Genomic DNA, 57,671 nt, shown 5'->3' with positions numbered 1-57,671 from the left:
GCCTTCATATCCATGAATACCTGTTCTAAATCCTGTAAAGGTCGGTGTTCACTAATAAGTAAGTCAAAAGGAATTGTACCACTAGCGATGAGCAATAAGGCTGCTTTCACATATTCTGGTGTATTGTGAAATACGCCTTTGAGAGTAAGTTCACTATAATGCAATTGTTCGGTATTGACAGAAATTGTGGTATCTCTTGGACAACCACCAAATAAATTGATAGTTGCACCAGGACGACCGCAAGCGATCGCCGTTTCCCAAACACTCGGTACACCAGTAGCCTCTATAACTACATCTGCACCCCAACCAGCGGTTAATTCCCTAACTGTGTTGGCAATAGCCGTAACTTGATGATAATTGAAAGTCTTTGCCGCGCCTAGCTTTTTACCAATTTCTAACCGTTGGTTATTCCCACCCCATAATATTACCTCAGTATATTTCGCTAATACTGCCACAAACATCAAGCCAATTGCGCCATCACCCAAAACCACTACTTTGTCATGGGGTTTGACACCAGAACGGCTGATACCATGTAATACACAAGCCAGCGGTTCAGTCATCGCCGCTAATACTAGGGGCAAATGCTTAGGAACTGGTAATAAATTATGCTCAACTATGGGAGCAGTAATTTTCAGATATTCCGCAAATGTCCCATTATTCCAAGTTAAATGGGGACATAAAGAATATTCTTGGCGTTGACAAAAGAAACATTTCATGCAGGGAGCAGAATTATTTGCTACCACGCGATCGCCTACCCGCCAATTCGTCACCCCAGCGCCGACAGCGACAATCCGTCCCGCACCTTCATGACCAAACAGTGTCGGCGGTGTCAACATTTTAGCATGGCCACCACGTCGCCATACCTTCAAATCTGTTCCACAAGTAGTGGCTGCTTCCACCTGAATCACCACCTCGCCGGCTTCGGGAGTCGGGTCAGGAACTTGTTCTAGGCGTAAATCCTCTTGTCCGTAGAGTAGTGCTGCTAACAAAATTTTTCACCCATAAAAAAGAAGTATGGCTTAAACCACGCTATCAAAATCTATTAAATACGCTTTTATACCATACTTAATGACATCGGCATATATTTTGTATTTAAAATTAGCAATTCCTGCTTTTACCTAAATTTATGCTGATGAGTTTTCTATTCCCCATGTTGAAAAATTCAAGAACTCAAAGCCGTTTGGGGTAAAACTTCTTGATTACGGGTTTCCAACTTAGATAGTGGATTAGATCCACTACTTGTATTTAAAACTGGTACTTCTTGTCTACAGGAAAGACAAAACCAATAAACCTCATGATGACGGACATGACGCAGAACCGAACCACCACAGCAGGGGCAGGTGTTAACTATGATACTCATAAAATGTCCTCCTTTAAAAAAAATTAAACCCTGGCAATGTTATGATTGATCTCGACATCACCATTAAACAATTCAAAATTCTAAATTTATGGTTTATTTAGTAACATTCATTTTTTATAGTTTTTTATTCCCCCCATTCGCAATTCTCAGATTTAGAGAAATTGGTGGTAAAAACCTATCAATAAATGCTAAATTAACCAGCTTTATTGGGTATTTATCCAAGCTGATTCTTTGATCAAAACAATGAAAACCTGTGAGAACATTATTAAACTATAAACTAGTATAGTCCTTATTCATCTATCTTAGGGATCATAAATATATAATTTTCATAAGATAATCACTTTACCATTATTTTGCAGTCGTTTTAATAATTAACTCATGAAAATTGCTACTTGGAATGTGAATTCTGTGCGGACACGTTTAGAACAGGTTATCAATTGGTTAACAGAAAATCCGGTTGATGTTTTGTGTTTACAAGAAACCAAAGTCATAGACAAGGACTTTCCTAATCTTGCGTTTGAAAATTTAGGCTATTATCCGTATATTTCCGGGCAAAAATCTTATAATGGTGTGGCTTTAATTAGTCGTCAACCTTTGACAGATGTAAATGTGGGTTTTGGTGCTATTTTGCCAGAAATAGCATCAGCATGGGATGAACAAAAACGGGTAATTTCTGGTATAATTGAAGGAGTAAGAATTGTTAATCTTTATGTTCCCAATGGTTCAGCTATCGGTAGCGACAAGTATGAATATAAGTTAGGCTGGTTAAAAATTCTCAAGGAATATTTACAGACTTTACTATTATCAAATCCTACTATTTCTATGTGTGGTGATTTTAATATTGCCTTAGAAGATATAGATATTAATGATAAGGTAAAGATAGATAATCACATTATGGCATCTGCATTAGAACGTCAAGCGTTACGAGATGTTCTCAGTTTAGGTTTTGGAGATGCTTTTCGTAAATTTAACAACGCAGGAGAAAATTATAGTTGGTGGGATTATCGGACTGCTGCTTTTAAGCGTAACTTAGGTTGGCGAATAGATCATCATTATCTTACACCAACTTTGTATGAACGCGCCCAAAGTTGCACTATTGATATTGAACCCCGGAAGTTAGTTCAACCTAGTGATCATACACCAGTAATTGTGGAATTTTAACAGATTTTAGATTTCAGATCCCCGACTTCTTTGAGAAGTCGGGGATCTAGTTTTTCTTGTTTTTCAATTATCTCCCTAACAATAAACCTCTAAAGAAATAAATCATATTTGTGAATATCTGCTCTATCCATAATATAGACTGATCTAACCATTCCAGAATTTGTTCTAATGGGTGTTTTTCATAACCTAATGATGTAGCAGAAATATCAATCCAGTCAGGCTTAAAATTAAATCCTTGGCTGGTTTGACTATCTATTTCTGGAAATTCCTCATTTTTGGGTTCGGTTGCTTGCTGACCTATTTTGCGGTGAATCTCAGGGAATTCTCTTTTTGCTTGAGGTTGCTGTACTGATTCCTCAAGTTTGGTATTCGTTTCACCAAATAAATCATTCCATGTCAACCAATTATCTCCTAAAGAATCACGAGAATCTAACTGATTATTTGATGATAAAACCTTTTTAAAATCAGATTGATTTTGGAGTTTTTCTGGAGAAGAATTTGAGTCAAGTTGATAATTATTTCTACCTCCAAAAAAGTAATTTATCGCGGCTGCTATTAAATCAGAAATTTGTAGTTGCGGAGATTTTAAATCATCGTGATTAACTGCTAATCCATTAACCTGATTTTGGAAATGATTGACAATTTCCTGGCTATGTTTTTGGACAGTAACTAAAGCCGTAGTTTCTAAATTAGCAATTAATTGATCGAGAAATCCAAAAAGTTTAATGGGATTTAATAGAGATTTTCGTGCTATGATAGAATCTTCCTCAGTTAGCTTATTCAGCAGATGATCAATTTTGGGCAATAATTCTTTTTGCTGGTAAGCAATTAATTGTAAAGAATACCGATATTCGCTAATTTCGCTATTAATTCTATCTGCTAATTTGACGTTTTGCTGCGGTGTGAAAACATCGAAAATCCGATTATCAGCACTGACTAAGACCAAGTTTCGGGTTTGTAATTCTATAGCAATTCCCTGTACTGTGGGTATATGCTGTTGGAGAGTATTTTCTGAAGTTGGAAAATTCGGCTTGGGAAAAATTTTCTCCCACAAAGATCCTAAAAATGTGAAAGGATTTGTTTTTGGGGAAGTTGGTAAATCAGCATCTCCAGGAGGAAGATTTTTGACAACATCTAATATAATTTGAATTGGTGCGTCACTAGAGGGGGGAGTTGCTGAATGTAATTGTTTTGCTGTTCCATTTTGTTGCCATAATTGGTAAAGTGGATAAAGTAGAGAACCTACACCCAACCCAGTAGCAACTTGCAAATTTTTGACGGTGTTTTCCCACTTTTGTGTCAACCGTCGAGAATGCTGGTAGACAAAGTTAAAGAGTTTGCTTTGATAGCGGTTTGAAGAATCGGAAGACATGGTAGGTAATTATGTGTAAGTTGTAGGGTGAGGTTATGAAACTCCCAGCAAGTTGTAAATTTTCGTCAGTGTCAATTATTTATATTATTTTATTGGAAATATGAATCTTCCTGTATCCTCATTAAATACCAAATCTATATCCACAGCAATTGAAAATTTGCGTTCTTGTTGTCAAGTTGATATCCAGTCCACCTGGAGATATCAGGAAACTGACGAGGTAGTTACTGATTTTATCCCATTTAGTTTAACTGATTGGCAACCTGTTGAGCTAAATGAAAAAGATCATATTTTCTGGAAAGGAGGAAAACAGGTATTATGGTTAGGACAAAAATTTTCTGTTCCTGAGAATTTACACAACTTTCCCTTAACGGGTTTGTCTTTGCGCGTGGCTTTGGTATGGTGGGCAGATCTAGCGGAAGTATATGTTAATGATAAGTTAGTATTGACGGGAGATTTGTTTGATTCTTCACCGCGAGTATTACTCAGTTCTAGTGTAACTCCTGGGGAAGAGTTTACCATAGCTTTGCGGTTGGTGAGTCCGGGACATTGTGATGGGGCGTTGATGCGATCGCTTGCAATTTATGAATCAACAGATTACAATCATCCTGATGCTGGTTTTATTGCTGATGAATTAGCAGTTACGGAAATTATTATCCAAAACTTCGCACCAGAAAAAATTCCAAATTTAGCTAGGGAAGTTGAGAAAGTTACAAATCTTAAAGACGCAGAAAATCAAGATTGGAAAACATATTTGGTGAATTTGCGAGAAACCTATGTGGGTTTAGCTGAATTTATCAACGCCCAAAAATATAAAATTAATTTATTAGGTCATGCCCATTTAGATTTAGCATGGTTATGGCCTGTAGCCGAAACTTGGAAAGCAGCACAAAATACTTTTGAGTCAGTTTTACAACTCCAAAAAGATTTTTCTGAATTGATTTTCTGTCATACCACACCGGCGTTGTATGCTTGGGTAGAAGAAAATCGTCCTGACTTGTTTAGAGAAATTCAAAACCAAGTTAAAGCCGGAAAATGGGAAGTTTTGGGAGGTTTTTGGGTAGAACCGGATTTAAATTTAATTGCTGGTGAGTCTATAGTTCGTCAGTTATTATATGGACAAAGGTATTTTTTGCAGAAGTTCGGAAAAATATCTGCTGTAGTTTGGGTTCCCGATACCTTTGGTTTTTGTGCGACATTACCCCAATTTTTAGCAAATGCGGGAATTGAACTCTTTGTGACGCAAAAACTCCGCTGGAATGATACAACTAAATTTGATTATGACTTATTTTGGTGGCGATCGCTCGATGGTAGTCAAACATTAAGTTTCATGTCCGCACCTATCGGCGAAACCATCGAACCTGTAAAAATGGCCAAGTACGCTTGTGAGTGGAAAACTCAAACAGGTTTACAAGATTCCCTTTGGCTTCCTGGTGTTGGTGATCATGGTGGTGGTCCAACTCGTGATATGCTGGAGACTGGAAGACGTTGGGAACATTCCCCAATTTTCCCCAAGTTAGAATTTACAACTTCGGAAAAATATCTTCAGCAAATAAAATCCGCAAGTCAAAACTTACCAGTTTGGGAAGACGAACTTTATTTAGAATTCCACCGCGGATGTTATACTACCCACGCAGACCAAAAACGTTGGAATCGCAAATCTGAACATCTATTATATAGTGCTGAGTTGTTCGCAACTTTAGCAAATATTCTTTGTGGTGCGGAATTTCCGCAAACAGAAATAGAAACCGCGTGGAAAAAAGTTTTATTTAACCAGTTTCACGATATTCTACCCGGTTCTTCCATTACCCAAGTTTACGCAGACGCAATACCCGAATGGGAAGCGGTGGAAAAAATGGGAACGAAAATATTAGAAGACTCATTAAAAGCGATCGCATCCAAAATAAATATACCACAACCTCCCAATTCTGAGAGTATCCCCGTCATAATTTTTAACTCTCTCAACTGGGAACGGTCGGAAGTTGTTACAGTTGACTTATCAAAAATCATCACCCCAAATTATCCAACCTGGAAAGTTGCTGATATTCAAGGAAAAGAAATTTTATCCCAAAACTGCGAAAATTCAACTTTATTATTTTTCGCAACTATCCCATCTATAGGTTACAGCATTTTCTGGATTTCTCCCTCTTCCCCCCAGCCGAAAATATTCCCCAAAAACTGGATATTAGAAAACGAATATCTGCAAATTCAAGTTAACCCCGAAACCGGAGATCTAACCAGCGTCTTTGATAAAATTAAACAAAGGGAAATTTTAACCGGTGCAGGAAATCAACTTCAAGCTTTTACCGACAGCGGCCAATATTGGGATGCTTGGAATATAGATCCCAATTATAACACAAAACCCCTCCCTCCAACCGAATTAAAATCAATTCAATGGCAAGAATATGGAGAAATTCACCAACGGTTGCGAGTAGTGCGTCAACTGGGAAAATCGGAATTTCGTCAAGATTACATTTTGGAACTTGGTTCACCAATTTTGAAAATAACTAATACTGTAAATTGGCAAGAAAATCAGGTATTAGTAAAAACAGCCTTTCCTCTCAATCTCCAAGCCGAATTTGCCACTTACGAAATCCCCTGCGGTGCTATTCGTCGTCCCACAAACCCCCAAACCCCCGCCCAAAAGGCAAAATGGGAAGTCCCCGCTTTACGTTGGGCAGATTTAACCACAGATACAGAAGTCGGAAAATACGGAGTTAGTCTTCTCAATGATTGTAAATATGGTTACGATGCCCAACCTAGCCAACTGCGTCTGACTTTGCTAAGAAGTTCCAATTGGCCAGACTCCCAAGCTGATAGAGGAATACACGAATTTACCTATAGTTTATACCCTCATTTGGGCAGTTGGGAAGAAGCAGAAACTGTAAAACGTGGTTATGAGTTAAACGTGCCTTTTCAAGTATTAGTAAATCCAGATAATTATCAATGTAATTCAGATGGTTGTCAAAGTCAAAGTTTTCTATATTTATCAGCAGATAATTTGATTTTAATGGCACTTAAACCCAGTGAAGATGATTCGGAGAAATTCATTCTTCGCTTTTATGAATGTCATGGAAAAACAGCGAATTTATCTTTGCAAAGTGAGGTTTTAAGTTTAGGAGAACCAGTTGATTTATTAGAGAATTGTCTTAAATTAGAGGAAAATATTCAACCTTGGAAAATTGTGACATTTCAAGCCACATTAATTAATTGTTCTCAGGATTTAGCTAATAGTTGATTATGGTAGATATCTTTGGCTGGCATATTGGCATTATTTAATTATAGTCTAATTATTAGGTATTTCTGATCAATCAGATGAGGGTTAAATTTAGGTTTATTTTAACATAAAAGGTAGGGGTTTAGCAATGCTAAACCCTTACAATATTCTCATTATTTCAAGCGGTAGCAAACTCTGTGAAAACTCTTTTACTGGGATGATGGAAACCCAAAACAATATCATTTTGCGGTATTCCTGCTGATAGTAAATCATCAACTATACATAAATCTGTTGCATCTTCTTCTACCCAAATCTTGCCGTTTTTAATGGTAAGATAAATGATGATATGCTGTATTTGCTTTTTATCATCCCAACCAAAACGAAACCAAATATATTGATCTCTGGTTTCATCAATAGCTAAACGTTCACTAACTTCAAATTCACATTTTTTTGAAGTTTGATTATTCGTCATTTCGTAATATTCAGTCAATATTTTTTTGATAATATTCCGGTATTGTTCTAGTTTATCCATTGCTGAATTTCCTCCTTTTCTGTATTAACAACTATTAACAGCAGGTGATTTTCCTGAATTACGGCTTGTACAGATTTCCGTTGAAAAAATTTCTCATAGACAATATCATCAATAGCTAAATAGAGTTTATATTCTGGTGCTGTAAGTTGAATGAGATTCCGATATACGATATATTGTCCCAAGGCGTTATGAAAATCATACATCAGCGATTTGCTGACAAAACTTTTAATTTCCACAACTATTTTCTGTCCTTGACGTTCTGCAACAATTGGTTTTTCTGCTGCTAGGTCTGCGTATAGTTCGGCATCCTCGTATTTGATAATATAAGGGTCGTATGTGATAGTCCAACCGTCTTTTATCAATGCGTTTTTGACTTCGTTATGGTAGATATCTTTGGCTGGCTAATGTCCTGATTTGGCTTTACCATCAGCTATTAGTTGATCATTAGATTTGGGTAATATGGACATGACAGCCATAACTACACCGATAATCAGGATGATTCCTGAAATTGTGCAAAGAAACCCTTGTAGGGACAATTCATGAATTGTCCCTACATTCTTTTTTACCAGATGTCTAATGCCAAAACCAGTATGATGAGTCACAACCGGATGATCTGTGATAAACGTCTCCTAATACCCAATAACCAATTGACTTAATATTATGAATCAAACCTATACAACAGATGTCCTAGTAGTCGGTGGAGGCACAGGTGGAACAGCGGCCGCTATCCAAGCAGCACGACGAGGTGTAAAAACAATCCTTGTGAGTGAATTTCCCTGGTTAGGAGGAATGCTAACCTCTGCCGGTGTATCTGCACCAGACGGAAACGAATTACAGTCCCTTCAAACTGGTTTATGGGGAGCTTTTTTACAGGAATTGCAACGCAGACAACCAGGAGGATTAGATCATAGTTGGGTCAGCTTTTTCAGTTATGATCCGCGGATAGGTGCAGAAATATTTGCCAACTGGGTGCGAGAATTACCGAATCTTCAGTGGATTTCCGGACAAGTGCCATTAGAAGTGTTGCGAACCCAAGACTGTATCACAGGTGTCCGCTTTGCAGATTTCACCGTCAACGCCAAAATTATCCTTGACGGCACAGAATTAGGAGACTTATTAGCATTAGGAGAAATCCCTCACCGTTGGGGTTGGGAATTACAGTCAGAATGGAGAGAACCCAGCGCCCCAGCCAACTTCAACGCCCTTACTCAAACTTATCCAGTCCAACCACCAACCTGGGTAGTAGTCATGGAAGACTTTGGCGAAAATACCGCCCCAGCAATTCTTCCAGCCCCTAACTATGATCCCTCCCAGTTTACAGGAGCTTGGGATAACTATAGTCCAGAAAAATTTTTGAACTATGGACGCTTACCAGGAGATCGATTTATGATTAACTGGCCTATTGCGGGCAACGATTACTGCCAAAATGCCAATCGGTTGCGAGATTCGGATGTAAAAAGGCGCGAATTTGTGCAAGAATGTTTTTGGCACAGTCAAAATTTTGCCCACTTCATCCAAACGGAGTTGGGTAGGCGTTACGGACTAGCAGAAAACCTTTTCCCCAGTGCTAACTCCGCTTTTGCCCTCCATCCCTATTATCGGGAAAGTCGCCGCTTAGTGGGCTTAACAACCGTTTGTGAACAGGATATTTTGCCTTTAGCCAACAGTAAAACCGCATCACTATCTCTTGATGCTATTGCTGTCGGTAACTATGCCAACGATCATCATTATCCCGGTGTTGATTTTTCACTGCAACCTAAATCTATCCGCTGGGGTGGAAGATGGACAGGAACACCCTTCACTATCCCCTATCGCGCCCTGGTTCCTGCTACTACAGATGGTTTGCTAGTTTGTGAAAAAAACATTTCCGTTTCCCACATCGCTAACGGCGCTACTAGACTTCAACCAGTAGTCATGGGAATTGGACAAGCAGCAGGTATGGCAGCTTATCTTTGTATTGTGCTAGAATGTCAACCCAGGGATTTACCAGTGAAGAGTTTGCAGGCTGCATTATTGACAGACGACGATGCACCTAGCCCAATTGTTCCCTTGTTTAACTTATTAACTAATCATCCCGATTGGTTGTACTGGCAAACTTATTATTTAGACCACCCAGAAGCTTATCCTGCCGATGGTAACTGTCCTTGTATTTTAGTCGATGAAGATAATAAATTAAATCTCGACTGCTTTACAGGCAAATTCCGACGACTGGGTGAGCAAAATTACCAATTTAATATTACAAATCACACCAATTTAACTACAACAAATTGGCAACTTGTAACGTTGAAATCTGATATAGACCAACAATTGCAAGCTTTGACCCCAGAAAAAATACTCAAGATTTGGGGGCGGCCAAATTTCTCTGGAAATTGGTTACTTGTTGAGCATCTTGAAGAAGTATAAAATGAACATTTATTCAGTAAATTACAAGACTTTTTCCCGAATTTTCCGGACAGACATATAAAAGTTAAGTATTAGTGAAGTAGAGAGTTCTAAAATAGACATCTACTATGCGTGCTGCCATTTCACTTTTAGTATCGAGTCTGGTATGTGGCTCCTTAGCTTTTAACTGCGAAGCAGTACAGACTCGTTTTTCCGCTCTGTCAATGGCTAAGTCCGATTACCAGCTTTCACCTTTGGTGTTAAACCAGAGTTTCAACCTGGCTGATAACTCCAAACCTAGCCCCAACCAACCCGAAAAGCCCAATCCTCACCGAGGTAGTGGTCGTAGAGGATTAGATGGATAAGTTGGCAATTTCAGTTCTGTTATTGAATCGTTGAAGCGTAAAACCTGCCAACCCAGAAATGATATTACCGGATTATTGGATCTTTTAAATCCTGCATACCACGTCCTGAATCGAAACGATATAGACAGTTACAGCACTACACTTGTTTGATTCTATCGTTTGTAAATTTCCCTTTCACTGACACCAGATATAGATAGTTACAAGCACTATATCTTTTATCAGTCCCACGGCTACTGCGTCGTCACGCAAGCTATCAGTATTGCAATTTCTCTGCTAAAAACATAGACAGTTACAGCACTTCATCTCTCGAAAATTGTTCAATATTTCATCAAAACATCCGGTAATTACTCAAACCTTGGCGTGTATTGGTGATTAAATCACTAATACATGTACCAACCTCGCCCTTCACAATCGCTTCTGATCACAGTCATGGTTTAATATTTGGGCGTTAACAGGTAAAAATAATCACCGGATTTCAGGAAAAAGCAAACTTTTGGTTAAATTTGTCAACTCATCACTTTAGATAAAGTTTCTCTCATTAACTTTAGTGTTTGTCCACTACCACAAGCAACATCTATGACTCGGAGTTGTCCTTGGGGAATATGGTTAAAAGCTATCAGTTGGGATTTGAGAAGAGACATTTCGCTAAAATGATTAATAAATCAAGTTTCTAAACTTTGTCTTCACGGGTTTCAAAAGCAAAATCCCAGTAATTATTGTTCAGGGTTTTCCACCTATTTTCTGAAAAAAAAGTTAAGTTTTGTGAAGCATTCTGTCGAGTTCACTAGCTCGTCCGAATTTTTACAGCCCAAAAAATGGAAAATGTAAATCATTCATCACAATTTTTACCTGTTAATAAGTGTGAATGGTTTATTTTATGGACATACAAACCACGACAGTCGCCCTCCTAGCCTTCTACGTCGCCTGGAATTTGGGTGCAAATGATGTTGCTAATGCGATGGGAACTTCTGTCGGTTCTGGGGCTATTACGCTCAAACAGGCAATCATTATTGCTGGGGTGTTAGAGTTTCTGGGTGCTGTCTTGTTTGGACAAGAGGTAACATCTACCCTTGGCACGAAAATCGCTAATCCAGCCTTATTTGTGACGACACCACAAACTTTAGTGATGGGAATGATAGCGGTACTGCTAACGGCTGGGATATGGCTACAAATTGCTACAGCTAGGGGTTTACCTGTGTCTTCGTCTCATGCCATTGTGGGAGCGATCGCTGGCTTTAGTTGGGTAGCTTTAGGAATAGAAGCAATAGATTGGTCATCCATTGGTTTAATTACCATTGGCTGGATTTTAACACCAATAATTAGTGGCGCCATCGCCGCTGGGTTTTATAGTCTGATTCAACATTGGATTTTTAACCAACCCCAGCCCCTATCCCAGTTACAGGAATGGATTCCCTGGTTAAGTACATTGCTATTGAGTGTATTTGGCATTATCGTTCTCCCCACAATCACTCAACCTCTGAGTCAGTTCTTACTCACAGAGGGAAAATTGAATATTCCTGCTCACGACATTACCCTATTTACAGGGGGAATCGCCGTATTGTCCCTGACTTTGATCAGTTGGCGACAATTGGCAAATAGTCAAATTGACAATAAAATTCAAGGTTTATTTGCCAAATTTCAAGTTTTGAGTGCTTGTTTCGTGGCCTTTGCTCATGGTTCTAATGATGTTGGTAATGCGATCGCCCCCCTAGCAGTAATTTCCTACATTAATCAACAAGGTAAAGTCCCCAGTGATCAACTCACCATTCCCCTCTGGATTCTAGTTCTCGGTGCGATGGGGATTGTCGCAGGTTTAGCAGTTTGGGGTAAAAAAGTTATCGCTACCATCGGCGAAAATATTATTTCCTTAGAACCTAGTAGCGGATTTTGTGCCGAACTGGCCACAGCCATCACCATCTTAATAGCTTCCCGCTTAGGTTTACCCGTTTCCACCTCCCACGCCCTTGTCGGTGGAGTTGTGGGTATTGGACTGGTACAGAACATTAAATCAATAAAATTTGCTACTATCCAAAATATCGCTGCGGCCTGGTTAATTACAGTCCCCATCAGTGCCGCCCTGAGTGCCACTATTTTTACCCTCATGGCAATTTTCTGGCAGTGAACTACCTACACTTCCCTTGCGGGTAAGTATAGGCTTCCTACCCAGTTAACAGCTTTTTGCTCTTCGAGAACAACAAGACTGATGTTAAGGCGATAGGCTGACCCCTCGTTCCAAAGGCAAAATCAAGGTTAATCAAAAAAAATGATCATGTATCTAGCTTGGTTATCGCTATTCTCTCGCCTTGCTGAGATATTCAATTCATAACACAAATTTTGTGAATTGTCTCCATGTTTTCCTTCCTTGCTGTCGCGTTGGTCGAAAAACCGTCGTCAATTCACGCGCCATTCATGCCCCGCTGCCCTATCGGGTCAGACGTGGGGCTTCTGTCGGTTAAGCTAAATCAAGATACCTACCAATCATAAGTTTCCGAATTTTACAATGATTTAGAGAACAGAGGTACAATTGATAGTCTCCCATCATGATGGCAACTATCAATCAATAGGTATTCCGTACTGATTTGATGCTTGTAGTTAGGTATTCATTTGTAAGGCTTTTATAACTATCATTCCTGAAAAAAATGATAGATAATAATCTTGTAATAAGTTAATTAAATTTATAAGTTCAGTGAAATTGTTCAGTTTCCTGTCTTTTCTCAAGGAAACTTAATACAGATGTTGGTCTGGTATCCGGGGCAGCAACTTAATCATCAAGGTGTTAGAGGCTAGAAACTGATGGGGCGATTTGAGAAGCGACCAGAAAACCCACGCATTAGAGGTGAGCTATCCAGAGCCGCAGAAAATGCCCTATGGGATGTAGTTGAGGATTTAGAAAATCTTCAACAAAATCTATTGAGGTCGTTACAGGAAGACGTAAAACGCTTAGAAATTGAAAAAACCAGACTATCTACCGATATTCAAAAGTTAATTGAGGAAAAAGAACAGTTACAACAATCACGGCAAATTACGGAACAGCAAGTATTAATCCGTCAATTAGCAGAAGTTTTAGCCAAACACATATCTTCCCAATTACAATCCTCACTAAAAACTTTAGCTACTCAAGCCGTAGAATATAATCCCTCTGATCTAGTCACGTTGCAAAATGCTCAAATAAATAATAATACAGTTAATGAAATCGGACAGAATGTCACTAATATGCTAGACAGTCTGGATGATAACGTCACTATTGCCTTTAATTCCCTATTACAAGAACTCAAAAACTATCAAGGTGATCTTTCCCAACAGTTGTCACGGATGTATAGCCAACAACAGCAAGGGGAAGCAATATTAGCAGAATTTGTAAATCGTCTCCGCAGTGAAGTAGAAAAAAATCGAGATGCAAACTCTCTCAAGGTAATAACAGGGGGCCCACCCACAGTTTTACAACTAGCTGATAGTCTGCGTGGTGAAGCCATAACTCATCAAAATGGAAATGGGGAAAAATCCTCACAAAAAATCATTGTCGAACCAGTTACTTTAATTCCTCACCAATCCCCACAGGGTGATTCTACATCAGCAGCCAATGCGGTTATATTATCTTCACCAACAGAGAAAAGCCCTAAACCCAGTTCTTTCGTAAATCCAGATTTACCAGCAATACCAGAAAATAAAAGCCCTGAACCCAGTTCTTTCGTAAATCCAGATTTACCAGCAATACCAGAAAATAAAACCCCTGAACCCAGTTCTTTCGTAAATCCAGATACATCACTGGAAGACAAAAACTCTGAACTTAGTGCTGTTTTGACTTCTAAAGTATTAACAGCACCATCATTAGGAGAGACAAAACCTGAACCAGTTTCTGTTTTAACTCCTAATTTATCAACAGGACGACCGCCAACACCAAAATTAAGGCGCGAAACAACATCTAAACAAAAAACAACGCCTAAACAACCAGCAACTCCTCAGCAACCAGCAACTCCTAGACAACCAGAAACTCCTAGACAACAAAGATCCCGCACCTCTCCCAACTGGTCACAGTTGCAAATAGGTTTCCTCTTGATCTGTTTGTCTACAGTGGTTTCGTCTCTTTATAATGTAGCAATTAAAGCAATTTTCTTTACAGCTTCTAACCCCTTGGGCGGATTGCCAACCCAACAGTTAATCTTTCCCACATTGGGGAATATTTTCTTAATTTTGATGCTACGTTTATTAGTGGTTGTACCATTAATGTTACTTTTATCGCCGATATTACATCCTCCTATTTGGCAAGAGCTAGAAAATTTATTTGCTTCATTACGGGCAAATGCAACCCCTGCTCAGAACAAAACTAAACAGTCCTTATTTTTGTCAGTAATTAGCGGTTGTTTATTATTTTTATCCCAGGTATTTATTTACATTGCTATCGGTGAAGTCACAACAGGAATGGCGATCGCCCTCTTCTTTATCTATCCAGTTATGAGTGTGTTCCTATCCTGGGTTCTATTTCAGGAACGTCCCAATTTAATGGTGACAGGGGCAATGGCAGCAATTTTTTGTGGGGAATTATTAGTTTTAGGCAGTCAGTCTGTAGGGGTGAATAATACCTCGCTAGGAAGCACCACGGCCATTCTGTCCGGGATAGCATTTGCAATTTATGTTATTCTGACGAGAATATGCGCTACTAAACTCAAACTACATCCAGTATCTTTGACTTCAATTAACTTCACTACCATGTTGTTATTAAGTTTTATTTGCTTAATCATCCCTTTACCCAGTAATTTAGGTTTAGCAATTAGCTCATCGAATATCTTGGAATTGGTGTTAAGTGCTTTTATATTAGGTGTCTTGACTTTGTGCGGTTACTTATTCAATAATTTTGGCATTCGTAACCTAGGCACTCCTGTATCCTCTTTAATTGGAGCTACAGTCCCAATTTTAACCGTAATTTTTGCTGGGGTAATGTTGCAAGAATCCCTAAATATTGCCCAAGTTATCGGAGTTATCTTGGTTACGGTAGGTGCAGCAAGTATTAGCTTGAAAAAAACACCTAATCAGCTACAACCTAGTAAATGAGTGGGGGAGGTAGGGGAGTGGGGGAGGTAGGGGAGTGGGGGAGGTAGGGGAGTGGGGGAGGTAAGGGAGTGGGGGAGGTAGGGGAGTGGGGGAGGTAAGGGAGTGGGGGAGGTAAGGGGAGTCGTGACTTTCAGTTGTCTGGATTTTTATCAGTAAAATTTTTTTAACCAGCCATAAGTGGTATTAAAACTTCTCCGCAATAAATTTCCAGAAAAATTCTTAGAAAAATATCTAGATATTTCAGAAATAGGCAGTTATAATGGTTTGGTAGATACAAAATGCAAATCATCTGCCGTTCCTCATTCTTACTCTATACCCCTGTATCCCAACACCCTGAGTATCTAAAGTCTTCGAGTCATACCAGGGGAGGGGGTTAGTTAGTCTGACGAGAGAAACTGCCAATTTACACCCCCAACATTTATCACCTAAAAATTCCCGAGTCAAACAGTAATTTTAGGTTTAGATTAAAAATATTTGTATCCAACTGGGTGTATAATTCGTAGTTTGATTTCAATATCACACTTGTAAACAAGCCATTTATCCGTCTGTAGATATGACCAACGACATCGATCTGATCAAGCGTCTTGGACCTAGTGCGATGGATCAGATCATGCTTTATCTTGCCTTCAGCGCCATGCGGACAAGTGGCCACAGGCATGGAGCATTTCTAGATGCAGCCGCAACAGCAGCCAAGTGTGCAATTTACATGACCTATCTAGAGCAGGGGCAAAACCTGAGAATGACTGGGCATTTGCACCACCTTGAGCCGAAACGAGTGAAAATCATTGTTGAAGAAGTAAGACTGGCTTTAACTGAAGGCAAACTTCTCAAAATGCTGGGTTCCCAAGAACCGCGCTATCTGATTCAACTTCCCTATGTCTGGATGGAAAAATATCCTTGGATACCAGGAAGATCCCGCGTCCCCGGTACGAATTTGACCAGTGAAGAGAAAAAACAAATTGAGCAAAAGCTGCCAGACAATCTTCCTGATGCCAAGTTAGTTACCTCATTTGAATTTATGGAGTTAATTGACTTTCTCCATAAGCGATCGCAGGAAGAATTACCTGCTAATCATCAGATGCCATTGAGTGAAGCATTAGCGGAACACATCAAGCGTCGGCTATTGTATTCAGGAACGGTAACACGCATTGATTGTCCCTGGGGAATGCCCTTTTATGCTCTCACTCGTCCGTTCTATGCTCCAGCCGATGATCAAGAACGCACGTACACAATGGTAGAGGATACGGCTCGGTATTTCCGGATGATGAAATACTGGGCAGAGCGTAAACCAAACACGATGCGGGCTGTGGAAGAACTGGATATTCCGCCGGATTGGATTGAGCCAGCAATGGAGGAACTAGACGAAATCATTCGTTCTTGGGGAGATAAATATCACCAAGAAGGCGGAATACCGATGATCTTACAAATGGTTGTTGGTAATAAAGATGAATAGAAAACAAAATTTTTATGTTGGGTAGGGTGGCATACTTACCAGCCCTACCGTTATGAATCTATTTACTCATGGGAGTTGAGGGGCTAAAGCGAAAGTCTATTGCTGGGAGTTAGAACCCAATGGCTTTGTAGACACCGCGCCGAAACCGCTAGATCCTTCACTGGCATCAATACAAGTATTTAATGCTTGAGTAGGACTTAAATCAATTTCTCGACGTAAACCAACTACACAATTAGCAAAGGTTACTGGTAACAAACTGCGACCACAGGATGTTAAAGTAGCTGAATTTTCTGAACCCTGATAACTTTTACTAATGCTAACTACACAGGTTGCTAGATCCTGTGGAATACGAGCCTGACGACAGGAAGAAAGGGCATCCACAGGTGTGATTTGTGTAAGCTTATGAATTTTTGCTACACATGAGGATAACTCTCGTGGTTGGAGTGCAGCGGCACAACTTTGAGATGCCGGTTTAGCTGTGATACCGACGCTCAACAGTTGAGCAGCACAAACCCGATAGTCATTTTCGTAGGAATCGGTAACAGCCATAGTAGGTAAACTACTGGCTAGTAATCCACCTATAGTTATCAATGATGCTGTAAATCCTCTGAAGAAATAATTGGTTTGTTTGTTCCCAAAGTTACTCATTTTTTTTCGCTTTTTAAGATAACCGTTTTCGATTCCACCAAGGTTATGCTACCGTAGAACTTAGTCCCAATCTTCTACTATCCAGGAATGTCGGTGCTTTTCCCCAGAAATCCACCGAAAATTGGTGAATTCAACGGATTGATTTCTCTGAATATTAGCGGTAAATAAAAGGCAATTTAGCTATAAAATGTCTATGCTTTTGGGAACTATGCCATAATGGTAGGTCTGAATAAAATTTTAGAAGGATTAAATTAAGGAAACTCATGTCCCGATATAGAGGACCCCGCCTCAGAATTGTCCGTCGTTTAGGCGAATTACCAGGCTTAACTCGGAAGAGTGCTAGACGTGCTTATCCCCCCGGACAACATGGTCAAAACCGTAAGAAGCGCTCTGAGTATGCTATCCGTTTAGAGGAAAAGCAAAAGCTCCGCATGAACTACGGTTTAACTGAAAAACAAATGCTCCGTTATGTTCGTAAAGCCAGACGAGTTGCTGGTTCTACTGGACAGGTGTTGCTGCAATTGTTAGAAATGCGCCTGGATAATACGGTTTTCCGCATGGGTATGGCTCCCACAATTCCAGCCGCCCGTCAATTGGTAAATCACGGTCATGTAACTGTTAATGGCAAACCAGTAGATATTGCCAGCTATCAGTGCCGTCCTGGTGAAGAAGTCGCTGTGAGAAACAGAGAAGCTTCTAAGAAGTTGGTGGAAGCTAACTTGCAATATCCCGGTTTAGCTAACCTTCCTAGTCATCTAGAGTTTGATAAAACTAAGTTGTCTGGTAAGGTCAATAGTGTGATTGAACGGGAATGGGTAGCTCTACAAGTTAATGAACTACTTGTGGTGGAATACTACTCACGTCAAGCGTAGTAGTCAGTAGTCAGTAGTCAGTGGTCAGTAGTTAGTGGTTATTAAACAACGAACAACTGACTAATGACTAACCGCCAATCTGCGACATGGTACGGGTGTAAGTGCCGACAGTACCAGGGTCGCGTTGCTTAAAGTTTATTTCTGATTTGATATTTAATATTTGTCTGACTTGTTCTTGTAAGTCTGTGGTGCTAATACCAGCACGCAAGGCGGTTTTTAAATCAATTTGACCTGTTTCGTTTAATAAGCAGGGACGTAGCCAACCATCGGCGCTCAGACGCATCCGGTTACAGCGATCGCAGAAACATTCTGACATTTGACTAATAAATCCTATTGTTCCTTTAGCACCAGGAATTTGAAAGACATCAGCCGGTCCATTACCGCGAATTTGGGATTCTGTTAAGCCCCAACGCTCACGAATGGATTGACGTAAATCCGCTGAAGATATCCAACCGCGATCGCTAAATAAGTCTCCGTTGCCAATGGGCATAAATTCAATAAATCGGACGTGCCATTGTTTATCAATAGTCAAAGCAGCCAAATCTAAGATTTCATGGTCATTAACGCCAGGAATTACGACTACATTTAATTTTAATGGGCTGAATCCTACCTCATAAGCAGACTGGATACCTTGCCATACTTGCTGCCAGCGTCCACGTCCATTATTACCAATTATTTCTTCAAATATATGTGGATCTAAAGAATCTAAACTAATATTAATTCTTTTTAAACCTGCATTATAGAGATTTTGGGCAATGGGAGCGAGTAAAAACCCGTTTGTAGTCATTGATAAATCTTCGGTTTGGGGAAGATGAGCAATTTTGGCGACTAAATCAACTATATGGGGACGGAGTAAAGGTTCACCACCGGTTAAGCGAAAGCGGGTAAAACCAACGGGAATAAATACTTCTTGAATGAGGGTAAGCAGTTCTTCATCAGTTAATAATTGCTGTTTGACAATATAGTCCAGTTCTGCGCCTTCTGGCATACAGTATTGACAACGAAAGTTGCAGCGATCAATTAAACTGATACGGAGGTAATCCACCTGGTTTATAGTTTCGCTGGTTGTCATATTTAAGGGTTATCTCTAACTATGTTTTTTTGGTAACTATGCCGATAACTTCTAGTGAAATTATCGTTTAATTTGCTTAGGAAAGTCAGGAACTAACAAAGATTGTGATAGTTCACCTTGTTCATTATAGAATTTTATTTGACCTTGTTCATTACATAACCATACTTCAATGGCTTGAGATTCTAAATATAATTTTTTCTTAAATTCCATTTCCTCAAAGGTATTACCAGTGGATTTAACTTCTATACAAATTTCTGGGGCTATAGAAGCTGATATTTCATCTTGAATTTGATCAAATCTTGCCTCTGAACACCAAACAACATCAGCAACTTTAACTCCATCTGATGTGTTGATTGCACATTCTGGCATGACTTCACCAGTTTTCAATAAAGATTCTAATAGACGTTGGATTCTTCCTTGATAAAAAGAGTGTTTAATCTTTACTGGACTCATGACGATTTGCCCCCATTTATTCAATTCAATCTTGAAGGGTAAATCTTGTAATTGTTTATGTTCACAAACTTCTTCCCATTTCATAGTCAATTACTTAGAGTGATTAGAATCATCTTAACTGATTTTTAGTTCCAGAATATGGAGAAATGTTATAGATACTAAAGTAATATTATTTTGTTCCTGTTGAGTTTTTAGCATAAGTTCTAAATCATCTCTAAGGGTTAGTTTTCCTAACTGAATTTTGATTTGCATTTCCCATAGGCTAACGATGCTTAGAAGTAACTCATGATGGCTCTACCGCTCCCTTTATGATATTTTCGGTAAAATATCCCTGAAACCCCTACACATCGCTTATTAATTTAGATTAAACCCATGTACACCAATGGTTTTGGATATATTAAAAGGATGTTTGATCATAAGGGGAACGGTAGAACCCTCATGATTAGGATTTTGAAGTAATGTCAGTGTGTCTCTAGGTATACGATCTGGTTCGCTATGCCACCACATAAAAGTGTGGGTATCGAATAGTAATTTCATGTTTCACCCAGCCAAAACTCATCAGGTAGTGGATCATCAAAATCATCATTGAATACACAAGAACCTAAACCGAGTCCTGGCTGTCGTAATCTTTTATTTGGCATAGACTGAGGTTCTTTATTAATCTTTACTTCTACCAATGTGCCAGTTACGTAAGTCCTGTAAATATTTGGTTTGCAATTTTCTGGTTTGTGTGCGTCTGGGGTATGTTTTCCTGAAAATGGTTGATTTACATAATTTTACAGTTTGATAAATACACCGAGATGGTATATTTATCATTGATGTATCTTGACGTAATTATTACCAATCTTAATTTAGGAGGATAGATATGAGTGATAAATTTATTCCGTTAGATTGTGATGATGATGTATTGTTATTTGATGGTAATGCCTCTACAGTTAGAAATTTTATTTGTTTAATTGAAAATAATTTTAAGGAAAAATTATTTCTTAGATTTAATTCTTCTACACAAAATATTGGAGATATATTAAAATGTATTTCCCTTGCTGCACCAGGAGGTACTGGAAGTTTAGGATATTTTGGATTGGGTGAAATTAAATGGGAATCTAATAGAGAAGGAGTCAGTTGTAAACTTTTGCGAATTGGTTCTCAAGGATGGCAATCAGGTAAAATAAGAATTAATATAAAGATAAGCATTACATCAGAAAAGATAACAAGCAGCAATAGTAATACAACATCATTTCGAGATAAAACTATAATTAAAGTCTGTTTAGAATTTTGTCCTGAAGAACCTGAAAAACCAGAATCACCGTTAGATGATCTGAGAAAAAGCTTAAACAATACGTAAATAAATCCATCAATATGGAAACGTCTAGCATTTTATAATTACAAAAATTCAATATTCTTGTACATATATTCAGGTTCTAAACATTCCCAAACTAAAACTAAATCACTAATAATTTTTCCAATTGACTGACGCTTTTAGCGAGCATAAATAACACCGCAATGTTCAATTCCTGTAGAAGCTAAACTCAGAAAATCATCATCAAAGGTAAAAATCACTCGTTTTTGAGATAAACAAAAAGCTAATTGTTGTTCATCAGATGCACCAATTAGCCCTTGTTCTGGCGAAGTAGTTGTATCAATTCCTCGTATTCTCAATCCAGTTGCTATGCCATTACCAACATTTTCATCAAGGTGAAATTTAATCTTGTTTGACACTTTCACCCTTTAAGATTTTCTCAATTAAAGATGGTTTATTTCCTTGTAATTGTTTAGCAAAATTTTCGCCTTCTTCAATTTGCTGTCTAATTTCTTCTCGATGATCATGATAATAGGTTAAAGCCGCATAAACATCTGCTAAAGTAATACTAGGATGTTGATAAATAATTTCATCAGGCGACATTCCCATCCTTTCATGCCAAATTACAATATCTTGAACCTTGATGCGATGTCCTGCAATGCGGGGTTTTCCTCCACATACTCCGGGAGTGATAACTATGTGTTCTTTACTAACAGAAATTGTACTCATAAAATTTGAGAATATACAAACTTATTTTCTATCTATCCAATAGTTCGGCTGACGTTGAAGGTGCATTACAGCTAGGATTTGAATTTTTTCACCATGAACTCTGTACACGATGCCATAAGGAAATCCATCAATATGGCAACGTCTAGCATTTTGGATCATTGGTGTCCAAGCATCGGGGAAATTAACTATGCGGTTAAGTGTACGTTCAACCGCATCAAGAAAGGTGTTGCCAAATTTAGAACTAATGGTGTCGTAATATAAAGTCGCTTCTTCAAGTTCTATTTGTGCATAAGGATCGAATTCGAGAAACATCAGCGATTCCTTAATCTTTGCAATACTTCATCGGCTGGAATTAACGCGACTTGACCTTCATCTATTGCCTGTATGCGATTTGCAATTTCTGTTTCCCAAGCAGTCTGGACTTCAGGATTAATTTCATCCAGACTTTTGAGAAGATGTTCAGCAAGCATCGCTCTGTATAGAGGAGGTAAAGTTAATACTGCTCCAAAAATTTCATCGTAAGTAACGTTAGCCATACAGAAAACTCCTTACAGAGTATAGTAATGGCATCTTAGCATAAATGCGCTTAACCTACTCTACGGACTAGGGGTGATAATTAAGCGTGTGTCAATATATCCCCATCAGAGACTTACGTAAATGGTAAGTCTCATAAAGGAGAATATGAAACAAAATCAAGCTTCAAAAATATGCTTTAAACAGCTAAACTCAACTGCTGAGGTAGTTGTTGCAAGATTAAGTTGATGACTTCTGGACTCCATTTGAGAACTGGACTACTGAAGTCTGCATAATGCTGACCTTTAATAGTGGGTTGCCAGTGGCCATAAGGCTTTTGCTGGTACTTCATAACTTCCAGCATTTTATTAACACGCCGATGAGTCCATTTTTCTCCAGTTATTGGACTAAGATGATTGTGGGCTATCTCTGTAGCAGTCAAATATTGTCGCCATTCTACCTTGACTGTAGTGATCCCTCGATATTGCGAAACTTCAACATTGCCAGTTGCAAAATGAAGTGGTTGCAAATATTCGGTATTTTGTGTCATCATGAGATAGACTCCTCCGTTTTAAACAAAAAAGAAATGTGAGTGACTGATATAGACCATCAGTTAGATTTTGATAGAGCAGGTGTCAGCAAAACTGTGGTGAGTTTATGCTGACATTAACTTTATCTATGGATGTAAAATTTTAATTTTTTCCCATGATCTAATTGTAACGGATGATCATGAGTTTGTCAACAATATTATCCCTATCATATAATATCTTGTCCTAATCGAGATGTCAATACCCAAAATTAAATTAGATTGTAGAATGCAAATAGATGGATTAGAAAAATTCTTGATTCTTTTCTTTGTAAGGGTAGGAAACTGTAATGTGAGATCCCCGACTTCTGTAATAAATTGATAATTTATTGACAAGTTTAAAAAAGAAGTCGGGAATCTAATGTTAACCGTTTTGGTTGTGAAATTTGCGATCGCCACTCCCTAACCTTCACTCTGACACCTGATTGCTTGATCAGGTAATCTAAAACTCTGTCAATTCGTTAAAAATAAATCCCCGACTTCCCAAAGAAATCGAGGATCTAGCTTTCAATTAATCACAAGTATTAAATTAAACAGCAGCTAATTCTGGACTCGGACGCTTACTGTTACGGATATTGGTAATCGCCTCAGCATAATCAGGAGCATTGAAAACAGCCGAACCCGCTACAATAGCATTAGCACCAGCTTCCAAAACTTGCCAAGTATTATTAGCTTTTAGTCCCCCGTCAACTTCAATCCAAGGATCTAAACCGCGTTCATCGCACATTTGACGCAATTTGCGGATTTTAGGAACTACGCTAGGAATAAAGCTTTGACCACCGAAACCGGGGTTAACGCTCATAATTAGCACCAAATCGCACAATTCTAAGACATATTCAATTAACTCCAAAGGTGTACCCGGATTGAGTACAACCCCAGCTTTCTTACCGAGTTCTCTGATTTGTCCGAGGGTGCGGTGGAGGTGAGGAGATGCGTTATGTTCTGCGTGGACAGAAATAATATCAGCACCAGCTTTAGCAAAACCTTCTACATACTTTTCTGGTTCCACAATCATCAAGTGGACATCCAGCGGTTTGGTGGTAACTGGACGAATCGCCTCCACAATCAGAGGACCTATTGTAATATTAGGAACAAAACGTCCATCCATTACATCAACGTGAATCCAATCTGCTCCCGCTTTGTCTACGGCGCGAATATCGTCACCCAGACGACTAAAATCTGCTGATAGGATAGAAGGAGCGATAACTATAGGTTTTTGAGATGAATTTTGGGTCATGGCTAGTGGGTTTTAAGCGTCTTCGTCTGTAGGCATTGTAACAAAATATGGAGAAATTATTAAAAATTAATTCAAAACTCAAATTTTTCAGAAAACTTCCCCCTCTTCCCTCAAAATATGCACAAAAATTGGATACTTTTTTGGAGTTTAGGTTTTTCTGGCTTGACTTTACCAGTCCTTGCAGGTGTCAAGGTTGCCAATTTTTTAGGTGCTAATGGCATTGATGCGCTGAAACTACATCAAGCTCCTTACAATTTGACTGGGCGGAAAATTGCTATTGGTCAAGTGGAAATTGGTCGTCCGGGGATGTTTGGCTGGGATAAAGCCGTATCTAAAAGTCGGGCTGTATCTCCATTTGCAGTGTTTTCACGCAATGTTCCCGCCAAGTCGAATGTTGGTGTTGATCCTCATGCCTATAATGTTTCTGGTGTCATGGTGAGTCAAGATAAGGCTTTTCCTGGTGTAGCACCAAATGCTCGATTATATTCTTCTGCTGTCGGATCTACAAAAAAAATCGGTCAACCAGAGGAGTGTTTATCAGCACAACACATTGCATTACAAAATGGTGGTGATGTGCGGGCGATTAATTTTAGTTTTGGTGAACCTCTGGAACGTGATCCCCGACCAGAAGCTATGTTAGATGGTAATGCTTTACTAACATTATGTATTGACTGGTCTAGCCGGGTTCATGATGTTGTATATGCCATTGCTGGCAATCAAGGCAAAGGCGGGATTCCCATTCCTACAGATAATTTTAACGCAATTAATGTGGCTTTTTCCTCAGAACGCGAGGGAATTTTTAATAAAGTTCACGTTTCTAATTTGGCTAGTATTAATCAAGGTATAGAAAATCGTTTAGCTGGGAAAGAATTTAATATTGGGGGGAGAAGTACAATTAATATAGTTGCTCCTGGGACTAATATTCCTGTAATTAATCCTGATGGTAAGTTAAATAAATCTACAGGTACGAGTTTTGCCGCCCCACAAGTTACGGCTACGGTGGCATTATTACAGGAATTTGTGGATAGACAATTACGAACTAAACAACGAAATTGGACTATTGATGCTCGTCGTCATCAAGTCATGAAAGCAATATTACTCAATTCGGCGGACAAAATAAAGGACAGTGGTGATGGTTTACGGTTGGGAATGACGAGGACTTTAATTGATAAACAAAATCAAGATTGGTTAGCAACGGACGCTTATAAAAATCCTAAAATTCCCCTAGATGCTCAAATGGGAGCAGGTCATTTAAATGCCTTTCGAGCCTATCAACAATTGAATGGTGGTGAATGGAAACCTAATGCAACTGTTGCGCCTATTGGTTGGGATTATGGTATTGTTAATGCTAATTCTTCTAGGGAATATGCTTTGCAAAAAGGTTTGAAACAAAATAGTTTTGTGGCTATTACTTTAATTTGGGATCGTTTGGTGGAGTTAAATGATAAAAATAATAATCAGGAATATGATATAGGGGAAACATTTATAGATAAAGGATTAAATAATCTTGATGTTTATTTAGTTAAGGAAAATGGGAAAAATAATGAAGTTGTGGTTTGTGATTCTGTGAGTGAGGTTGATAGTGTGGAACATATTTTTTGTCCAGTTCCTACTAGTGGGAATTATAAAATTCGGGTGCAATTTAAGAAGCAGGTAAATGAATCTACTCAACCTTATGCTTTGGCCTGGTGGACTGTAGGTGAAAAGTGATATAAGTAGTCGGGCAAAATTAATTGAACATTTTAAAAATTCCTAAACCAATTAATTTTGTAGGGGGACAACCCCCTGTGGTTGCCCCAAATACCGGGGTAGGCACGGGGGCGCTACCCCTACATTAAATCCAAATCTTTTATGCTTTAAATATGCTGTAAAAACTCAACTTCTGGTAATAAAGGATCATTAACAATGCCTACACCAGCAAAACTCCAACGTTTGATTAAACTACCTATTTGGGAACTAGCAAGAGATTCTACAGTCAACTGGCTGGCTAAATCAGCAGCATGAGTATTGAGATAACTCAAAGCCTCGAAATCTTCTTTAAATAATAATAAATATCCTGATTTAGCATCATCAACACGGGCTGTGAGATATTTACCATCTGTTCTTGAACGAATAATATAATAAACCATTTGACAACTAACAACTGACAACTAACAACTGACAACTAACAACTGACAACTAACAACTGACAACTAACTAATTCAAATCTTCTAGCTTAATTCGAGGATCTGCTGCTTTTAAAATTAAGTCAGCAATTAAATTACCAATAATCAATAATACTGCACTCATTACTAAACTCGCCATTACCAAATATTGGTCTTTAGCTAAAACAGCTTGTAAAGTTAACTTTCCTAAACCCGGCCAGTTAAAGAAATTCTCCGTAATAAATGCACCACCTAACAAACCTGCTAATTCAAAACCCAATAAAGTAATTAACGGATTAATAGCATTTCGCAAAGCATGAACATAAATCACCCGATTTTCTGGAAGTCCTTTAGCGCGAGCAGTTTGAATATAATCTTGGCGTAAAACATCCAATAATTGACCACGCATAATTCGTTGCAAACCCGCAAAACTGGTAATACTTAAAGCAATTAGTGGTAAAACTGAATGCCAAGCGATATCGAGAATTTTACCTAACCATGTCAGGTCTGCATGATTAATACTGGTCATATTACCCACCGGAAAAAGTGGAGTAGTCAGTTGAGCAAAGAATAGTAGAAATAAGACAGTAATAAAACTGGGAATACCTTGACCAGCATAACTGACTATCTGTAAAACTTGGTCAGTTCGGCGATTTTGTTTCACAGCAGCGAGAATACCTAAAGGAATGGCGATCGCCCATGTGATAATTAAAGAAGCGATCGCTAATAACAACGTGGCTGGAACTCTTTCCCATAGCAGCGATGATACAGAACGTTGATAAACAAAACTTGTACCAAAATCACCCCTTGTCAAAATTTGCTTTAACCAAAATCCAAACTGTTGTGGCCAAGATTTATCTAAACCAAATTGTCGTCTAATTTCTTCAATCCGTTCTGGTGAAATTTTCGGATTTTGCCGCAGGGTATCTACATAATCTCCCGGAGACAACTTCATAATAAAAAATGACAAAGCAGACGCTAAAAAAATCGTCAATAGCGCCTGTAAAAGCCGTTTTATCACATAAATAAAAGTTTCATCCGTAACTCGCCTAATTAGCAAGTCTCGACTTATATCCAAGGAAATTTTTGTATTTGTCATTAGTCATTAGTCATTAGTCAGTTGTCAATTATGTTTTCTAATATTGAACCAGTGAGATAATAGGGACATCAGGTAAATGTTTCCGTCCTTGCAAATCCATTAGTTCGATGATAAACCCAAACCCTATCAGTTCACAGTCAATCTTTTGTACCAACTTAGCTGTTGCACTGGCAGTACCACCAGTAGCAATCAAATCATCCACAATTAAAACTTTGCTACCTGGCACTAAAGCATCTTGATGTACTTCTAATGTATCTGTACCATACTCTAGTTGATATTCAATTGAGTGAACTGCTGCCGGTAATTTCCCTTTTTTCCGAACAGGAATAAAACCAGCACCTAATTTATAAGCAACAGGCGCACCAAAAATGAACCCTCTTGACTCCATACCAATAATATAATCTACTTGAAGTTCAATTTCAGAACATTTTTGTGCTAAAAAATCAATAGTATAACGCAATCCGTCCGGGTCGCTTAATAGAGTAGTGACATCTCGAAATAAAATTCCCGGCTTAGGAAAATCCGGTATATCACGAATCAGAGATTTTAAATCCATATTATTTACGTAAGTAGTTAGTGGTCAATGAAGAAACAAAGGGCAAGAAGCGAAAATTTTCCTAATCTCTGCCAAATCCTACCCTATAATGTCATTGACGATCACCAAGAATTTGAAAATTTAATGTATATGCAAATATTTGGGTAGAAAAACTAAGTAATGTATATAATTGAACTGCCATATCGCGCCAGCAATTAGCGGTGGACGGATAAGTAAATCAGTTTATTGGAAACGTATAAGGTATTTGATAGAATGAACGTCTCTGCTAGTGTCACATCTTTAAACATCCCAAAAGCTCAGGGAATGCCCATGATTTTGGATACTTTACCAGATCCAGCGATCGCTGGTCAGGTATGTCCAGCCAGAACTAGATTGCAAATAGATTTGATGTTACTAGCCATTGAAGCCTTAGAAATAGGCGGTTCTGAAGCCATTTTGTCCTTTGCTGAAGAATTAGACCTCCAAGGGATCATCAAAAATCGGGTAAACTTATGGCGGATGCGAGCATCTAACCCCATGCGGAGAGCGCATAGTCGCCGGCCTTTAGCTATTTTAGAAGCCAAAGCGTTAGTAGTTGTTGCCTGCTACATTTCTCGACGCTTAACAGTTGTGATCCGCCAACTACTAACCATATATCAACAATTGGCTGAGAAGCAGATTCCCCCAGAACAAAATTTAAGATTAGCTAATTACCTAGAAAGGTTTAGAGCGCATTTTAAAAGTCGAATGAATTCCCGTCGTTCCGGTGTCCTAGCATTAACTTCTGATGAAAAATTAGATGAACTAGCTATAGACTTATTAGGAAAATTACTATTTTGTACAGGTACAGCGGGAATGCAACGGTACTGGATTTCTCTTTTTGACGGTGAGGTAGAATAAATAGAAATGAATATCCAACGTAAATATAGTTTGCCTAATTGTACCCTGCTCCTAGAGGGGTTAAGTGACATAACACAGACTGCTAACTTTCAAGAACTGCGTCCCCAACTATCTATATTAGTGAATGCAGAATGCTATATATCTAGTTATACTCAACCCATTGTTGGTGGCAGGGAATTTTTTGAAAGCTTAGTTAGAGCAGTCAGCGCCTACGCCCAAGAAGTTTTAAGCAATATCCCCAACCCTCAAGTTCAGAATCATAATTCAGAGTTAGTTGAATTACAAAAAATTAACAGCAACAGCCACAGATTAACTGTTCACACCGAAATCACAGGAGACAACCTGGGGGGAAACACCAGCGAAGGACAACCCATTCAAATTGTCCTGAACACAGTCCAATTATTTGATTTAGTTGAAGCCGTAGATCAGTTTTTTGCTGACAGCCAGACTTTACCAGAATTATCCCTAGAACTACACCCAGTTAATCGCAGTTATAGTGGTTCAAATCAAACCTTACTCAAACAGGCAATCCCGGCCACCATGGGCGTATCCAGTCTAGCCGTAGCTGCATTGGCTTTTAGCTTAATTCCTGCACCTCAAGTCAGTCCACCTCAAGTCAACCCAGAGGTTGAGTCCAGCACTTCTATCCCCACGCCCACAGTAGCAGTAACCCCCACAACTACACCCACAACTACACCCACAACATCAGCAACCCCTACCGCAGTTCAAGATTTAGAAACACTTTTAAAGACAGTTCCAGAAATAAAAGATCCATCTCAATTACGGGCATTAAATCGCCAAGTTTATAACCAAATTCATCCAGCTTGGGTAAATCGCTCAGAATTGCCAGAGGATTTAGTCTATCGTTTAGGTGTCGCCGCCGATGGTAGTATCGTTGGTTATAAAGCAGTCAATCAGAAAGCTAGTGACGCAATAGATAAAACACCACTACCTAAGCTGCTCCATAATCCTGCTAATCGCGTCCCGAATGAACCTATTGCTCAATTCAAAGTCGTATTTACCCAAAAAAGGTTTTTAGAAATTAGTCCCTGGCTAGGATACGCCAAAACACCAGAAGTAACTGGCAAAAAAATTACTGACACCAGTAAAATCAAAGATCTAAATCAAAAGCTGTATAGTACAATTCGTCAAAATTGGAGTGTGACTCCCACCTTTGCCAGCAACTTGAAATATCGAGTAGCGGTGAATAAAGAAGGTGTGATTGCTGACTATGAACCACTCAACCAAGTTGCTTTTGACTACTTCCGGGAGACACCTTTACCCCAGATGTTCCAATCAGTTTATGGCTCAAATGTAGCTGCACCCGATAATAAAGAAGCACTAGCTCATTTTCGAGTAGTCTTTACCCCTAAAGGTGAATTAGAAGTCAAACCTTGGAAAGGATATAAGTAATTGTCAGTTGTCAGTTGTCAGTTGTCAGTTGCAAAAGAATATTTCTTTCCTCTGCACCCCTGACTAACTGGGATCTTGAGGAATATTCAATTTTCGCCCAAAACGGTCATAAACTAAAATATCCCATTGTCCATTATTGCTATATTCAAACGCAATTCTACTACCATCAGCACTAATAGTAGGATTGCGGACTTCTCCTTGGATATCACCAGCTAAATTTCGTGATTGACGCACATCTCGATCATAAAAAACAATTTGTGTTCGTCCTTGACGACTAGCAGCAAAAACAATGAATTTACCATTATCAGATGATGCAGGATGGGAAGCAATCGTATCAAAAGAATTTAAACCTGGTAAATCCACCAAATTCCGAGTCACCGTATCAAACATATATACATCTTGACTGCCTCGGCGATCGCTCGTAAACACCATATATCTCCCCGAAATTTGCGGATTTAACTCCGATGAAAAACTATTAAGACTCCTACCCCCAGAATCAAATGGGTAACTGAGTAAACGCGGATAGCCAAAACACCCAGTTAATAGAGTTGAGCATAAAATTAAAATAATTGATAATTTATAATTCATTTAAAGATGAGGGAACAGGGAACAGAGAACAGGGAACAGGGAACAGGGAACAGGGAACAGGGAAGAAAAGCAGGAAGCAGGAACCGCAGAGGGTTAATAAACCAATTACCAATTACCAATTACCAATCCTGAAAATCCTTAAATCCTGGACATCCTGATTCAGACAAAATAAATTTTAATTGGTATTCACCGTTGCACCATTAGGAATATCTAACTCAATAGTTGGACCCCTATCGAGAACTTCAATATCCCATTGTCCACGACCAGCAGATTCAAACGCAACATAACGCCCGTCAGGACTAATAGTAGGATTTCTCACCCAACCACGAAAAGTGGGAGTCAGAATTTGTGAATTTTGCGAAGCCCGATCATAGAGTGCTACAACTGGTCTACCTTGATCACTGGTAATATAACAAATGTAGCGTCCTGTATAACTCAAACTAGGACTTTCCGCAATTACAGATTGTCGGTTTAAGCCCGGTGTGGGAATAAAACTTTGATTTTCTAAATCGTATACTAACAACTGCTGACGACGAGAACGATTGGAAATAAAAGCCAAAAAACGGCCATTACCACTCATTGCCGGTTGTTCTTCAGTATATCGGCTATTCAGAGAAGTTACTCCCATCGGGATATTATCAGCAGCACAAGATATTAGTAAACTTGTCAGTCCAAAAATTAGGCTCCAATAAATAGACTGTTGGAGCCAGAAGCTAGGTGTAAATGTTTTCACATTACTGTTTTCCGTCGTCCACCCCAAATGTTTTAAATATCGTCATCAAAATCGGAATTATCCGGCTCATTATTGGGCTTATTAATGGGATTGTATGGTACATAATCCGTTGGTATAGCCTCATCATCATCCTGTCTTCTAGGCGGAACTGAGTCTCTGGGAGGACGACGTTTTCTGGGTCTAGGAGTAGGAGCAACATCATCCTCTCGGCTTTCTGGGCGTTGGGGGCGATTATTACCGCTATTACTGTTATTACCGCTATTATTGCGACGTGGTGGTTTTCTTACTTCATCTTGAGAATTTGCACCTTCCCAATCATCAACTTGTCTGGGAGCAGAACCCCAATTTTCATCTGTATTACTCTCGCTGGGACGACCGACTGAACGCCCAGAATTAGGACGACGCTTTCTTTCTCCTGAATCTGGTCTTTCCCTGTTCCGTGGGTTTGGTGAACTGCGTGGTGGTTGTTCTTCGTAATAGTCATCACGGGGAGAACGTTCATCTCGACTACCGCGAATTCTCGGACGTTGAGGAGCTTCTTCCTCTTCTTCATAAGGTAGCGGTTCTAAATCTGCATCCATCTCAGCTTGATAATTGCGCCGCTCAGAATAGGAATATTTCCTGCTAACCTCGCGTTCATCGTCCACAATGGGAGTATTGCGTTTAGCTTGTTGAGTAGCGATACTCCGCAGACGAATACTTTCAACCGCAAAAAATACCGTAGAACCTACCAAAAGCAACTGACCAAATTGTAAAATTGGATCAAGTCGCCATCCTTGGAAGACAAGAATAAAGCCGCATAATAAGCCAACCGCTGCAAAAAAGATGTCTTGATCTCTTGACAGTTCTGGCCGGACAGTCCTAAGAAAGTACAGTGCTGCTCCAGCTACAGCCAGGAAAATTCCGAGAATACTGGCTGAGTTCGCTCCAAAATTTACCTGAGCTAAAACACTGGCTGAGTTCAGCCCAAAATTAACCATTGGCGTTTTCCTAATATCAAATCTATATTAACGAGTTACACTTACCATCACTATTTTAACCAGTCATAATATTGTAGAAGAAGAATACTGGAGTTCAGAAGTCCAGGAGAAAGGAGAAGACAATTCTTCCCCAGTCCCCAGTCCCTAAGAATTAAAAACGTTGGATTTTATCTTTTTGGCTAATGAAAATTAGACCAATGGTAGCAGGGATAACGACAATCGCAGTCCCAAAAACCAAACTCCAAAGAAAATTTGCTAAAGAGGGTGTCATAGTTCTCAACCTTTTTTTACACAGTTTATTCTCATTTTAATCCTGGATTACTTTCTTGAAAAGTAGAACAGGATTATCTATCCAACTTGGTATCTACTTGATTGATGATCCCAAGTCAATAACTTTGTTTTTCCATTCTCACAATAAAATGACACCATTTAGTTAAAATTAAAAAAGAATGCGTTACAAAACTTAAAATTTCTCAACTTAGGTCTAAGTTGAGGATGTTCTCACAAATATTAGCTAAACAAAATGACTGGTGTTAACTTGACTACTTGGATTCTTAGCCCCTTTTTGGGAGTGATGACGTTTTTATTTATTTTCCGCATTATTCTGACCTGGTATCCCCAATTCCATCTCAACCGTTTACCTTTTAGTCTGATCGCTTGGCCGACTGAACCCTTCTTAATCCCGTTGCGGAAGTTAGTACAACCTATTGGTGGTGTAGATATTACCCCGATTATCTTAGTAGCGATTTTTAGTTTTATTCGGGAAATTTTACTAGGTCAGCAAGGGTTACTGACCATGTTATATAGGTAATAGGAGTCAGGAGTCAGGAGTCAGGAGTCAGGAGTCAGGAGTCAGGAGTCAGGAGTCAGGAGTCAGGAGTCAGGAGTCAGGAGTAGGAGTCAGGAGTCAGGAGTCAGGAGTCAGGAGTCAGGAGTCAGGAGTCAGGAGTCAGGAGTCAGGAGTCAGGAGTCAGGAGTCAGGAGTCGGAAGGAAGGAAGGAAGAAGGAAGAAGGAAGGAAGGAAGAAGGAGTCAGAAGGAAGGAAGAAGGAAGAAGGAAGAAAAAATTTTTCCCCAAACAACTGACAACTGACAACTGACAACTGACCAATTATTGCATTTTCATATCCTGAACAAAACTGGTGTAAATATTACCCTGCAAAAATTGGGAGTTTTCCATAATTTTTTGATGAAAGGGAATGGTTGTCGGGACTCCAGTAATGGCACATTCTCTCAATGCGCGTTTCATGCGGGTAATTGCTGTAGCTCGATCTGGTCCCCAGACAATTAATTTACCAATCAGGGAGTCGTAATAAGGGGGAATGTTGTAATCCGTGTATACGTGGGAATCAATCCGCACTCCTGGTCCTCCAGGTGGTAGATAACCAGTAATTTTACCGGGGGCTGGGCGAAAATCATGATCTGGATCTTCGGCGTTAATGCGACATTCAATAGAATGTCCTCGAAGAACCACTTCTTTTTGTGTCAGCTTTAGTCTTTCCCCTTGAGCAATGCGAATTTGTTCAACTACTAAATCTATACCAGTAATCATCTCTGTAACTGGATGCTCAACTTGTATCCGGGTGTTCATTTCCATGAAATAGAATTTACCGAATTTATCTAGAAGAAATTCGATAGTTCCAGCACCGCTGTAGTTAATAGACTGGGCAGCTTTAACGGCAGCTTTTCCCATTTTTTGCCGTAAATCTGGATCAAGAGCCGGACTAGGGGCTTCTTCTAGGAGTTTTTGGTTACGACGCTGAATTGAACAATCTCTTTCACCTAAATGGATCACGTTGCCGTAGTTATCCGCTAAAATCTGAAATTCAATGTGCCGGGGACGTTCAATAAATTTTTCTATATAAACGCCTGAATTACCAAAAGCTGCTCCTGCTTCCCCTTGAGCCGCGAGGAATAGTCTCACAAATTCATCTTCGGAACGGACAAGCCGCATTCCTCTACCACCACCACCGGCGGTAGCTTTAACCATTACAGGATAACCAATTTTTTGAGCGATCGCTAATCCTTCTGCTTCTGATTCTACTAACCCTTCACTACCGGGAACTGTAGGAACACCAGCTTTTTGCATGGTTTCTTTAGCGGTGGACTTATCCCCCATCAGCCTGATAGATTCGGGCGTAGGTCCAATAAAAGCAATATGATGATCTGCACAAATTTCAGCAAATCTGGCATTCTCTGATAAAAAACCATACCCAGGATGAATGGCACCGGCATTGCGCGTTAATGCAGCAGCAATAATATTGGGAATATTCAAATAACTTTTACTGCTGGCAGGTTCACCAATGCAAACGGCTTCATCTGCAAGTTGGACGTGCAGCGCGTTTCTGTCAACAGTGGAGTGAACAGCAACTGTGGCAATTCCCATTTCTTCACAGGCACGGAGAATGCGAAGGGCTATTTCTCCTCGATTGGCAATTAATATTTTATCAAATTTCATTTTCTAGTTACGATATCAGTACCAGTAGATTCACATTTTCTCCCATCCTGTTGACATAAAGCGGTTGCATTACTGCAAATCGTGACAGGAGATTCCCAAACCTCATTCTTAGCAGACTATTGGATTATCTGGCATCTTTGCTAGACCTCTTAATATGACTTGTGCTGTAACTATATTTCTGTTAGTCTCATACCCATTCAAAAAATATTTGGGAAATATTGGAAAAATATTGTATTTGAGAGATTTTTTTATGTTATACTCTAATCTGTGTTCAAAACCGCGCGGATGTGGCGGAATTGGTATACGCGCACGCTTGAGGTGCGTGTGGGCATAGCCCTTGCGAGTTCGAGTCTCGCCATCCGCATTTTTGAATGTAAATAACCCGCTGTTATGTCAGAAAAATGATTATAGCAGCGGGTTTACATTTTTTAGGGAACAGGGAACAGGGAACAGGGAACAGGGAACAAGAGATGGAAAGAATTTTCCCAATAACCAATGATTGACCAGCTTCTTCTAGTGATGCTGGTTTTTGTGCTATTCATAGAAATATATATAAACTTTTGTAAAGAACATTGACTACTACTTTTAATCCCACGAATGATCTAATCCTACCAAGTGCTTGGCATTGTCTAACTCCCATTTGGCAAGGTGGGGAGGAAGCTATTAAACGCGGGTTACCTCACAGTCAGTTAGCTCCTACTTGGCAATTATTGCTTTTGGGTGATGGTTCTCCGACTCGACACGTCCAACTATTGACGGGTGAACCAACGGAGGTAGATGTAATTGATATGTCAGCAATTGGCATGAATACTGATAATGCACCAACTATGATGCAGATGCTACCGGGTCCAAGAGTGCGCCGACAGGTTTGGGTGCGAACTGCTTCCGGTCAGCGGTTATATTATGCTGCTTCTTGGTGGGAAGCAAGTCATGTAGATGAGTATTTACAAAACAAGTCTTTGCCAATTTGGGCAAGTTTAGCGCGGTTACGAACTGAGTTATATAGAGATGTGCAAGGTATTTATTATGGTAACTCAGAAGCGTTAGAGACGGGTTTTCAGGAACAGGGGCCTTTTTGGGGTCGCCATTATTTGTTTTGGCATCATGGACAACCGCTAACTTTGATTTATGAGGTTTTTTCGCCTTTTTTAACTAAATATTTAGGCGCTATGAATTATGAAAGTTAATTTTGCCAATCACTAATCTCCAAAACCAGATTGGATTTTCAGGATGAAATTAACATCTTTTTCGTGTGTTCCTGTGTTTTATGTTTCGCGCAAAGTGGCAAAGGAGCAAAGACGCAAAGAAGAAATTAATTGTGAGAATAATAGAAAATTATCAAAATCTCATCATTTAATTACAATCAAACATCCTGTTAATCCTTAAATCGGTGGATATCCTGATTCTCCTAAGTTATAATAAGTTATATTTAAAACGTCTTAATCGTGTAATTCCATAGTAGGGGTTTAGCATTGCTAAACCCCTACACACGTGCTAAACCCCTACACATCTCAGTTTTTAACTAATTATCTGGGCGCTATGAATTATGAAGGTTAATCTTGCGAATGACTAATCCCCAAAACCAGTTAGGATCAAGATAATCGGAATTGATATTTTCAAGCATCCACTGGAGAGAAGTGTTTATGAATCTGGTTGTACTCCAGAACTGGCTAGATAATGCCTCTTTTGCTGTCTTATTCTGTACGATGTTGGTTTATTGGGTGGGGGCGGCTTTTCCGAGTTTATCGGTGACAGCGGCTTTGGGAACAGCCGGTATGGCGATCGCTAATTTGTGTATGGCGACTTTATTAGGGGCAAGATGGATCGAAGCGGGTTATTTTCCCCTGAGTAATCTCTATGAGTCTTTATTTTTCCTGACTTGGGGAATTACCGCTGTCCATTTAATTGCCGAAAATAGTAGTCGTAGCCGGTTGGTGGGTGTTGTGACTGCACCTGTGGCGATGTGCATTGCTGCTTTTGCTACTCTGACTCTACCATCAAATATGCAGGTATCAGAGCCTTTAGTTCCGGCTTTGAAATCTAATTGGTTGATGATGCACGTCAGTGTCATGATGTTGAGCTATTCCGCTTTGATGGTGGGTGCATTGTTAGCGATCGCATTTTTAATTGTTACTCGCGGCCAAAATATCCAATTACAAGGTAGTTCCTTTGGTAATGGCGGTTATCGGAGTAATGGCTATAAACTACTTAAAGCTGGTGAGTTAGTTACATCTACACCCGCTGCGGAAACTAATGGCTTTTCTCGCGTTGAAATTAATAACAACGGGAATGGAACTGCGGTTTTGGATTTAGTCACAACCACTCCTATTCAAACCACTGAAATTCTTTCACCTCAACGCCTCAACTTGGCTGAAACCCTCGATAATATCAGCTATCGCATCATTGGCTTAGGATTTCCCCTCCTAACTATCGGTATTATTGCTGGTGGTGTTTGGGCTAATGAAGCCTGGGGTTCTTACTGGAGTTGGGACCCTAAGGAAACTTGGGCGTTAATTACTTGGTTAGTTTTTGCCGCTTATCTGCATTCTAGAATAACTCGCGGTTGGCAAGGTAGAAAACCGGCAATTTTAGCTGCTGCTGGTTTTGTTGTGGTTTGGATTTGTTATCTTGGTGTGAATCTTTTGGGTAAGGGTTTACATTCCTACGGTTGGTTTTTGTAAGTACATCTCTTTTCCCCCTTTTCTTTTGAGAGGGGGGGGTTCGCGCAAAGACGCTAAGGAGCAAAGGCGCAAAGAAAGAACTATAATAATTCATGTTGTTTTATAAATACATAACCAGCCTTTATGCTCCCTAATTTGACGCAATTTGGTATCTCCAGTTTGTTCATGTTTTTCGTTCTTTCGACACGATACCTGATTGTGTCTTCGCTGCTTTATTGGTTGCTTTGGGTTCGTCGTCCCCAGTCTTGGGAAGTTCGTCGTCTTCATGATCTGGATAGACGGAAGAGTAAAATGAAAAGTGAAATCAAATGGTCTCTCTTTTCCTGTCTTATTTTTGCTTTACCCAGTGCTTTTATCATGGAAATGATCGCATTAGGACAAACAAAAGTTTATATAAATCCTATCCAATATGGCTGGGTTTATTTGCCAGTAAGTCTGTTTATATATTTGTTTATCCACGATACTTATTTTTATTGGACTCATCGCTGGTTACACAACCCTAGCATATATCGCCGCTTTCATAAGGTGCATCACGAATCTATTAACCCTACTCCCTGGACTTCTTTTTCTTTTGATCCAGTTGAGAGTATGATGACGGCAATTATTATTCCTATTTTGGTTTTTATTATTCCTATTCACATTAGTATGATCGTTTTATTGCTAACATTAATGACGATATTTGGCGTTGTCAATCATACAGGTTATGAGGTTTATCCCCGTTCCTGGATGCGTGGTTTTTGGGGTAAAAATTGGATTACACCAACTCACCATACTCTTCATCATCACAAGTTTAATTGTAATTATGGTCTTTATTTTCGGTTTTGGGATCAGTTGATGAATACAGATGTAATGATAAAAATGCCATTTATTTTAGAAGGGAAACAGAAGTAATAATGGCAAAGCTATTTTGCCCAAATAAAAAACCAAATTTATTAAAAAACCAGGTTTTTTGTACATTGTTAAATACACTTTCAATAATTGCTTCCAACTTCACAACCCATTTTTAGGGATTGTTTCGTTGTGGTGTTTGCAGAAGAGTAAAACTATCTGTACTAAAGCGCATGATATTTCCAGGCTTAATATCTCTATGAATATAGATAACTTCGTTAGTACCTTCATTATTATAAATATATTTGAAGTATGTTCATAATTTCGTTGAGAATACTGATAACCTCATCCTCAGAAAATTTTTTATTCTGCTTGAGCTTCTCATCGAGTTCTTTAGCTAAATCTTGTCCTTCGATATAATCCTGCACCAAGTAAAAAAACTTCTCTCTATAGCCTGTTTCTTCCTCAATTTCCAAAGTAAAAAAAGCCAAAAATCTGGCAATTCGTGAATGGTTCAATTTATCCAAAATAGTAGCTTCTCTCACAAACATTTCTTCTATCCGTCTGAGAGTTTGTGGAGATAAAATTTTTCCAGAACAATTTTGGGGGTGCAACAGTTTAATTACAAGGGTTGTAGACGGAAAGTCCAGATCCTTGGCTTTAAAAGTTATACCAAATCTGTCGCTTTCTAATAAATCTATGGGTACAAAATGCCCCTGCAAAATCAATGGCATTCGACAATTGGCACAAAGTAATTTTGTTGCAGACCTTGAATTTAAAATTTCGTCAGAAATAGTATTTTCAGGTTTTATGCAACTTGGATGAGTGCAGTAAACTTCCATTTATTTACCTCCACAATTAGTTGAATCACACACCAGATAACAAGACTCCGTTTATGTCACAGAATATTATTCTTACTATTTTGCGACATATTTCTTAAACACAAATGTGACATATTTACTTACAGGTGTCAACCCCATAACAGAGATTTAAATTTTCAGATCACGTACCTAACTATCACCCTTGCCTAAGTGATAATAATCACATAGCATAATTGATGTTAAATTACTGTAAAATAGTCACAATCGTGAATATATAACTGATGCAATTAAAATCAAGAATGAATCAACAAGAGTTTGAACGCGTATTCTATAACCTCACAGAAAACCGCAAAAACGTATTGCAGAAAATACTTTCAGGCCACACAGATATGGATATAGCCGAAGCGATGAACATTACAGAAGCATCCGTGAGAAAGTATGTGGAAAGAATATGTTACGAATTTGGACTGAATAATGAACCTGCTGATAATCGTCGTTACAAACGCTCAGACTTGGTTGGATTGTTTGCTAAATATAAACCAGAGTTATTAACTGATAGTCAATCTAAATGGACAAAAGAACTAGCAAAAACAGAAGATGAAGATCATGAAGATATTACTAAATCTATCTTGTATTTACTATCAGTTCATAAACCCGTTCCAGAGGAATTAAAAAACGTACTAAGACGCATGAATTTCAGTGAAAAAGAAAAAAAAGAAATTGCTAAATCTCTAAATCAATTAGGACATGAAAGCTACCTGAATAATGATTTTATAATTGCTGCATCTTATCTAGAATTAGCAGTGGCATTAAATAAAAATCATGGTTCTGCTCACTATAATCTAGGGGCAACTTACGAAAAGTTAGATAATTTAGATGATGCTTGTCATCATTATCAGATTGCAATTAAATATCAAAACCGCGCTGCTGATGCTGCTATTAATAATTTAGCTCGGTTGCAAATTCTCCAAGGAAATAGTGCAGATGCTGTGAAAATTATTGAACCAATTTTGTCAAAGGTGAAAGATGACACAGTTAAAGTTTCATTACACAAAAATCTTGCTTGGGCATATTTTCAGCAAAATTCTTATGAACAAGCACAGCAACATTTGCTTGTTTGTCTGGAATTAGAAAACAATTATGCCCCAGCTTATTGCTTATTGGCACAAGTCCAAGCAGCACAAGGAAATCGGCAAGCTTCTAGAGAATCATGGCGAAATTTTATAGAATTTTATACCCATGATCAAGAACTTAAAAAAGCCCATTGTAAATTACCAGAATTAGAAATTTGTAAGTTGGAAGCGATGAGAATTATTAATTCTCCAGACAAATAATATTCGCTCAATTAATTAGGAGGAACTAGAGGATCATCATCCTCATCTCCTTGATGACTCTGTGTAAACCAAATATTTTGCCCTTGCAGTGATTGTATTGATATTACCTGCAAAGTATGATCCTGTCTGTTGACGTTAGCAACTTCTGCTAGTGAAATTACTGAATTATCTTGATAAGCCATAACAACCTCTTTTTTGTCCTTACACAATCAAGTATCTCAATATTAGATGTAACTGTAAATACAATTAACTAATCAGTATTTAGCTAATAAAGACTAATAAAACTAATAAAGTTATGGCAAATTAAGATACAATCCAGAACAGGATATCAGGAGAGAACTAGACCATGGATACAAAACAGATAATTAGAGGATTAAAGGATTGGGTAAAGCGTGAAAAAGGCATAGATTTTCATTTAAATGCTTGTCAAGAAGCGATTTTAGAATATTCTTTGCAAAATATCGCCTATGCCAATATGGATAATCTCGGTTATGCTGTTGACACTATCAAAAATAATACGGGTCCTGATCTATTTAAACGACTCAGTGAAGTTACAGATAGAAAAGTTAGCAAAAAGAATTGCTTCTTAACTCTCCCACGACTTTTAGAACATCCTAGTAGTGAGGAAGACACAGAAAACAATTTATTACGGATAGATTTACGGGAAGCACCAGTTCCTAAAGATTTCTATGGCCGTGTAGAAGAATTATCTAAGTTAGAAACATGGATAGTTAACGAACACTGTCCTTTGGTGGGGGTTTTTGGTATGGGTGGGATTGGGAAAACACCACTATTAAGAAAGTTTGTGGATAAAGTTAAAGATAAATTTGATTATATTATCTGGAAGAAGCTTGAATATTCCCCTTTTTTAGAAGATTTTTTAACTCATATAGAATCATATTTTCCAGCTAATAATTTAGAAAAAAATCCCCATAAAAAAAATATATCTCAGAGAATTCTTAGCCTAATTTCTTTCTTAAATCAACATCGTTGCTTACTGATTTTTGATAATTGGGAAAAACTAATGGCAACTGATGAAATATCAGAAGATCAGCAAAAAAGAAACTATTTTAATTATGGCAAATTTTTAGAATCCGTTGCAACATTAGAACATCAAAGTTGCGTAGTATTTGTCAGTTTACAAACACATCAACAAATGGATATTGCGGATAAATCCAGAGTTAGAAGATTAACATTAACTGGTTTAAATAATCAAGATTCTCAATACATATTGAAGAATTTTAAATTGTCAGAAAAGGGACGAGAAAGACTTATTAAACAATATCAAGGACATCCATCAGCTTTAGAATTTGCTGCTCAACATATTCAAAATAATTATAATGGTGAAATTGATGACTTTCTCAAAGGAACATTTTTTATTCATGATGTCATAACTGATTTATTTGATAAACATATTTGTGGTTTATCAAATATAGAACTCAATATTGTGGGAAAATTAGTTTATGAAACAGAACCAATGTCACTTCCTGAAATTTATCAATTATTTCCCTCTATTTCTCAAGCAAAAATTGGTCAAGCCATAGATAAATTATGTACAGATGGGTTAATTGCAAGGGATGATAGCCAAAGATTACCAACTTTTTGTATTGTGCATCCTTTACTTATTAAATATATTAAAAGACGTTTCCCTAAAAAAGATGACTAAAATGACAAATCTTTCCAGAAAAATCCGTAAATATCCAATTTTGGCTAAACGGTTATTTTTAATAATCTTGATACTTAGTTTTTCTTCCTGGATATATTTGATTTTTAATCCGCAATTATTGAGCAATATTTTTTCTCGAAATTGGTGTAAAGATTTTGAGTTAAATGACAATTTATCTTGTGGAGAAGAAAGTCTCTTTACAAAAGATAAATTTCCATTGTTTCAACAAGGTAACTTTCAAAAAGCTGTTGATTTTTTTACTGAACAGAGACTTAAGAATCAAAATAATCCAGAAATTTTAATCTACCTCAACAATGCCAAATTGATGCAACAAGGCAAAAAAAGTTACACTATTGCTATTGTTATTCCTATTAATCAGGATGCTAGAGGTATAGCAGAAGCCTTGTTAAGAGGTGTAGCACAAGTTCAAGAAGATTTCAACAAAGATCCTAAAAATCCAGGTTTAAAAATTCTGGTTGTTAACGATGAAAATAAACCTGACACAGTTGATAAATTAGCTGAACATCTGCTTTCTAAAAATGATGTAATCGCAGTCATTGGACATTATACATCTGAAGTAACTAAAGCAGCTTTACCTGTTTATCAACAGAACAAAGTTGTTGTTATTGCTCCTGCTACGGCTGCTAGAAAAAGTCTTTTTTCCGGTAAGAAAGTTTTACCAAACTTCTTATTTCGGACTATCGCCAGTGTGAAACTTCAGATTCCTAAATTAATTGAGCAATTGCAATTATCACAATTAGCTATTAAAGAAAAAGTAGCTGTTTTTTACAATCCAAACAGCACTTTTAGTCAATCTGCTTTTGAAGAATTTCGTAACCAATTAGGTGCAAGTAAGATAATTGAACAAGATATATCTATATCTAAATTTATGCCCCGTAAAATCTTAAATGAAGTTAAGCAGCAAGGGGCAAAAGCACTGATTCTCATTCCTGATGGTAAAGTTAATCATTATAGTTTTAAAAATACTTTAAACCTGATAGATGTCAATGAAGATCAACTGCCAATGGCAGGATACTTGACTCTATATGATGAGACTATACTCTATAAACAGAATGTCAAAAAACTTTTAATAGTCGTTCCTTGGCATCCTTTATCTAGTCCTAATAAAGAGATGATTCAAAGAGCTAAACAACTTTGGGGAACTGCTAACATAGGTGTTCAAACCGGAATATCTTATGATGCTACTTTGGTTTTGACAAAAGCTCTAGAAAAAGTATCTATATCTGATAGTTTGCCAAACCAAAGATTGGCTATACAGCAGCAATTAAACAATATAAAACAGGTAACAGGAGGAGCTTCAGGAACTATCTCTTTTGATAATGATGGAGATATGATAGAAAACACTTCTCAAATAGTTCGTGTTATCCCTACTAAATGTGCCATATCTGGGGCAATATTTGTCCCAATGAACTATGATTTGACAAAGTTAGATTGTCAACAAATGATCAAGGATAATAAAATAAATAAGTAGTTGATTAACCCAAAAGAGAGAAAGCTATGATTGAACCTGGAGATATTATCCATAATCGTTATCATGTTCTGCAAGAATTAGGAGATGGTGGTTTTGGTAAAACTTTTGAAGTAGAAGATACGTTCATGAATGATCATAAAGTTATTAAAATTTTAACCCAATCAAGTGATAAAGTCTTGGGACTTTTTAAACAAGAGTTTAATGTATTACAACAATTAAATAATCCGGGAATTCCCCGCGTAGAAGTGGATGCTTACATTAAATTTAAATGTCCCCACACCCCGGAAGCTTTACATGGTTTAGTCATGGAGAAAATTGCTGGACAGGATTTGGGTAAATGGTTGGAACAAAATTACAAAATTCCTAATAGCCAACAAGCTATCGAATGGCTAGAACAATTGACCCTGATTCTATCTCATGTTCATAGTCAGAATTATTTACATCGGGATATTAAGCCAAATAACATAATGTTAAAACCTGATGGTCAATTAGTATTAATTGATTTTGGTATTGTTAAAGAATTTATCCAAAAAATTCAAAAGCAAACTATTCCGGCTACAATGGTGGGATCATTAGGCTATTGTTCACCAGAACAAGAAGCTGGCAAAGAGGTAGATTATACATCTGATTTTTTCTCCTTAGGGCGGACATTTCTGCACTTACTCACAGGAACTTATCCTGGATACGATAACTTTCAAAGAGATAGACAAACCGGAAAGTTATTATGGCAAGATAAAGCCCCAGAAATTTCTGAAGAATTTAAAGATTTAATTGATTATTTAATGGAGCATGATCCAAAAAATAGACCACAAAATACACAAAAAATTTTGCGGTTAATCCAAAAAATTAAAGCTGGTCAAAAACAAGTTATCCTCCCTATCCCAATTGTTTTCTTCAGCTTTGCTCTCAATTTCGTTTTTCTGACTTTACTAGCTATGGAAGTTACATTAGGTATAGGCTTGAAAGTTCTCTTCGTCGTTGTTCTATGTGTAATTGGCGGGTTTCTCTTTTTACCTTTGATTAAATATCTATTATGACATGGACACCCCTCCACGCCCAAATACATCGGACTATCCGCGCCCGTAATCTATTTGAGCGCAATCAAAAGCTATTAGTCGCAGTATCGGGTGGACAAGATTCCCTATGCTTAATTAAATTACTATTAGATCTACAACCCAAATGGGAGTGGAACATAGCCATAGCCCATTGTGATCATTGTTGGCGCGAAGACTCCCAAGCTAATGCTCATCATGTCGCCAATTTAGCGAAAACTTGGCACACACCCTTCTATTTAGAAACAGCTAATCAACCTGTTAACAGTGAAGCCACAGCTAGAAATTGGCGATATCAGGCTTTAACAAAAATCGCCCAATGTTATAACTATCAATATATTATTACGGGACATACTGCCAGCGATCGCGCGGAAACCTTACTATACAATTTAATGCGTGGTACTGGTGCCGATGGTTTACAAGCTTTAACTTGGCAACGTCCCCTAACTGACAATATCATGTTAGTGCGTCCATTATTAGAAGTTAACCGTTGCCAAACAGAGCAATTTTGTCAAGAGTATAATTTACCAATTTGGGAAGATTCCACCAATCAAAATTTACAATATGCGCGAAACCGCATTCGTCAAGAATTAATCCCCTATTTAAAAGCGAATTTCAATCCCCAAGTAGAAGCAAATTTAGCGCAAACAGCCGAACTTCTACAAGCAGAGGTAGAGTATTTGGAACAAACAGCCCATCAGTTGCGGCTAGAAGCCTCAGTACAGGGCGAGAAAGGTAATTTAAAGGTAAACCGCTGTTTATTAAAAAAAGTACCCCTAGCTTTACAACGTCGGGTCATGCGTCAGCTACTTCAAGAAATACTTCCTGATGCCCCTAATTTTGAACACATTGAAAAAATCACAGCCTTAATCACAGCCCCCAATCGTTCCCGAACAGATCCTTTTCCTGGAGATTGGACAGCAATAGTCCAAGGTGACTGGATTTATATATACTGTAAAATCACGAAAAACCTAGATTTGTAGGGGTTTAGCAATGCTAAACCCCTACCCGCTTAAATCAAATAATTAAGCCGTGTTGAGTATAACTTAATCAAAAAGAAGAAGGATCTGTATCCGTAGCATCCATTAAGAAAAATGATCAAATAAAACTCTGGAGAGTTTGACGCATCTGGGTAACAATCAGAAATTGAGAATTACCACTTGTTTGGACTTGAGTTAAAGATTCAGAAATATTTTGTAATTGATCCCGTAAACCATCAAGAGCATCCTGAATAGGTTGCAGAGCTTCTTGATAAAGATTAACTCTCCCCCAGCATTCAGCAGTTGCTGTTCGTAAATTTAGTAATTGCTCCTCTAGGGAGTTGACTTCCTGACGATTTGCTTCTACTTCCTGGGTTTGATGATCAATTGTCTCTTGATCTGCGACGATAGTAGTCAGCATCTGCACCATATCACCCTCTAGCTTCTGGATTTGGGTAGATTTTTGCTGTTTTTGGGCTTCAAGTTGCAAAACCATTGATTCTAGATTACTAGATTCACTTTCTCTGACAACCGCAATCCCTTGTCTTTGCCACAATACAACTTGTTTTTGCTGGAGAGTTTTTTGCTGTCCGATCAAATTGCGTCTTTGCCCAACTAAACTTTCGTTTAGCATCTGGCAAAGATCCCGTTCATCAGCTAATTCTAATTCTAAATTTACCCGTTCTTCCCCAGCGGAATGGACAATTTTTTCCTGAAGTTCTTCTATAAATTTTTGCTTGTATTGAAGTTCCTGTTCTTGTTCTTGCACAAAATCAGAATCGCTGTCTAACTTCTCCTGCCAGTTTTGCACCATTCGCTCCAATTCCTTCAGAGGCATTTTCTGCAAGGCTGCTACATCAATTCCCCGTTTAGGAACTTCAGTTTCAGTGTTAGCTGCCAAATAATGTAGCTTTTGGTAAAACTCCTCCTCCGTTCCTAGATGCTGTTTGAGTATCGTAGTTAATTCCTGTTTACTATTAACTATTGTTGTTTTCAATTGCACCTGAGTAATTTGTTGTGCTAGGGAATTTTGTACCTGTTGCAATTCGTTTTGGCAACCAAACAGCTTTTGCATCACTTCCTCTCCCTCCTTTTGCTGCTGATTAGCTGAATGACGTTGGATTTCCAACTTTTGCCAATGTAGATTTAAAGCATCCTGTTGCTGATCGGCAAATTCAAAAGCATAATTAAGATTTTCCTTAACTGTGTCAATGGGAGTAGTTTGACTCGATAACCGATCAAGTAAGTCACTCAAGACTCGATTGCGCTCTTCATCTACAGATTTAGACTGTTGATAATTTAAACTTATCTCCTCCAAGCGACTCTGTTCAAATCGTAAATGCTCCCAAGCCCCTTCTAAGTCCCGGTGATTATTTTCAACCTCTGTCCGTAATTGATCAATCTCTGTACGAGATGTATCAACTGAATGTTTCTGTGTATCTATCCGTTTAGAGTCATGCTCCAATCTTTGTACTTGCTTCCAACGGAATTCCATCTCGGTTTCTCGACGATTCAGTTCCTGAGCCTGGATCATCAGCGACTGTTTCCACTGATCAATTTCCTCTTCTTTGAGTTTAAATTTTTCCACTTGTCGGGAAAAATTCTGCAAAATATTTACCAATGGACGACGTGCATCTTGAATCTGCTGTACTCGACGATTCGGACTCAATTCCACCAGTACCAATGCACGATCATTTAATTTACTTGCTTCATCAGCAATAATCATTTCGTCCGGTATTGGACTCCAATTTTGGTCATTACGTTGACAAGCGATTAGTTTTAGTTCGCTTTTGCCACTACCAAGTAAGCCACTCTTCTGTTTTTGTACTTCTGCTAAATACAGCACACCGTCAGTCCTTTTGATGTACATTGTCTCCCTATTCGTAAATATACCGCATAGTCAAATTGTCTATTGCCAAGCATGTGACAGTAATCTTAACGGCTGACAAGGCGGTTGAAGATGAGGTGTAAATAAAAGTAAAATCGCCCAAACCCTGTTCACTCTTGCATGAGTGCCTCTTGCCTCAAGCATAGTGCCATAACGACAATTTTTAATGCTAACCTACTTACACTAGTATATCACGGCGTAAATAAAGCAACCATATTCAATCGCCAAAAAGCCTACTGTATATTAGCTTTGACTTTTGACTTTTGACTTTTGACTTCCGCCCTGCGGTACTAGTGATTTGTGAGACGATAGAATCAATCCTAAAATTACAAGGTTATAAGAAAATAGGCTGAAAACTCTTGAAATTAAGTTTTGGAGCGTGGCGGAAAAACTTAATTGTCCTTCAGGCAAGGGATGAAAGCCAGCCAGAGGCTAAAGCCTCCAGTGAACTATGGTATACTTACTTGCAACAGGAAAGGTAATCAACCTGTCTAAAAACCTAAATGCCTGACGGCAATCTGTACCTTGACAATTGAAGATATGGGGTTCTATTCCATAGTTCTAGTGACTGCCCTCCGAATAGGTAAAATCTTCATGGGAGCTAGACGACACAGGATTTAAACTCAATCAAAATTTGCAGCAATGCAACTACCTCCGGGCAGGAGGAAAGTTAACGCTTGGGGAGAGAACCACCTCTGACTTAGATACCGCAAGGGGTCTAAGCTAAGTGGACTCGTTGAACCAAGAATCCCCGTGTCTTTAGACCGGGGAGTGTCAAGAAGCAATTTCTATCACCAACCCCTTGCAAGCCCTGAGTCTCGTCTTTCAACTTCAGCCAGATTTAATTCTCTGCCACATTACGATGCCGGAATTAGATGGTTATGAGATTTGTGCCATGCTGCGGCATTCCACAGTCTTTCGGGTTGTACCAATTATTATGCTGACTGGCAAAGACGGATTTATTGATCGTGTTCGTGCCAGGATGGTAGGGGTAACTGATTATCTGACTAAACCCTTTCCAGATCAAGAATTGCTAATGCTGATAGAGCAATATCTCAATTTAGATTATTGTTCAGGTGTACAAATAGGATACAAGACTTGCTGATTGGGTGCAAGATGGGCTAAAAGATGTTATCACAAGAATAAAATAGTTGTCTAACCAACTTCCATCTACGGTAAAGTAGTGAAACAATAAACTTAATTTATACAGTTAATTTTTGTCATGAGAGCAAATTATTTTCCTCAAGGGAAAGTCTAAATCAGGAGGTAAATAGACATTTATGAGCACAATTCTAATTGTTGAAGACAGTATCGTCCAAAGAGAGATGATGACAGACCTTCTGAAAGCTAGTGGCTTAAAAGTTACTCATGCAAGCGATGGCGCAGAAGCTTTAGAAGCCATTCACAAAGCACCTCCCGATTTGGTGGTTTTGGATATTGTCATGCCCCGCATGAATGGCTATGAACTCTGTCGGCGCTTAAAATCTGATCCTAAAACCCAAAATGTTCCTGTAGTCATCTGTTCTTCTAAAGGTGAAGAATTCGATCGCTATTGGGGGATGAAACAAGGGGCAGATGCCTATATAGCTAAACCCTTTCAACCAATCGAGTTGGTAGGAACAGTCAAACAACTGCTGCGAGGACAAGGATGAAAATAATATGGTTAACAAACCAGATTTTTTAAATGGAAGTGGGCAAGATCAATTCCGTCCCGAATTACAACTAGAAAGTCCCCAAGGTGAGTTGCATTTGCGGTTTTATCTGCCCTCACGTCAGGAATTTGCATTACAAGCTATGGGAATTCGGGAAGTAATTGAACTTAGTCCTGATCGGATTACACCAATTCCTAATACATCTCCCTTACTTTTAGGGACGCTAAATTTACGGGGACGCTTGATTTGGGTGGCTGATTTGGGGCAATTTCTCGGTGAAACAACCCCATTAAACACGGATTGCTCAGAAATCCCTGTCATTGCCATTGAAGATCAAGATACGATAGTAGGCTTAGGAGTAGAAGAAATTTGTGGGTTGGACTGGCTTGATGTACAGTATCTAAAGCCACAAAATAACGTACCAGATGCTATGGATCCGTTTTTGCGGGGAGAGTGGTTATTTGATACAGAAAAAGAAAAAAAATATTTACGACTACTGGATCAAATAGCAATTTTGCGAAGTGCGCGGTGGGCAGGGTGAACTTAGGCAGAATGAACTAGGGAGGGAGGACATGGAAGCACGTACAGATAATCAAGAGCTAACTTATAATCGGGCAAAAATAGCTTATGAGCAACAAGACTATGAATTAGCCGCGGTATTGATTGATAAGTTGGTGCAAAATTCACCAACTGACCCTAACTTACATTTGTTAAAGGGACATACATATTATATGTTGCAACAATACGATGTAGCTAAAGATAGCTACCAAAGCGTATTGTATTTAACAAGCGAAGAAGAAGTTATTGGTCTTGTTAATAACTGTCTTGCAACGATAGATCAGTATATAGAGCCTTTTAGTGATTATGAATCTCCATCTCATGGTCTGGTGACAACAGCAGAATCTTTGGATTTAGGGATGATGGGGAATTTGCATAGCCGCAGTTTGGAAATGAACTCCTTTGCAGAATATGAACCACCCCTAGATCCTCTAGAACATAATCCGTTCGCAAGTCATCCAGATAGTATGGAATTTGACAGCAATTCATTAGATGGTGTCATGAGTGATGATCCCTTTGGTGTACCTACCGAATATCTCACCAGTGATCCAATATCAGGTCAATTAGAGTTACCACCTTTTTGGCAAGAAGATATTTCTGGCGGTGATAATCAGGCTGTTATTAATCACAATTTAGCTCATGAAACTTCAGCAATTAGTGATGATTCCAGCAGCTATTCACCTTTTGCAGCAACTAAATTATCCCTTGATTATGACTCTGAAAATCAGACTGAGATATTGATGGGGGAAGATATAGACGACTTAATGGATGATAACTTTGGAGACTTAACCCTCAGCCAAAACGATACATATTTAGAGATTAACGAACAGGCAATCAACAACAATCAAGATCAACCAATATCGGCATCATTTACCAACAATTCTGCGCCACCACAACGGCAGTTTAATTTCAACTCTTCATCAGCAAAAAATAACTTTGATGATGATAGTTTTGACTTAGATGCGTTTGAATCTGCCTTTGGGGCAGAGAATGAAGCAGATTTAGGTGCTGAAACCTTTATTTCCACTATTTCCACTAAAGATACTAGTAATATCTCCAGTGGAGGCAGTAATAAGAATAATATAGGGTTTTTAAACGACTTTAATGAATTCGATGATCTCGGTGATATACCAGGATTTGATCTCACTGAAGATAGCAGTTTTGGCGATGGGGGAATGCTGTCAGAATCTCTAGATAGTCGGGGAAATTCGCTAAATCAATTTGTTGATGACTCACTCAATGATCAAGAAAGCGATGCTTATAAAGATCGCAGTTATCGTGATCAAGAACTATTCACAATTACTGGCGCTCAAGAAGCAGTTCCTGTTTTTACCCAATCAGAGGTGGCGAAGACAGTACCCAATGTAGCCTTTGACCAAGGCCTATTTGGACTCTTTGAAAACGCCTCCCTAGAGAAAAAACAATGGTGGATAGCCGGAACTGTCGGCTTAGTATCACTAGTGGGTGTAGCTATTGTAAGCGCGGTGGCAATTTCAATTTCACCGGCTCAACAACGGGAATCCGTGAGAAATACGGGTTTGTTAATGGCCTTAGCCGCAGGAGCTACAGGTGCAGCTACCGCTGGGTTTATGAGTAATCTCACTCTCAAACAAATTCGCCGGACTACTAAGGATCTGCAAAGTCAGTTTGATTCTGTCCGTCAAGGCAATATGAATGTGGAAGCAACAGTCTATTCACAAGATGAATTAGGCTATTTAGCCACTGGCTTTAATGATCTGGCTAGGGTAATTTTCACAACTACGAATGAAGCCCAACGCAAAGCCATGGAGATGGAAGAAGCTAAAGAAAACCTGCAACGTCAGGTAATTCGCCTTCTGGATGACGTAGAAGGAGCAGCCAGAGGAGATTTGACAGTTCAAGCCGAAGTCACAGCCGACGGACTGGGAGCGGTTGCTGATGCCTTTAACCTGACAATTCAAAACCTGCGAGATATTGTTCAACAGGTAAAAGTGGCGGCACGGGATGTGACCAAAGGTTCAACTAATTCAGAAACCTTTGCTAGAGCCTTAGCTGGGGATGCTTTACGACAAGCAGAAGAGTTAGCTGTGACTTTGAAATCTGTACAGGTAATGACATATTCCATCCAACGGGTAGCAGAAGCAGCCAAGGAAGCGGAAACTGTAGCCCGTGAAGCCAGTAAAATCGCTCAGAAAGGGGGAGAAGCGGTAGGAAATACGGTGGCAGGGATTTTGGAAATTCGGGAAACAGTGGCAGAAACTACCCGAAAAGTGAAACGATTGGCGGAATCTTCCCAAGAAATTAACTCTATTGTTGCCATAGTTTCACAAATTGCTTCCCGTACCAATTTGTTAGCTCTTAATGCCAGTATTGAAGCGGCAAGAGCGGGAGAAGCAGGTAGAGGATTCGCTATTGTAGCTGATGAAGTGCGACAGTTGGCAGATCGATCTGCTAAGTCCTTAAAAGAAATTGAGCAAATCGTGATGCAAATTCAAAGCGAAACTAGCTCAGTTATGACAGCGATGGAAGAAGGGACACAACAGGTAATTCATCAAACTACATTAGCAGAAGAAGCCAAGCGATCGCTAGACAATATTATCCAAGTAGCCGATCATATTGATATTTTAGTAAGATCAATTACCAGTGACACCGTAGAACAAACGGAAACTTCTCGTGCTGTGGCACAAGTAATGCAATCTGTGGAACTAACGGCACAAGAAACCTCTCAAGAAGCACAGCGGGTTTCTGGAGCATTGCAACATTTAGTGGGAGTATCCCGCGACTTGATTGCCTCTGTGGAACGTTTCCGAGTGGAAACTATTGAATCGAGGTGAAAGGGAATAGGGAACAGGGAATAGGTAATTGGTAATTGGTAATTGGTAATACAGAATCTTACCTCTGGCAACCGACAACTGACAACTGACAACTGACAACTAACAACTGACAACTAACAACCCTATTTAACTAACTATGCAGCCGGAACAACAACAACGGATTTTAGGTTACTTTCTCGAAGAAGCCAGGGAACACCTAAACACTATTGAACAGGGATTGCTGAATCTCCAAAGTACCCTGGAAGATTCAGAAATGATTAATGAAGTCTTCCGTGCAGCCCACTCTATCAAAGGTGGTGCGGCTATGTTGGGTCTAAGTAGTATTCAGCAAACATCCCACCGACTTGAGGATTGCTTCAAGATTCTGAAAGAGCATCCTATTCAAGTAGACCAAAGGTTAGAATCTTTACTACTGGATGTCTGTGATACATTAAAAGCGCTGATAGACAGTCTTGGCAATCCCTTTGGTTTATCAGCAGAAAAAGCTCAAGCTTTGATGCTTAAAACTGAACCAGTCATGCAATGGCTGAATGAGCATATAGAAACACTGTTAAAGCAAGGAAATAATCGAGTAAACAACCTTAATCACAATCATCTCCAACCACCAATATCTGTTATTCCCCAGATCCAGAAATCACCTGTAACAACCAGACAAAATCAGGATTGGACAGAGTTTCAAGGGCAGGTATTAGAAATTCTGCGGGAAATGCTGCAACAGTTTAAACAAACTAACTTAGGGCGTTCCCGCGAAAATTTGCAAGAATGCTGTCATCAATTAGTAAAAATTGGTAGAGACTTAAATTTATCAAATTGGTGTAGTTTGTGTGAATCGGCAGCCCTTGCCATATCCAATCCTGATCATAGTTATCTGACTTTAGCCAAAATTATTATTACTGAAATTAAACAGGCTCAAGAATTAGTTCTTCAAAATCAAGATGCAAAAATTGCGATTAGTCAACAGCTAGAAACTCTGTTTCCTCTTCCACAACTGGAGTTATTGGAATTTGAGGAAACGGAAGCTGAGGAAACTTTATTTACAGACACAACAGAACTAAATACCACTAACACAACTGGATTTATTAATCAATCGTTGTTTAATCATCATCAGTCAATCTTTACTCACAATCCTCCAGAGATAGGACTTTCTGAGTTAAACAGTCTTGCTGATTTATTTGAAAGTGATACACCTGATTTAGATGATAATTGGCAACAAGAAGAAATATTAGAAGATATCACTAACTATCAACTACTAATTACTAATAGTGAAGTTGAAGGGAATCATCACGATTTAGCTGATGTACTCTTCTTTGAAGATGACGATAAACATGAAACAACTGCCAACAATGGAGATGATTTAACTCTCTTATTTGATGACAACTTATTAGAAACAGACAATATCTCTTTGTCAAATCTGCAATCGGAAACAGTTGATTCTCAATCGATAGAATTTGGTAATCTGTTGGACAATAGTCCAGATTTACAATTCCCATCAGATGATGTTCTCACAGAATTAATCTCAATTTCTAGAGAATATCGCCAGCTTGATCCTGAAAATGAGGCAACTAATACTAATAAGTTAGAAGAATTATTGACATTCACTGAAGACGATGAATTGTCGGTTATAGTTGAAATAACTGAAGCAGAAAATATTGCCCTCTCAGAAATAGCCAGTGCCTCTGAAATCAGTTTTGATAATTTGTTATTAGAGGAGGATAAATACGCAAAAGATCAGGCAAATGAAAATGCTAATTCTTCCGCAAAAATTATTCCTACAACCATAAAAACATCAAAAATAAAACCATCAGCACCAGAAACTTTATCATTAGATAATCTGTTTGTAGAAGTAGCAAAAAATCCACCACCGCTAACAAATGAAATTGATGACTTATTTGGGACATCAGAAATTACAACTAATCTTGCTAATTCAATAGATAATTTAGATAACTTCTGGGATGATCTGGACACAACAGACTCAAAAATTACTACTTCAGTCAATCAAGATATAGCTAAAGAATTAGAGGAAAGTTTATTTAGGGCATCAGTTGAGATTGTTCCCAAAAATCAGCAGTCAGCTACAAATAATAGTTTAGATAGAAAAGAGTTTGATCTGATTTCCCAAGCACAAGAACAATCTTTTGATTTATTTTTCACATCAGATACTGATAGCCAGACGCAAGAGCCAGATAATTTATTTGGTGATTTTGGAGATGTAACCTCTAGCACTGTTCCCATCGTTGAGTTTAACGAATTATTTTGGCCACAAGTTAATGATTTTCCTCAATCTCCAGAAGAAAGTACCCGTCAGGAATCTATTCAAGATGAAGATTTTGCAGTATTAGAAGCATTGCTGAGTGAGAATGAAGATAATGGACTAAAGATTAGTTCACAGCCACCAATAATTATTCAACCTACTGTAGTTAAGTCTCAAAATACTTTTTTGACCCTTCGACAAGCTCAGGACAACGTCTTGGGACTAGAAGATGAATTTAGTGAATTAGAAAACTTGCTAGAACAGGCTGATAAAAAAATATCTAACTCATCAGCAACATCAAGAAAAACTTCTACAGGTAAAATCCCCCGTCCCATGACTCGACGGACGATAAAAGAAGAAAGCATGAAAATTCCAGTTAAACAACTGGATGATATGAGTAACTTGGTTGGGGAGTTGGTGGTAAATCGCAACACCTTAGAGCAGGATCATGAACGTCTGCGACAGGCACTAGATAGCCTATTGCTTCAGGTGCAGCACCTCTCCGATGTGGGAATGAGGATGCAGGAATACTACGAGCGATCGCTCTTAGAATCCTCTCTTCTCTCCACTCGCCGCTCTAGAGAATATGATGATTCATCGGGCAATTCCCATAATCGTGGGTTCAGCGACATCGAAATGGATCGATTTACGCCTTTTCATATCCTGGCGCAAGAAATGATTGAGTTCATCGTGGGAGTCCGGGAGTCAGCCAGTGATATTGACTTTATTACCGAAGAAACAGAACAGGTATCCCGACAGTTACGCCAAGCAACTAACCAGCTACAAGCAGGACTAACAAAAGCCCGAATGGTGCCATTTGCCCAAGCTGTTGATCGCTTACGGCGAGGAGTGCGGGATAATGCCATTAGATATGGCAAACAGGTAGAGTTAGTCACAGAAGGTGTTGATACCCTGGTTGACAAGATGATTTTAGATCATCTGACAGATCCTTTGACTCACATGGTCAATAATGCGATCGCCCACGGCATTGAAACCCCAGAAATCCGGCAAGCAGCGGGTAAATCACCCACAGGTATCATTAATATTCGCGCCTTACAACAAGGAAACCAAACCATTATTTCTGTCAGTGACGATGGCGCTGGTATTGATCATCAAAAAGTTAAAAACAAGGCAGTTAAAAAAGGTATCCTGACCCCTGAACAGGCACAAACCATGTCTCGGATAGATGCCTATGAACTTTTATTCCTCCCTAGCTTCAGTACCGCCGATGAAGTAGACGATATCAAAGGCAGGGGTATGGGCATGAATGTCGTCCAAAACAATATCAGCGAAATTCGTGGGACAGTTGGGACTGACTCCACACTAGGTAAAGGAACTAGCTTTACAATTCGTCTGCCACTGACTCTGAGTATTTGTAAAGCCCTATTCTGCATCTGTGATCGCACCAGAATCGCTTTTCCCATGGATGGTGTAGAGGATACTCTAAGTATCGCAGCCAAAAACATTCAGCAAGATGATGATGGACAATCATTTATTGTTTGGAGAGATATTAACCTCCCCTTCCAACCTTTAAAAGACATCTTAGTTTTTAATCGTCAGCTTACCCGTGAAAACGTCTATGGGACTAAAAAAGATGATGATCTGATTTCTGTAATCATTGTCCGCTCAGGGAATACAATGATTGCTTTACAAATTGATCAAATTCTGAGTGAACAGGAAATTGTAATTAAGCAATTTGAAGGTCCAGCACCTAAACCCAGTGGTATAACTGGTGCTACAGTTCTCGGCGATGGTATGATTATGCCTATCGCTGACGTATTGGAAATTATTGATATCTTCCAAGGTAAGATGTCTAAACATATCGGTGGCAATTGGCAGCACTCAGGTTTATCCTCAATAGACATCCCACTCGCTGATAAGGTAGAAATAACAGTATTAATTGTTGATGACTCGATCACAGTTAGAGAACTTTTATCTCTGACCTTTACAAAAGCTGGTTATCGTGTAGAACAAGCCCGTGATGGACAAGAAGCCTGGGATAAACTTCGTTCCGGTTTACCTTGCGATATGGTTTTCTGTGACATCGAAATGCCTCGTTGTGATGGACTAGAATTTCTCTCACGGATTCAAAAAGATAGTTCTTTTGACCAGCTACCTATTGCTATGCTTACCTCTCGTGGTGCTGATAAACATAGACAAATGGCGCTACAACTTGGGGCTAGTGGCTACTTTACTAAACCCTATTTAGAAGAAGCACTTTTAGAAGCAGCTTCGCGGATGCTCAAAGGAGAAAAACTCGTAATTGCTTAACCCTTTTTCCTGGATTTCTCGCAAGAGGTATTTTGTCAATAAGATTTAGATGCGTTTCCCCTGCATATATAGCGGGCAAGATGCCCGCACTACATAAGTTTTCTGTTCCCTCTGACTGAATAGCAACTTCAAAAATTCACAATAATTTCACCAAATAGAACGAAAGGCACGGAAGCCACTTGGCAATAGATGCGTGGAGGAAGTGCCAACGGCGAATTTATTCGCGGTGACATGATA

At 38.8% G+C, this 57,671-nt stretch carries 52 protein-coding genes, 1 tRNA gene and 1 pseudogene (1 of these 54 only partly in view); 27 read left to right on the top strand and 27 right to left on the bottom strand.

The window, feature by feature from the left end; genetic code table 11:
* On the bottom strand, positions 1-989 hold the 5' portion of the coding sequence (locus AN490_RS15960; RefSeq protein ID WP_300005326.1) for an alcohol dehydrogenase catalytic domain-containing protein. Its footprint begins 34 nt before the window's first position; 989 of the gene's 1,023 nt are visible here — the first part of the coding sequence; it begins with the start codon at positions 987-989; its stop codon lies beyond the left edge, outside the window.
* 173 nt (positions 990-1,162) lie between these two features.
* Positions 1,163-1,360, bottom strand: coding sequence for a hypothetical protein (locus tag AN490_RS15955; protein WP_300005324.1), 198 nt, complete (start codon positions 1,358-1,360; stop codon positions 1,163-1,165).
* A 378-nt stretch (positions 1,361-1,738) separates the two neighbouring features.
* Here AN490_RS15955 and xth point away from each other — a divergent pair, with 378 nt between their 5' ends.
* Positions 1,739-2,521: an exodeoxyribonuclease III gene (gene xth, locus AN490_RS15950; RefSeq protein WP_300005321.1), complete on the top strand. Its 783-nt coding sequence runs from the start codon at positions 1,739-1,741 to the stop codon at positions 2,519-2,521.
* Between the two features lie 67 nt (positions 2,522-2,588).
* Here the strand turns inward: xth and AN490_RS15945 are convergent, their stop codons facing one another.
* Positions 2,589-3,893 carry a hypothetical protein gene (locus AN490_RS15945; RefSeq protein WP_300005318.1) on the bottom strand — a complete coding sequence of 435 codons (1,305 nt, stop codon included), beginning with the start codon at positions 3,891-3,893 and terminating at the stop codon, positions 2,589-2,591.
* Positions 3,894-3,993: 100 nt separating this feature from the next.
* Between AN490_RS15945 and AN490_RS15940 the strand changes: the two genes are divergently transcribed.
* Entirely contained in the window at positions 3,994-7,128 is a 3,135-nt protein-coding gene (locus tag AN490_RS15940; RefSeq protein ID WP_300005315.1) for an alpha-mannosidase, read from the top strand.
* Positions 7,129-7,285: 157 nt separating this feature from the next.
* Here the strand turns inward: AN490_RS15940 and AN490_RS15935 are convergent, their stop codons facing one another.
* The 3 genes from AN490_RS15935 to AN490_RS15925 are packed head-to-tail and all read right to left on the bottom strand — an operon-like array spanning position 7,286 to position 8,241.
* Positions 7,286-7,639, bottom strand: a complete 354-nt coding sequence (locus AN490_RS15935; protein ID WP_300005311.1) for a XisI protein — start codon at positions 7,637-7,639, stop codon at positions 7,286-7,288.
* Complete coding sequence (locus AN490_RS15930) at positions 7,627-8,028, bottom strand: XisH family protein (protein WP_300005342.1); 402 nt, start codon at positions 8,026-8,028, stop codon at positions 7,627-7,629. Before AN490_RS15930 ends, AN490_RS15935 begins: the two co-directional genes overlap by 13 nt.
* Positions 8,029-8,040: 12 nt before the next feature.
* A complete protein-coding gene (locus tag AN490_RS15925) occupies positions 8,041-8,241 on the bottom strand; it encodes a hypothetical protein (protein WP_300005309.1) in 201 nt (66 codons plus the stop codon).
* A 55-nt stretch (positions 8,242-8,296) separates the two neighbouring features.
* On the opposite strand from AN490_RS15925, the gene AN490_RS15920 reads away from it, so the two are divergent.
* Positions 8,297-10,042, top strand: a complete 1,746-nt coding sequence (locus tag AN490_RS15920; protein ID WP_300005339.1) for an FAD-dependent oxidoreductase — start codon at positions 8,297-8,299, stop codon at positions 10,040-10,042.
* Between the two features lie 107 nt (positions 10,043-10,149).
* Positions 10,150-10,386, top strand: coding sequence for a hypothetical protein (locus AN490_RS15915; RefSeq protein WP_213799639.1), 237 nt, complete (start codon positions 10,150-10,152; stop codon positions 10,384-10,386).
* A gap of 506 nt (positions 10,387-10,892) precedes the next feature.
* On the opposite strand, the gene AN490_RS15910 is transcribed toward AN490_RS15915, so the two are convergent.
* Positions 10,893-11,027 (bottom strand): hypothetical protein, encoded by a 135-nt coding sequence (locus AN490_RS15910; RefSeq protein WP_256370303.1) that lies wholly within the window; start codon positions 11,025-11,027, stop codon positions 10,893-10,895.
* A gap of 236 nt (positions 11,028-11,263) precedes the next feature.
* On the opposite strand from AN490_RS15910, the gene AN490_RS15905 reads away from it, so the two are divergent.
* The 3 genes from AN490_RS15905 (at position 11,264) to hetR (ending at position 16,888) form a co-directional block, all read left to right on the top strand.
* Positions 11,264-12,508 (top strand): inorganic phosphate transporter, encoded by a 1,245-nt coding sequence (locus AN490_RS15905; protein ID WP_300005305.1) that lies wholly within the window; start codon positions 11,264-11,266, stop codon positions 12,506-12,508.
* 671 nt (positions 12,509-13,179) lie between these two features.
* Positions 13,180-15,435: an EamA family transporter gene (locus AN490_RS15900; RefSeq protein WP_300005302.1), complete on the top strand. Its 2,256-nt coding sequence runs from the start codon at positions 13,180-13,182 to the stop codon at positions 15,433-15,435.
* 553 nt (positions 15,436-15,988) lie between these two features.
* A complete protein-coding gene (hetR, locus tag AN490_RS15895; protein ID WP_148763494.1) occupies positions 15,989-16,888 on the top strand; it encodes a heterocyst differentiation master regulator HetR in 900 nt (299 codons plus the stop codon).
* 96 nt (positions 16,889-16,984) lie between these two features.
* Here the strand turns inward: hetR and AN490_RS15890 are convergent, their stop codons facing one another.
* The gene (locus AN490_RS15890) at positions 16,985-17,536 is read right to left on the bottom strand and encodes a hypothetical protein (RefSeq protein ID WP_300005299.1); all 552 of its coding nucleotides are present in this window, start codon (positions 17,534-17,536) and stop codon (positions 16,985-16,987) included.
* A 263-nt stretch (positions 17,537-17,799) separates the two neighbouring features.
* Here AN490_RS15890 and rpsD point away from each other — a divergent pair, with 263 nt between their 5' ends.
* Positions 17,800-18,408, top strand: a complete 609-nt coding sequence (gene rpsD / locus AN490_RS15885) for a 30S ribosomal protein S4 (RefSeq protein WP_015078256.1) — start codon at positions 17,800-17,802, stop codon at positions 18,406-18,408.
* A 67-nt stretch (positions 18,409-18,475) separates the two neighbouring features.
* Here the strand turns inward: rpsD and moaA are convergent, their stop codons facing one another.
* Positions 18,476-19,462 carry a GTP 3',8-cyclase MoaA gene (gene moaA / locus AN490_RS15880; RefSeq protein WP_300005336.1) on the bottom strand — a complete coding sequence of 329 codons (987 nt, stop codon included), beginning with the start codon at positions 19,460-19,462 and terminating at the stop codon, positions 18,476-18,478.
* Between the two features lie 78 nt (positions 19,463-19,540).
* Entirely contained in the window at positions 19,541-20,017 is a 477-nt protein-coding gene (locus AN490_RS15875) for a Uma2 family endonuclease (RefSeq protein ID WP_300005296.1), read from the bottom strand.
* A 781-nt stretch (positions 20,018-20,798) separates the two neighbouring features.
* Between AN490_RS15875 and AN490_RS15870 the strand changes: the two genes are divergently transcribed.
* Complete coding sequence (locus tag AN490_RS15870; protein ID WP_300005293.1) at positions 20,799-21,278, top strand: KGK domain-containing protein; 480 nt, start codon at positions 20,799-20,801, stop codon at positions 21,276-21,278.
* Between the two features lie 134 nt (positions 21,279-21,412).
* Here the strand turns inward: AN490_RS15870 and AN490_RS15865 are convergent, their stop codons facing one another.
* The 6 genes from AN490_RS15865 to rpe form a co-directional block, all read right to left on the bottom strand.
* Positions 21,413-21,652: a DUF5615 family PIN-like protein gene (locus AN490_RS15865; RefSeq protein ID WP_300005290.1), complete on the bottom strand. Its 240-nt coding sequence runs from the start codon at positions 21,650-21,652 to the stop codon at positions 21,413-21,415.
* Positions 21,636-21,962 carry a DUF433 domain-containing protein gene (locus AN490_RS15860; protein WP_300005287.1) on the bottom strand — a complete coding sequence of 109 codons (327 nt, stop codon included), beginning with the start codon at positions 21,960-21,962 and terminating at the stop codon, positions 21,636-21,638. Before AN490_RS15860 ends, AN490_RS15865 begins: the two co-directional genes overlap by 17 nt.
* Before the next feature lie 21 nt (positions 21,963-21,983).
* The gene (locus AN490_RS15855) at positions 21,984-22,274 is read right to left on the bottom strand and encodes a type II toxin-antitoxin system RelE/ParE family toxin (RefSeq protein ID WP_300005284.1); all 291 of its coding nucleotides are present in this window, start codon (positions 22,272-22,274) and stop codon (positions 21,984-21,986) included.
* Positions 22,274-22,498 (bottom strand): addiction module protein, encoded by a 225-nt coding sequence (locus AN490_RS15850; RefSeq protein ID WP_300005281.1) that lies wholly within the window; start codon positions 22,496-22,498, stop codon positions 22,274-22,276. Before AN490_RS15850 ends, AN490_RS15855 begins: the two co-directional genes overlap by 1 nt.
* A gap of 176 nt (positions 22,499-22,674) precedes the next feature.
* Positions 22,675-23,028 carry a hypothetical protein gene (locus AN490_RS15845; protein WP_300005279.1) on the bottom strand — a complete coding sequence of 118 codons (354 nt, stop codon included), beginning with the start codon at positions 23,026-23,028 and terminating at the stop codon, positions 22,675-22,677.
* 562 nt (positions 23,029-23,590) lie between these two features.
* Positions 23,591-24,298 carry a ribulose-phosphate 3-epimerase gene (rpe, locus tag AN490_RS15840; RefSeq protein ID WP_015078151.1) on the bottom strand — a complete coding sequence of 236 codons (708 nt, stop codon included), beginning with the start codon at positions 24,296-24,298 and terminating at the stop codon, positions 23,591-23,593.
* A 117-nt stretch (positions 24,299-24,415) separates the two neighbouring features.
* On the opposite strand from rpe, the gene AN490_RS15835 reads away from it, so the two are divergent.
* Positions 24,416-26,008: a S8 family serine peptidase gene (locus AN490_RS15835; protein ID WP_300005274.1), complete on the top strand. Its 1,593-nt coding sequence runs from the start codon at positions 24,416-24,418 to the stop codon at positions 26,006-26,008.
* Positions 26,009-26,154: 146 nt separating this feature from the next.
* Here AN490_RS15835 and AN490_RS15830 read toward each other — a convergent pair whose 3' ends face one another.
* The 3 genes from AN490_RS15830 to AN490_RS15820 form a co-directional block, all read right to left on the bottom strand.
* Positions 26,155-26,427: a hypothetical protein gene (locus AN490_RS15830; protein ID WP_300005271.1), complete on the bottom strand. Its 273-nt coding sequence runs from the start codon at positions 26,425-26,427 to the stop codon at positions 26,155-26,157.
* 67 nt (positions 26,428-26,494) lie between these two features.
* Positions 26,495-27,541, bottom strand: a complete 1,047-nt coding sequence (locus tag AN490_RS15825) for an ABC transporter permease (RefSeq protein ID WP_300005268.1) — start codon at positions 27,539-27,541, stop codon at positions 26,495-26,497.
* A 37-nt stretch (positions 27,542-27,578) separates the two neighbouring features.
* Positions 27,579-28,097: an adenine phosphoribosyltransferase gene (locus AN490_RS15820; RefSeq protein ID WP_015078147.1), complete on the bottom strand. Its 519-nt coding sequence runs from the start codon at positions 28,095-28,097 to the stop codon at positions 27,579-27,581.
* A 252-nt stretch (positions 28,098-28,349) separates the two neighbouring features.
* Between AN490_RS15820 and AN490_RS15815 the strand changes: the two genes are divergently transcribed.
* Both AN490_RS15815 and AN490_RS15810 read left to right on the top strand, forming a co-directional pair.
* Entirely contained in the window at positions 28,350-28,976 is a 627-nt protein-coding gene (locus AN490_RS15815; RefSeq protein ID WP_300005264.1) for a DUF3038 domain-containing protein, read from the top strand.
* Between the two features lie 6 nt (positions 28,977-28,982).
* Positions 28,983-30,389 carry a DUF4335 domain-containing protein gene (locus AN490_RS15810; protein ID WP_300005261.1) on the top strand — a complete coding sequence of 469 codons (1,407 nt, stop codon included), beginning with the start codon at positions 28,983-28,985 and terminating at the stop codon, positions 30,387-30,389.
* A 63-nt stretch (positions 30,390-30,452) separates the two neighbouring features.
* Here the strand turns inward: AN490_RS15810 and AN490_RS15805 are convergent, their stop codons facing one another.
* The 4 genes from AN490_RS15805 to AN490_RS15790 all read right to left on the bottom strand — a co-directional run bounded on the left by AN490_RS15805 (position 30,453) and on the right by AN490_RS15790 (position 32,961).
* Positions 30,453-30,977 (bottom strand): TolB family protein, encoded by a 525-nt coding sequence (locus tag AN490_RS15805; protein ID WP_213712064.1) that lies wholly within the window; start codon positions 30,975-30,977, stop codon positions 30,453-30,455.
* A gap of 175 nt (positions 30,978-31,152) precedes the next feature.
* Positions 31,153-31,710: a TolB family protein gene (locus tag AN490_RS15800; RefSeq protein ID WP_213717757.1), complete on the bottom strand. Its 558-nt coding sequence runs from the start codon at positions 31,708-31,710 to the stop codon at positions 31,153-31,155.
* A 32-nt stretch (positions 31,711-31,742) separates the two neighbouring features.
* On the bottom strand, positions 31,743-32,690 hold the full coding sequence (locus AN490_RS15795; protein ID WP_300005257.1) for a Ycf66 family protein: 948 nt from the start codon (positions 32,688-32,690) through the stop codon (positions 31,743-31,745).
* Between the two features lie 151 nt (positions 32,691-32,841).
* Positions 32,842-32,961, bottom strand: a complete 120-nt coding sequence (locus tag AN490_RS15790; protein ID WP_015081410.1) for a photosystem II reaction center X protein — start codon at positions 32,959-32,961, stop codon at positions 32,842-32,844.
* A gap of 252 nt (positions 32,962-33,213) precedes the next feature.
* On the opposite strand from AN490_RS15790, the gene AN490_RS15785 reads away from it, so the two are divergent.
* Positions 33,214-33,501 (top strand): YggT family protein, encoded by a 288-nt coding sequence (locus AN490_RS15785; RefSeq protein WP_300005252.1) that lies wholly within the window; start codon positions 33,214-33,216, stop codon positions 33,499-33,501.
* A gap of 299 nt (positions 33,502-33,800) precedes the next feature.
* Here AN490_RS15785 and accC read toward each other — a convergent pair whose 3' ends face one another.
* The gene (gene accC, locus AN490_RS15780; protein WP_015081412.1) at positions 33,801-35,147 is read right to left on the bottom strand and encodes an acetyl-CoA carboxylase biotin carboxylase subunit; all 1,347 of its coding nucleotides are present in this window, start codon (positions 35,145-35,147) and stop codon (positions 33,801-33,803) included.
* 281 nt (positions 35,148-35,428) lie between these two features.
* Between accC and AN490_RS15775 the strand changes: the two genes are divergently transcribed.
* The 4 genes from AN490_RS15775 (at position 35,429) to AN490_RS15760 (ending at position 38,719) form a co-directional block, all read left to right on the top strand.
* Positions 35,429-35,511, top strand: a tRNA-Leu gene (locus AN490_RS15775).
* 208 nt (positions 35,512-35,719) lie between these two features.
* Positions 35,720-36,334 (top strand): chorismate lyase, encoded by a 615-nt coding sequence (locus tag AN490_RS15770; protein WP_300005249.1) that lies wholly within the window; start codon positions 35,720-35,722, stop codon positions 36,332-36,334.
* Between the two features lie 456 nt (positions 36,335-36,790).
* Complete coding sequence (ccsB, locus tag AN490_RS15765) at positions 36,791-37,828, top strand: c-type cytochrome biogenesis protein CcsB (protein WP_168634670.1); 1,038 nt, start codon at positions 36,791-36,793, stop codon at positions 37,826-37,828.
* Positions 37,829-38,026: 198 nt separating this feature from the next.
* Complete coding sequence (locus AN490_RS15760) at positions 38,027-38,719, top strand: sterol desaturase family protein (protein ID WP_300005243.1); 693 nt, start codon at positions 38,027-38,029, stop codon at positions 38,717-38,719.
* Between the two features lie 230 nt (positions 38,720-38,949).
* Here the strand turns inward: AN490_RS15760 and AN490_RS15755 are convergent, their stop codons facing one another.
* Entirely contained in the window at positions 38,950-39,498 is a 549-nt protein-coding gene (locus AN490_RS15755; RefSeq protein ID WP_300005240.1) for a hypothetical protein, read from the bottom strand.
* A 278-nt stretch (positions 39,499-39,776) separates the two neighbouring features.
* On the opposite strand from AN490_RS15755, the gene AN490_RS15750 reads away from it, so the two are divergent.
* Entirely contained in the window at positions 39,777-40,811 is a 1,035-nt protein-coding gene (locus tag AN490_RS15750) for a LuxR C-terminal-related transcriptional regulator (RefSeq protein ID WP_300005237.1), read from the top strand.
* An 11-nt stretch (positions 40,812-40,822) separates the two neighbouring features.
* On the opposite strand, the gene AN490_RS15745 is transcribed toward AN490_RS15750, so the two are convergent.
* Positions 40,823-40,993: a hypothetical protein gene (locus tag AN490_RS15745; protein ID WP_300005234.1), complete on the bottom strand. Its 171-nt coding sequence runs from the start codon at positions 40,991-40,993 to the stop codon at positions 40,823-40,825.
* A gap of 164 nt (positions 40,994-41,157) precedes the next feature.
* Here AN490_RS15745 and AN490_RS15740 point away from each other — a divergent pair, with 164 nt between their 5' ends.
* The 4 genes from AN490_RS15740 to tilS are packed head-to-tail and all read left to right on the top strand — an operon-like array spanning position 41,158 to position 46,004.
* On the top strand, positions 41,158-42,477 hold the full coding sequence (locus tag AN490_RS15740) for an NB-ARC domain-containing protein (RefSeq protein ID WP_300005231.1): 1,320 nt from the start codon (positions 41,158-41,160) through the stop codon (positions 42,475-42,477).
* The gene (locus AN490_RS15735; protein ID WP_300005229.1) at positions 42,470-43,969 is read left to right on the top strand and encodes an ABC transporter substrate-binding protein; all 1,500 of its coding nucleotides are present in this window, start codon (positions 42,470-42,472) and stop codon (positions 43,967-43,969) included. The genes AN490_RS15740 and AN490_RS15735 overlap by 8 nt, the downstream gene beginning before the upstream one ends.
* 26 nt (positions 43,970-43,995) lie before the next feature.
* Positions 43,996-45,006, top strand: coding sequence for a serine/threonine-protein kinase (locus tag AN490_RS15730; RefSeq protein ID WP_213717768.1), 1,011 nt, complete (start codon positions 43,996-43,998; stop codon positions 45,004-45,006).
* Complete coding sequence (gene tilS / locus AN490_RS15725; RefSeq protein WP_300005224.1) at positions 45,003-46,004, top strand: tRNA lysidine(34) synthetase TilS; 1,002 nt, start codon at positions 45,003-45,005, stop codon at positions 46,002-46,004. The genes AN490_RS15730 and tilS overlap by 4 nt, the downstream gene beginning before the upstream one ends.
* Positions 46,005-46,119: 115 nt before the next feature.
* On the opposite strand, the gene hmpF is transcribed toward tilS, so the two are convergent.
* Complete coding sequence (gene hmpF / locus AN490_RS15720; RefSeq protein WP_300005221.1) at positions 46,120-47,871, bottom strand: pilus motility taxis protein HmpF; 1,752 nt, start codon at positions 47,869-47,871, stop codon at positions 46,120-46,122.
* Positions 47,872-48,667: 796 nt separating this feature from the next.
* Here hmpF and AN490_RS15715 point away from each other — a divergent pair.
* From AN490_RS15715 to AN490_RS15695, 5 genes and pseudogenes are all read left to right on the top strand, one after another.
* Positions 48,668-48,994 (top strand): annotated as a pseudogene (locus AN490_RS15715) (response regulator); the annotation flags it as partial.
* 175 nt (positions 48,995-49,169) lie between these two features.
* Positions 49,170-49,541, top strand: a complete 372-nt coding sequence (locus AN490_RS15710; protein WP_300005218.1) for a response regulator — start codon at positions 49,170-49,172, stop codon at positions 49,539-49,541.
* A gap of 7 nt (positions 49,542-49,548) precedes the next feature.
* The gene (locus AN490_RS15705; RefSeq protein WP_300005215.1) at positions 49,549-50,082 is read left to right on the top strand and encodes a chemotaxis protein CheW; all 534 of its coding nucleotides are present in this window, start codon (positions 49,549-49,551) and stop codon (positions 50,080-50,082) included.
* Between the two features lie 31 nt (positions 50,083-50,113).
* Positions 50,114-52,912 carry a methyl-accepting chemotaxis protein gene (locus AN490_RS15700; RefSeq protein WP_300005212.1) on the top strand — a complete coding sequence of 933 codons (2,799 nt, stop codon included), beginning with the start codon at positions 50,114-50,116 and terminating at the stop codon, positions 52,910-52,912.
* A 136-nt stretch (positions 52,913-53,048) separates the two neighbouring features.
* Positions 53,049-57,434 (top strand): response regulator, encoded by a 4,386-nt coding sequence (locus AN490_RS15695; RefSeq protein WP_300005209.1) that lies wholly within the window; start codon positions 53,049-53,051, stop codon positions 57,432-57,434.
* The last annotated feature ends 237 nt before the right edge of the window (positions 57,435-57,671 follow it).

Origin of the sequence: Anabaena sp. AL09, assembly GCF_001672255.1 — a bacterium.
GTDB classification, from domain to species: Bacteria; Cyanobacteriota; Cyanobacteriia; order Cyanobacteriales; family Nostocaceae; genus Dolichospermum; species Dolichospermum lemmermannii.
This window is presented reverse-complemented; position numbering and strand designations above follow the sequence as displayed.

What these genes read in the sequence shown, in the direction of transcription:
- AN490_RS15955 (WP_300005324.1), bottom strand. Translation starts at nt 1,360, where the DNA reads ATGAGTATCATAGTTAACACCTGCCCCTGCTGTGGTGGTTCGGTTCTG.
- xth (WP_300005321.1), top strand. Translation starts at nt 1,739, where the DNA reads ATGAAAATTGCTACTTGGAATGTGAATTCTGTGCGGACACGTTTAGAA.
- AN490_RS15945 (WP_300005318.1), bottom strand. Translation starts at nt 3,893, where the DNA reads ATGTCTTCCGATTCTTCAAACCGCTATCAAAGCAAACTCTTTAACTTT.
- AN490_RS15940 (WP_300005315.1), top strand. Translation starts at nt 3,994, where the DNA reads ATGAATCTTCCTGTATCCTCATTAAATACCAAATCTATATCCACAGCA.
- AN490_RS15935 (WP_300005311.1), bottom strand. Translation starts at nt 7,639, where the DNA reads ATGGATAAACTAGAACAATACCGGAATATTATCAAAAAAATATTGACT.
- AN490_RS15915 (WP_213799639.1), top strand. Translation starts at nt 10,150, where the DNA reads ATGCGTGCTGCCATTTCACTTTTAGTATCGAGTCTGGTATGTGGCTCC.
- AN490_RS15910 (WP_256370303.1), bottom strand. Translation starts at nt 11,027, where the DNA reads ATGTCTCTTCTCAAATCCCAACTGATAGCTTTTAACCATATTCCCCAA.
- AN490_RS15905 (WP_300005305.1), top strand. Translation starts at nt 11,264, where the DNA reads ATGGACATACAAACCACGACAGTCGCCCTCCTAGCCTTCTACGTCGCC.
- AN490_RS15900 (WP_300005302.1), top strand. Translation starts at nt 13,180, where the DNA reads ATGGGGCGATTTGAGAAGCGACCAGAAAACCCACGCATTAGAGGTGAG.
- hetR (WP_148763494.1), top strand. Translation starts at nt 15,989, where the DNA reads ATGACCAACGACATCGATCTGATCAAGCGTCTTGGACCTAGTGCGATG.
- AN490_RS15890 (WP_300005299.1), bottom strand. Translation starts at nt 17,536, where the DNA reads ATGAGTAACTTTGGGAACAAACAAACCAATTATTTCTTCAGAGGATTT.
- rpsD (WP_015078256.1), top strand. Translation starts at nt 17,800, where the DNA reads ATGTCCCGATATAGAGGACCCCGCCTCAGAATTGTCCGTCGTTTAGGC.
- AN490_RS15875 (WP_300005296.1), bottom strand. Translation starts at nt 20,017, where the DNA reads ATGAAATGGGAAGAAGTTTGTGAACATAAACAATTACAAGATTTACCC.
- AN490_RS15870 (WP_300005293.1), top strand. Translation starts at nt 20,799, where the DNA reads ATGAGTGATAAATTTATTCCGTTAGATTGTGATGATGATGTATTGTTA.
- AN490_RS15860 (WP_300005287.1), bottom strand. Translation starts at nt 21,962, where the DNA reads ATGAGTACAATTTCTGTTAGTAAAGAACACATAGTTATCACTCCCGGA.
- AN490_RS15855 (WP_300005284.1), bottom strand. Translation starts at nt 22,274, where the DNA reads ATGTTTCTCGAATTCGATCCTTATGCACAAATAGAACTTGAAGAAGCG.
- AN490_RS15850 (WP_300005281.1), bottom strand. Translation starts at nt 22,498, where the DNA reads ATGGCTAACGTTACTTACGATGAAATTTTTGGAGCAGTATTAACTTTA.
- AN490_RS15845 (WP_300005279.1), bottom strand. Translation starts at nt 23,028, where the DNA reads ATGATGACACAAAATACCGAATATTTGCAACCACTTCATTTTGCAACT.
- rpe (WP_015078151.1), bottom strand. Translation starts at nt 24,298, where the DNA reads ATGACCCAAAATTCATCTCAAAAACCTATAGTTATCGCTCCTTCTATC.
- AN490_RS15835 (WP_300005274.1), top strand. Translation starts at nt 24,416, where the DNA reads ATGCACAAAAATTGGATACTTTTTTGGAGTTTAGGTTTTTCTGGCTTG.
- AN490_RS15830 (WP_300005271.1), bottom strand. Translation starts at nt 26,427, where the DNA reads ATGGTTTATTATATTATTCGTTCAAGAACAGATGGTAAATATCTCACA.
- AN490_RS15825 (WP_300005268.1), bottom strand. Translation starts at nt 27,541, where the DNA reads ATGACAAATACAAAAATTTCCTTGGATATAAGTCGAGACTTGCTAATT.
- AN490_RS15820 (WP_015078147.1), bottom strand. Translation starts at nt 28,097, where the DNA reads ATGGATTTAAAATCTCTGATTCGTGATATACCGGATTTTCCTAAGCCG.
- AN490_RS15815 (WP_300005264.1), top strand. Translation starts at nt 28,350, where the DNA reads ATGAACGTCTCTGCTAGTGTCACATCTTTAAACATCCCAAAAGCTCAG.
- AN490_RS15810 (WP_300005261.1), top strand. Translation starts at nt 28,983, where the DNA reads ATGAATATCCAACGTAAATATAGTTTGCCTAATTGTACCCTGCTCCTA.
- AN490_RS15805 (WP_213712064.1), bottom strand. Translation starts at nt 30,977, where the DNA reads ATGAATTATAAATTATCAATTATTTTAATTTTATGCTCAACTCTATTA.
- AN490_RS15795 (WP_300005257.1), bottom strand. Translation starts at nt 32,690, where the DNA reads ATGGTTAATTTTGGGCTGAACTCAGCCAGTGTTTTAGCTCAGGTAAAT.
- AN490_RS15790 (WP_015081410.1), bottom strand. Translation starts at nt 32,961, where the DNA reads ATGACACCCTCTTTAGCAAATTTTCTTTGGAGTTTGGTTTTTGGGACT.
- AN490_RS15785 (WP_300005252.1), top strand. Translation starts at nt 33,214, where the DNA reads ATGACTGGTGTTAACTTGACTACTTGGATTCTTAGCCCCTTTTTGGGA.
- accC (WP_015081412.1), bottom strand. Translation starts at nt 35,147, where the DNA reads ATGAAATTTGATAAAATATTAATTGCCAATCGAGGAGAAATAGCCCTT.
- ccsB (WP_168634670.1), top strand. Translation starts at nt 36,791, where the DNA reads ATGAATCTGGTTGTACTCCAGAACTGGCTAGATAATGCCTCTTTTGCT.
- AN490_RS15755 (WP_300005240.1), bottom strand. Translation starts at nt 39,498, where the DNA reads ATGGAAGTTTACTGCACTCATCCAAGTTGCATAAAACCTGAAAATACT.
- AN490_RS15750 (WP_300005237.1), top strand. Translation starts at nt 39,777, where the DNA reads ATGAATCAACAAGAGTTTGAACGCGTATTCTATAACCTCACAGAAAAC.
- AN490_RS15745 (WP_300005234.1), bottom strand. Translation starts at nt 40,993, where the DNA reads ATGGCTTATCAAGATAATTCAGTAATTTCACTAGCAGAAGTTGCTAAC.
- AN490_RS15740 (WP_300005231.1), top strand. Translation starts at nt 41,158, where the DNA reads ATGGATACAAAACAGATAATTAGAGGATTAAAGGATTGGGTAAAGCGT.
- AN490_RS15735 (WP_300005229.1), top strand. Translation starts at nt 42,470, where the DNA reads ATGACTAAAATGACAAATCTTTCCAGAAAAATCCGTAAATATCCAATT.
- AN490_RS15730 (WP_213717768.1), top strand. Translation starts at nt 43,996, where the DNA reads ATGATTGAACCTGGAGATATTATCCATAATCGTTATCATGTTCTGCAA.
- tilS (WP_300005224.1), top strand. Translation starts at nt 45,003, where the DNA reads ATGACATGGACACCCCTCCACGCCCAAATACATCGGACTATCCGCGCC.
- hmpF (WP_300005221.1), bottom strand. Translation starts at nt 47,871, where the DNA reads ATGTACATCAAAAGGACTGACGGTGTGCTGTATTTAGCAGAAGTACAA.
- AN490_RS15710 (WP_300005218.1), top strand. Translation starts at nt 49,170, where the DNA reads ATGAGCACAATTCTAATTGTTGAAGACAGTATCGTCCAAAGAGAGATG.
- AN490_RS15705 (WP_300005215.1), top strand. Translation starts at nt 49,549, where the DNA reads ATGGTTAACAAACCAGATTTTTTAAATGGAAGTGGGCAAGATCAATTC.
- AN490_RS15700 (WP_300005212.1), top strand. Translation starts at nt 50,114, where the DNA reads ATGGAAGCACGTACAGATAATCAAGAGCTAACTTATAATCGGGCAAAA.
- AN490_RS15695 (WP_300005209.1), top strand. Translation starts at nt 53,049, where the DNA reads ATGCAGCCGGAACAACAACAACGGATTTTAGGTTACTTTCTCGAAGAA.